Origin of the sequence: Candidatus Pantoea floridensis (genome assembly GCF_900215435.1) — a bacterium.
Classification (GTDB): Bacteria; Pseudomonadota; Gammaproteobacteria; order Enterobacterales; family Enterobacteriaceae; genus Pantoea; species Pantoea floridensis.
The window spans coordinates 110933-167541 of record NZ_OCMY01000003.1 but is presented as its reverse complement, the minus strand read 5'-3'; the positions used below and the strand labels follow the sequence as shown (position 1 = coordinate 167541).

The 56609-nt window shown below is 51.2% G+C and carries 58 protein-coding genes and 7 pseudogenes (2 of these 65 running past the window's edge); 33 read left to right on the top strand and 32 right to left on the bottom strand.

All coding sequences use genetic code 11. The annotated features are described in order from the left end of the window. Both CRO19_RS24920 and CRO19_RS24915 read left to right on the top strand, forming a co-directional pair. On the top strand, positions 1-752 hold the 3' portion of the coding sequence (locus tag CRO19_RS24920) for an MFS transporter (protein WP_097098501.1). 454 nt of this gene lie to the left of the window's left edge; only the last 752 of its 1206 coding nucleotides appear in the window; its start codon lies beyond the left edge, outside the window; it ends in the stop codon at positions 750-752. A 21-nt stretch (positions 753-773) separates the two neighbouring features. After that, complete coding sequence (locus CRO19_RS24915) at positions 774-1673, top strand: siderophore-interacting protein (protein WP_097098500.1); 900 nt, start codon at positions 774-776, stop codon at positions 1671-1673. 133 nt (positions 1674-1806) lie between these two features. Here the strand turns inward: CRO19_RS24915 and CRO19_RS24910 are convergent. The 3 genes and pseudogenes from CRO19_RS24910 to CRO19_RS24900 form a co-directional block, all read right to left on the bottom strand. After that, positions 1807-2182: pseudogene (locus tag CRO19_RS24910) on the bottom strand (phage integrase family protein); the annotation flags it as partial. Positions 2183-2233: 51 nt separating this feature from the next. Then, on the bottom strand, positions 2234-3286 hold the full coding sequence (locus CRO19_RS24905) for an ABC transporter substrate-binding protein (RefSeq protein ID WP_320204565.1): 1053 nt from the start codon (positions 3284-3286) through the stop codon (positions 2234-2236). 125 nt (positions 3287-3411) lie between these two features. Continuing rightward, on the bottom strand, positions 3412-5622 hold the full coding sequence (locus tag CRO19_RS24900) for a TonB-dependent siderophore receptor (RefSeq protein WP_320204564.1): 2211 nt from the start codon (positions 5620-5622) through the stop codon (positions 3412-3414). 715 nt (positions 5623-6337) lie between these two features. Between CRO19_RS24900 and CRO19_RS24895 the strand changes: the two genes are divergently transcribed. Genes CRO19_RS24895 through CRO19_RS24885 form a run of 3 tightly spaced genes read left to right on the top strand, consistent with a single transcriptional unit; the run spans position 6338 to position 8893 of the window. Next, complete coding sequence (locus tag CRO19_RS24895; RefSeq protein WP_141400297.1) at positions 6338-7042, top strand: PstS family phosphate ABC transporter substrate-binding protein; 705 nt, start codon at positions 6338-6340, stop codon at positions 7040-7042. After that, positions 7039-7953, top strand: a complete 915-nt coding sequence (locus tag CRO19_RS24890) for a PstS family phosphate ABC transporter substrate-binding protein (RefSeq protein WP_097098497.1) — start codon at positions 7039-7041, stop codon at positions 7951-7953. The genes CRO19_RS24895 and CRO19_RS24890 overlap by 4 nt, the downstream gene beginning before the upstream one ends. Before the next feature lie 28 nt (positions 7954-7981). Further along, a complete protein-coding gene (locus CRO19_RS24885) occupies positions 7982-8893 on the top strand; it encodes a MurR/RpiR family transcriptional regulator (RefSeq protein WP_320204563.1) in 912 nt (303 codons plus the stop codon). A gap of 51 nt (positions 8894-8944) precedes the next feature. Here the strand turns inward: CRO19_RS24885 and CRO19_RS24880 are convergent. Beyond that, positions 8945-10186 (bottom strand): annotated as a pseudogene (locus tag CRO19_RS24880) (aminotransferase-like domain-containing protein); the annotation flags it as partial. A 662-nt stretch (positions 10187-10848) separates the two neighbouring features. Between CRO19_RS24880 and CRO19_RS24875 the strand changes: the two are divergent. The 7 genes from CRO19_RS24875 (at position 10849) to CRO19_RS24845 (ending at position 17558) form a co-directional block, all read left to right on the top strand. After that, positions 10849-11868: a hypothetical protein gene (locus tag CRO19_RS24875; RefSeq protein ID WP_097098495.1), complete on the top strand. Its 1020-nt coding sequence runs from the start codon at positions 10849-10851 to the stop codon at positions 11866-11868. 19 nt (positions 11869-11887) lie between these two features. After that, complete coding sequence (locus tag CRO19_RS24870; protein WP_097098494.1) at positions 11888-12328, top strand: hypothetical protein; 441 nt, start codon at positions 11888-11890, stop codon at positions 12326-12328. Further along, entirely contained in the window at positions 12329-12712 is a 384-nt protein-coding gene (locus CRO19_RS26005; RefSeq protein ID WP_141400296.1) for a hypothetical protein, read from the top strand. It begins immediately after the preceding gene. Between the two features lie 736 nt (positions 12713-13448). Then, a complete protein-coding gene (locus CRO19_RS24860; RefSeq protein WP_097098492.1) occupies positions 13449-13820 on the top strand; it encodes a hypothetical protein in 372 nt (123 codons plus the stop codon). Between the two features lie 590 nt (positions 13821-14410). Further along, a complete protein-coding gene (iolE, locus tag CRO19_RS24855; protein WP_097098491.1) occupies positions 14411-15331 on the top strand; it encodes a myo-inosose-2 dehydratase in 921 nt (306 codons plus the stop codon). Then, the gene (locus CRO19_RS24850; RefSeq protein WP_097098490.1) at positions 15328-16515 is read left to right on the top strand and encodes a Gfo/Idh/MocA family protein; all 1188 of its coding nucleotides are present in this window, start codon (positions 15328-15330) and stop codon (positions 16513-16515) included. The genes iolE and CRO19_RS24850 overlap by 4 nt, the downstream gene beginning before the upstream one ends. A gap of 11 nt (positions 16516-16526) precedes the next feature. Beyond that, positions 16527-17558, top strand: a complete 1032-nt coding sequence (locus CRO19_RS24845) for a Gfo/Idh/MocA family protein (RefSeq protein WP_097098489.1) — start codon at positions 16527-16529, stop codon at positions 17556-17558. A 73-nt stretch (positions 17559-17631) separates the two neighbouring features. Here the strand turns inward: CRO19_RS24845 and CRO19_RS24840 are convergent, their stop codons facing one another. Further along, positions 17632-18642, bottom strand: coding sequence for a Gfo/Idh/MocA family protein (locus CRO19_RS24840; protein WP_097098488.1), 1011 nt, complete (start codon positions 18640-18642; stop codon positions 17632-17634). Positions 18643-18755: 113 nt separating this feature from the next. Here CRO19_RS24840 and CRO19_RS24835 point away from each other — a divergent pair, with 113 nt between their 5' ends. After that, positions 18756-19775, top strand: a complete 1020-nt coding sequence (locus CRO19_RS24835) for a LacI family DNA-binding transcriptional regulator (RefSeq protein WP_097098487.1) — start codon at positions 18756-18758, stop codon at positions 19773-19775. A 196-nt stretch (positions 19776-19971) separates the two neighbouring features. Here CRO19_RS24835 and CRO19_RS24830 read toward each other — a convergent pair whose 3' ends face one another. After that, on the bottom strand, positions 19972-20481 hold the full coding sequence (locus CRO19_RS24830) for a GNAT family N-acetyltransferase (RefSeq protein WP_097098486.1): 510 nt from the start codon (positions 20479-20481) through the stop codon (positions 19972-19974). A 10-nt stretch (positions 20482-20491) separates the two neighbouring features. Next, positions 20492-21886, bottom strand: coding sequence for an ISNCY family transposase (locus CRO19_RS24825; RefSeq protein ID WP_097098485.1), 1395 nt, complete (start codon positions 21884-21886; stop codon positions 20492-20494). Positions 21887-22185: 299 nt separating this feature from the next. Here CRO19_RS24825 and CRO19_RS24820 point away from each other — a divergent pair. From CRO19_RS24820 to CRO19_RS24800, 5 genes and pseudogenes are all read left to right on the top strand, one after another. Further along, positions 22186-22634 (top strand): annotated as a pseudogene (locus tag CRO19_RS24820) (hypothetical protein); the annotation flags it as partial. A 6-nt stretch (positions 22635-22640) separates the two neighbouring features. Further along, positions 22641-24440 (top strand): NACHT domain-containing protein, encoded by a 1800-nt coding sequence (locus CRO19_RS24815; RefSeq protein ID WP_097098483.1) that lies wholly within the window; start codon positions 22641-22643, stop codon positions 24438-24440. Position 24441: 1 nt separating this feature from the next. After that, positions 24442-25317, top strand: a complete 876-nt coding sequence (locus tag CRO19_RS24810; RefSeq protein WP_097098482.1) for a RelA/SpoT-related domain-containing protein — start codon at positions 24442-24444, stop codon at positions 25315-25317. 750 nt (positions 25318-26067) lie between these two features. After that, positions 26068-27096, top strand: coding sequence for a tyrosine-type recombinase/integrase (locus tag CRO19_RS24805; protein ID WP_097098481.1), 1029 nt, complete (start codon positions 26068-26070; stop codon positions 27094-27096). A 464-nt stretch (positions 27097-27560) separates the two neighbouring features. Continuing rightward, entirely contained in the window at positions 27561-28334 is a 774-nt protein-coding gene (locus CRO19_RS24800; protein WP_097098480.1) for a nucleotidyltransferase domain-containing protein, read from the top strand. 280 nt (positions 28335-28614) lie between these two features. Here the strand turns inward: CRO19_RS24800 and CRO19_RS24795 are convergent, their stop codons facing one another. The 8 genes and pseudogenes from CRO19_RS24795 to CRO19_RS24770 form a co-directional block, all read right to left on the bottom strand. Further along, positions 28615-28890 carry a Txe/YoeB family addiction module toxin gene (locus CRO19_RS24795; protein ID WP_097098479.1) on the bottom strand — a complete coding sequence of 92 codons (276 nt, stop codon included), beginning with the start codon at positions 28888-28890 and terminating at the stop codon, positions 28615-28617. Beyond that, complete coding sequence (locus tag CRO19_RS24790; RefSeq protein WP_097098516.1) at positions 28871-29116, bottom strand: type II toxin-antitoxin system Phd/YefM family antitoxin; 246 nt, start codon at positions 29114-29116, stop codon at positions 28871-28873. Before CRO19_RS24790 ends, CRO19_RS24795 begins: the two co-directional genes overlap by 20 nt. 203 nt (positions 29117-29319) lie before the next feature. Then, positions 29320-29385 carry a DUF4113 domain-containing protein gene (locus CRO19_RS26405; RefSeq protein ID WP_320204569.1) on the bottom strand — a complete coding sequence of 22 codons (66 nt, stop codon included), beginning with the start codon at positions 29383-29385 and terminating at the stop codon, positions 29320-29322. Between the two features lie 7 nt (positions 29386-29392). Beyond that, complete coding sequence (locus CRO19_RS26400; RefSeq protein ID WP_320204562.1) at positions 29393-30031, bottom strand: DinB/UmuC family translesion DNA polymerase; 639 nt, start codon at positions 30029-30031, stop codon at positions 29393-29395. A 39-nt stretch (positions 30032-30070) separates the two neighbouring features. Continuing rightward, positions 30071-30319 carry a Y-family DNA polymerase gene (locus CRO19_RS26395; protein WP_320204561.1) on the bottom strand — a complete coding sequence of 83 codons (249 nt, stop codon included), beginning with the start codon at positions 30317-30319 and terminating at the stop codon, positions 30071-30073. A gap of 82 nt (positions 30320-30401) precedes the next feature. Then, positions 30402-31560, bottom strand: a pseudogene (locus tag CRO19_RS24780) (IS30 family transposase). Positions 31561-31932: 372 nt separating this feature from the next. After that, positions 31933-33258: a uracil-xanthine permease family protein gene (locus CRO19_RS24775; protein WP_097098478.1), complete on the bottom strand. Its 1326-nt coding sequence runs from the start codon at positions 33256-33258 to the stop codon at positions 31933-31935. 56 nt (positions 33259-33314) lie between these two features. Then, a complete protein-coding gene (locus tag CRO19_RS24770; RefSeq protein WP_370659838.1) occupies positions 33315-34370 on the bottom strand; it encodes an aryl-sulfate sulfotransferase in 1056 nt (351 codons plus the stop codon). 272 nt (positions 34371-34642) lie between these two features. Between CRO19_RS24770 and CRO19_RS24765 the strand changes: the two genes are divergently transcribed. Continuing rightward, positions 34643-35653 carry a LacI family DNA-binding transcriptional regulator gene (locus CRO19_RS24765; protein WP_097098476.1) on the top strand — a complete coding sequence of 337 codons (1011 nt, stop codon included), beginning with the start codon at positions 34643-34645 and terminating at the stop codon, positions 35651-35653. A gap of 21 nt (positions 35654-35674) precedes the next feature. Here the strand turns inward: CRO19_RS24765 and CRO19_RS24760 are convergent. After that, positions 35675-36176: pseudogene (locus CRO19_RS24760) on the bottom strand (recombinase family protein); the annotation flags it as partial. Here CRO19_RS24760 and CRO19_RS26200 point away from each other — a divergent pair. The 5 genes and pseudogenes from CRO19_RS26200 (at position 36167) to CRO19_RS24735 (ending at position 39731) form a co-directional block, all read left to right on the top strand. Beyond that, entirely contained in the window at positions 36167-36478 is a 312-nt protein-coding gene (locus tag CRO19_RS26200; RefSeq protein WP_176519251.1) for a hypothetical protein, read from the top strand. The pseudogene CRO19_RS24760 and the gene CRO19_RS26200 sit on opposite strands and share 10 nt — an antisense overlap. Then, a pseudogene (locus CRO19_RS24755) lies at positions 36394-36848 on the top strand (Tn3 family transposase); the annotation flags it as partial. The gene CRO19_RS26200 and the pseudogene CRO19_RS24755, both read left to right, overlap by 85 nt. A gap of 1006 nt (positions 36849-37854) precedes the next feature. Beyond that, positions 37855-38163: a hypothetical protein gene (locus CRO19_RS24750; RefSeq protein WP_097098475.1), complete on the top strand. Its 309-nt coding sequence runs from the start codon at positions 37855-37857 to the stop codon at positions 38161-38163. 231 nt (positions 38164-38394) lie between these two features. Next, entirely contained in the window at positions 38395-38658 is a 264-nt protein-coding gene (locus tag CRO19_RS24745) for a biofilm development regulator YmgB/AriR family protein (RefSeq protein WP_097098474.1), read from the top strand. Between the two features lie 830 nt (positions 38659-39488). Beyond that, positions 39489-39731 carry a biofilm development regulator YmgB/AriR family protein gene (locus CRO19_RS24735; RefSeq protein WP_097098472.1) on the top strand — a complete coding sequence of 81 codons (243 nt, stop codon included), beginning with the start codon at positions 39489-39491 and terminating at the stop codon, positions 39729-39731. A gap of 318 nt (positions 39732-40049) precedes the next feature. On the opposite strand, the gene CRO19_RS24730 is transcribed toward CRO19_RS24735, so the two are convergent. Then, positions 40050-40310 carry a hypothetical protein gene (locus CRO19_RS24730; protein ID WP_097098471.1) on the bottom strand — a complete coding sequence of 87 codons (261 nt, stop codon included), beginning with the start codon at positions 40308-40310 and terminating at the stop codon, positions 40050-40052. A gap of 273 nt (positions 40311-40583) precedes the next feature. On the opposite strand from CRO19_RS24730, the gene CRO19_RS24725 reads away from it, so the two are divergent. Then, a complete protein-coding gene (locus CRO19_RS24725) occupies positions 40584-41744 on the top strand; it encodes a diguanylate phosphodiesterase (protein ID WP_097098470.1) in 1161 nt (386 codons plus the stop codon). A 37-nt stretch (positions 41745-41781) separates the two neighbouring features. Here the strand turns inward: CRO19_RS24725 and CRO19_RS24720 are convergent, their stop codons facing one another. Further along, on the bottom strand, positions 41782-42084 hold the full coding sequence (locus tag CRO19_RS24720; protein ID WP_097098469.1) for a hypothetical protein: 303 nt from the start codon (positions 42082-42084) through the stop codon (positions 41782-41784). A gap of 305 nt (positions 42085-42389) precedes the next feature. Between CRO19_RS24720 and CRO19_RS24715 the strand changes: the two genes are divergently transcribed. The 3 genes from CRO19_RS24715 (at position 42390) to CRO19_RS24705 (ending at position 43308) form a co-directional block, all read left to right on the top strand. Further along, on the top strand, positions 42390-42620 hold the full coding sequence (locus tag CRO19_RS24715; RefSeq protein WP_141400293.1) for a hypothetical protein: 231 nt from the start codon (positions 42390-42392) through the stop codon (positions 42618-42620). 64 nt (positions 42621-42684) lie between these two features. Beyond that, positions 42685-43041 (top strand): hypothetical protein, encoded by a 357-nt coding sequence (locus tag CRO19_RS24710; RefSeq protein ID WP_320204560.1) that lies wholly within the window; start codon positions 42685-42687, stop codon positions 43039-43041. Between the two features lie 69 nt (positions 43042-43110). Continuing rightward, complete coding sequence (locus CRO19_RS24705; protein ID WP_097098467.1) at positions 43111-43308, top strand: hypothetical protein; 198 nt, start codon at positions 43111-43113, stop codon at positions 43306-43308. A 218-nt stretch (positions 43309-43526) separates the two neighbouring features. On the opposite strand, the gene CRO19_RS24700 is transcribed toward CRO19_RS24705, so the two are convergent. From CRO19_RS24700 to CRO19_RS24675, 6 genes are all read right to left on the bottom strand, one after another. After that, positions 43527-43793, bottom strand: coding sequence for a biofilm development regulator YmgB/AriR family protein (locus CRO19_RS24700; RefSeq protein WP_097098514.1), 267 nt, complete (start codon positions 43791-43793; stop codon positions 43527-43529). Between the two features lie 133 nt (positions 43794-43926). Then, positions 43927-44199 (bottom strand): hypothetical protein, encoded by a 273-nt coding sequence (locus CRO19_RS24695; RefSeq protein ID WP_097098513.1) that lies wholly within the window; start codon positions 44197-44199, stop codon positions 43927-43929. 105 nt (positions 44200-44304) lie between these two features. Further along, on the bottom strand, positions 44305-44547 hold the full coding sequence (gene ycgZ, locus CRO19_RS24690) for a regulatory protein YcgZ (RefSeq protein ID WP_097098466.1): 243 nt from the start codon (positions 44545-44547) through the stop codon (positions 44305-44307). Between the two features lie 278 nt (positions 44548-44825). Next, positions 44826-45080, bottom strand: coding sequence for a hypothetical protein (locus CRO19_RS24685; RefSeq protein WP_097098465.1), 255 nt, complete (start codon positions 45078-45080; stop codon positions 44826-44828). 462 nt (positions 45081-45542) lie between these two features. Further along, positions 45543-45725: a con-10 family general stress protein gene (locus CRO19_RS24680; protein WP_097098464.1), complete on the bottom strand. Its 183-nt coding sequence runs from the start codon at positions 45723-45725 to the stop codon at positions 45543-45545. A gap of 311 nt (positions 45726-46036) precedes the next feature. After that, positions 46037-46624 carry a hypothetical protein gene (locus CRO19_RS24675; RefSeq protein ID WP_141400292.1) on the bottom strand — a complete coding sequence of 196 codons (588 nt, stop codon included), beginning with the start codon at positions 46622-46624 and terminating at the stop codon, positions 46037-46039. A gap of 161 nt (positions 46625-46785) precedes the next feature. Between CRO19_RS24675 and CRO19_RS24670 the strand changes: the two genes are divergently transcribed. After that, the gene (locus tag CRO19_RS24670; protein ID WP_097098462.1) at positions 46786-47025 is read left to right on the top strand and encodes a biofilm development regulator YmgB/AriR family protein; all 240 of its coding nucleotides are present in this window, start codon (positions 46786-46788) and stop codon (positions 47023-47025) included. A gap of 30 nt (positions 47026-47055) precedes the next feature. Here CRO19_RS24670 and CRO19_RS24665 read toward each other — a convergent pair whose 3' ends face one another. The 5 genes from CRO19_RS24665 to CRO19_RS24645 all read right to left on the bottom strand — a co-directional run bounded on the left by CRO19_RS24665 (position 47056) and on the right by CRO19_RS24645 (position 50335). Continuing rightward, positions 47056-47316: a hypothetical protein gene (locus CRO19_RS24665; protein WP_097098461.1), complete on the bottom strand. Its 261-nt coding sequence runs from the start codon at positions 47314-47316 to the stop codon at positions 47056-47058. Between the two features lie 291 nt (positions 47317-47607). After that, positions 47608-48318: an ArsR/SmtB family transcription factor gene (locus CRO19_RS24660; RefSeq protein ID WP_097098460.1), complete on the bottom strand. Its 711-nt coding sequence runs from the start codon at positions 48316-48318 to the stop codon at positions 47608-47610. Further along, positions 48315-48707 carry an amino acid-binding protein gene (locus tag CRO19_RS24655; RefSeq protein WP_097098459.1) on the bottom strand — a complete coding sequence of 131 codons (393 nt, stop codon included), beginning with the start codon at positions 48705-48707 and terminating at the stop codon, positions 48315-48317. Before CRO19_RS24655 ends, CRO19_RS24660 begins: the two co-directional genes overlap by 4 nt. Beyond that, on the bottom strand, positions 48700-49023 hold the full coding sequence (locus CRO19_RS24650; RefSeq protein ID WP_097098458.1) for an antibiotic biosynthesis monooxygenase family protein: 324 nt from the start codon (positions 49021-49023) through the stop codon (positions 48700-48702). The genes CRO19_RS24655 and CRO19_RS24650 overlap by 8 nt, the downstream gene beginning before the upstream one ends. Positions 49024-49441: 418 nt before the next feature. After that, positions 49442-50335 (bottom strand): LysR substrate-binding domain-containing protein, encoded by an 894-nt coding sequence (locus tag CRO19_RS24645; RefSeq protein ID WP_097098457.1) that lies wholly within the window; start codon positions 50333-50335, stop codon positions 49442-49444. Between the two features lie 99 nt (positions 50336-50434). Here CRO19_RS24645 and CRO19_RS24640 point away from each other — a divergent pair, with 99 nt between their 5' ends. After that, positions 50435-51166, top strand: coding sequence for a sulfite exporter TauE/SafE family protein (locus tag CRO19_RS24640; protein WP_097098456.1), 732 nt, complete (start codon positions 50435-50437; stop codon positions 51164-51166). 197 nt (positions 51167-51363) lie between these two features. On the opposite strand, the gene gstA is transcribed toward CRO19_RS24640, so the two are convergent. After that, positions 51364-51975: a glutathione transferase GstA gene (gstA, locus tag CRO19_RS24635; RefSeq protein ID WP_097098455.1), complete on the bottom strand. Its 612-nt coding sequence runs from the start codon at positions 51973-51975 to the stop codon at positions 51364-51366. A 119-nt stretch (positions 51976-52094) separates the two neighbouring features. Between gstA and CRO19_RS24630 the strand changes: the two genes are divergently transcribed. Further along, on the top strand, positions 52095-52994 hold the full coding sequence (locus CRO19_RS24630; RefSeq protein ID WP_097098454.1) for a LysR family transcriptional regulator: 900 nt from the start codon (positions 52095-52097) through the stop codon (positions 52992-52994). A gap of 39 nt (positions 52995-53033) precedes the next feature. On the opposite strand, the pseudogene CRO19_RS24625 reads toward CRO19_RS24630, so the two are convergent. Next, positions 53034-53783 (bottom strand): annotated as a pseudogene (locus tag CRO19_RS24625) (tyrosine-type recombinase/integrase); the annotation flags it as partial. Then, entirely contained in the window at positions 53755-54108 is a 354-nt protein-coding gene (locus CRO19_RS24620; protein WP_097098453.1) for a S24 family peptidase, read from the bottom strand. The pseudogene CRO19_RS24625 and the gene CRO19_RS24620, both read right to left, overlap by 29 nt. 247 nt (positions 54109-54355) lie before the next feature. Here CRO19_RS24620 and CRO19_RS24615 point away from each other — a divergent pair, with 247 nt between their 5' ends. Beyond that, positions 54356-55258 (top strand): pyridoxal-phosphate dependent enzyme, encoded by a 903-nt coding sequence (locus tag CRO19_RS24615; RefSeq protein ID WP_097098452.1) that lies wholly within the window; start codon positions 54356-54358, stop codon positions 55256-55258. 337 nt (positions 55259-55595) lie between these two features. Continuing rightward, a protein-coding gene (locus CRO19_RS24610; protein WP_176519258.1) for an MFS transporter crosses the window boundary here: on the top strand, positions 55596-56609 show its 5' portion. It continues 309 nt past the right edge of the window; 1014 of the gene's 1323 nt are visible here — the first part of the coding sequence; it begins with the start codon at positions 55596-55598; its stop codon lies beyond the right edge, outside the window.

Here is a 56609-nt window from a genome sequence, read left to right as displayed (position 1 = left end):
CACTGGCCACTATCAGTTCCGGTATCAGTTGTGGAAGATTGGTGGGCCCCCCTCTGGCCGCATTGACATTGGGCTTTGGCCCTATGGCGCCTTTATGGTTAATGGCAATTGCGCCTTTATTCGCATTGATACTGATAGGCGGTCAATACGGTGATCCCCCTCTTGGTGTAATTCCACACCAATCCGCGCGTTTTCAAAGCCGATTGCTGCCAATTATGTGCTTGGCTCTGTTGCTCGCGATCGGTATCAGCCTGATGCAGATTGGTCTCTCACCCCTGCTGAGTGATTTTATTAAACAGCCAGATACCGTCAGCCATCATCTGGCCTGGCTACTTAGTCTGGCAGCGGTAAGCACATTACTGGCACAATTTCTGGTGGTGCGACCGCAGCGCCTGGCCATTACTCCGCTGATATTTGTTGCGGCGTTATTGATGAGCGCTGGGTTGGCCATAATGATGATAGGCAATTTCCCGGCGTTATATGCAGGGATTATGATGACCTCTTATGGTGCCGCGTTGGCCACGCCGGCCTATCAGTTACTGATAAACCAACAGCTATCCATCGGTAAAGGAGCCGGTCTGATAGCGACCAGCCATACGCTTGGTTATGGGATCAGTGCGGTGTTGGTTCCCTTCATCACGTGGTTTGCAGGACAGCGCAGTTTGATCACGGGTGCCTGGGGGGCATCAATGTTGTTCTTGATATTGACCTGCTGGCTGGTGTTCATCTCTAAAACAAAAAATGAGCGCTGAGCGCCTGGGTTGAAAATAAATATGGCCATCGTTCCCGGTTACCGTGTATTCAATGTCACGCTTCTGCACAAGAGATGGCTGACGCCTTCACTGATGAGTTGTGTATTCACCGGTGACCAGGTGGAGAAGATGAAGATGGATGGCCCCGATCAGCGCATCAAAATACTCTTCCCCTCCTCAAACGGTCTCCCCTCATCCTTAACGGATGACGCCGACTGGTGGGGGCAATTCAGAGGCCTGCCCCCCGAACAACGCCCGATATCTCGTACTTATACGCTGCGTCACGTCAATGCGGCTGAAAGCCAGATGGAAGTGGAGTTTGTCATTCATGGCACAGAAGGACCTGCATCAAGCTGGGTATTAAACGCTATGCCCGGCGATCCTCTGCAAATGGTTGCGCCTAACCGTGAACACAAGGCAGACAGCGGTGGTTATGAATGGAAACCGGCGACTGAAATAGAACGGGCGTTGATTATTGCCGATGAGACAGCGTTACCGGCAGTAAAGGGGATTTTGGCGCAACTGGATAAGATGCCTTTAGCACCCCAGGTACAGGTGTTTCAGGAGATACCTTCAGAGGATGACATCATTGATCTGGGCCACTATACGTTTGCTGAGATAGTCTGGTTACCACGTGACAGGATGAATGCTCCACACGGCACGGCATTATTGCAAGCGGTAAAAGAGCGTGTGTTGGTTCCAGAGTACGCGACGGACACTTGTGATAACGATGATAATGAAGCCGAACACGAGGTTTTGTGGCAAAGCGCAGCAGCGATTAATAATCGATTTTATGGGTGGGTGGCAGCGGAGTCCTCCGCTGTGAAACACCTTCGCCGTTATCTGGTCGGGGAGCGGAAAGTTGCGCCTGAAGTGATGAGTTTTATGGCGTATTGGTGTAAAGGTAAAGGGTATTTTTGATCATCAAAAGTGATATCAGTGTTTGTTTAAAAGGAATTCTGACAACGGATGTTGTGTTGAATTAGCTGCAATCGATTTCAATAAATATACCGCTTCATTGCCCGATATCTGAAACTGCACTCTATGCCGGGAGGCCCGTCTTTTCGCTCTTACTCTCCAGAGGAATGCGCAGGGTGGTCATCATCATCTCTAGCTGCGTCACGTACTTCGCGTCGGACAGTGGCTTCAGGCGGTGGGAAACGGTGCCGGCGGCGTGGCGGCCGGCGCGGTGCTCAGCCTTCTCCTCGTGTTGCTTTAGCGTGGACAGCTGCAAGAACGGATACTGCTGGCGCAGCAGAAAGTCTCCTCTTGTCAGGACCACGCGCGCCGATATTCCACAGCGTGGTGAACAGAACCTTGAGCCGCAGGTCGGGCGAAAAGTGGAGCAGGGAGCTGACCTCCGGCGCCAGCAGGTACTTCGGCAGCTCGTCAACCAAGAGCGGCCATCTGACTTTACTAATAGGCTCTATTCACGAAGACAAATAGCCATACCTGACGCGATGGCTATTCGTCTGCCCAAATTATTTCTCCAACTGCGCCCAATAAACCCCCTGATAAGGCATATCAAGAAACTCTTCAAAAATCTGTTGCAAAGTGGATTCCGGGTCTACATCCCTGAATGCTTGCGGATAGAAAATCTTAGCAAAAACCTCAACCGCCACGACGTGAAGCGGACTGATGTAAAAGTTATGCCACAGGCTCCAGGCATTGCCCTGTTTAATTGCGCGCATTTGCGAGAGGAAAGGCTCCTCTGACAGAAGTTTTCTCAGCGATGCTTCCGCTTGTTGGGTATTGACCTGCGGCCCCAACTGGATACCGGGGCTATCCTCCGCTGAAGAGGTACCGGTGGTGATGTAAATATCGGGATCGGCGCTGATCACCGCCTCTGGATTCATCTGCCCGTACACCTGTTTAATGTAAGGTGTGGCGATATTATCGCCGCCGCTGAAGGCCAGTAAATCAGCCAGACTGCCGTGGGCCACCGTTATACAGCACACTTCTTTCTTGCCCAGATGCAGTTGGATCATCACTTTCGGCTTGGCGCTTTGTAATTGCATCACCCTGTCAGCAACCGCTTGCAGATGGCGCTGATAGAAAGCGATAAAGCGCGCGGTCTTCTGCGGACTGTTAAACACCGTGCCCAGTATTTTCAGGCTTGGCACCGAGTTCTTCAGCTGGTCCACGCGGAAATCGACATAGATATAAGGAATCTTCGCCATCTCAAGTTGCCGCTCCAGCTCGCTTCTACCGGGCTGCTGGCGCGCGTAATGAGGCAAAATAGCCAGATCTGGCTTTAATGCGATGATCTTTTCTACGTTGGATTGAGCGAAGCTGATGGTGCCAGTGGTCGGCACCCTGGTTAAAGCCGGGTATTTTGCCGTGAAGGCTTGCCAACTTTGTAGGTCATAAAATTTCATGTCAGTGGGCCAGCCTGCGATACGTGCAGAAGGATCGCCCTGATACACCAGCGCCAGGCTAAACAGCAGTCGGCTTTCGCCGAAGAAAACGCGTTGTGGGTTATCCGGCACCTCAACCTGTCGCCCGTAGATATCGGTGATTTCTCTGGCTTGCACTTTTGTCACCGTGAGCAGAAGCGACAGGAGAGTGAACATCATAAGTTGTGATGTGAGTTTTTTCATAAGTGATTAATCAGCTGAGAGGAAATACGGCAGACGAAGGCTCATCTGCCGTCACGTCATTAAAATTCGAACGAAGAGGAAAGGACAAAGGTTCTCGCCATACCAACCGCCAGCTGGCCACTGCCCGCCGCGCTCCAGTAACGTTTGTCGGTGACGTTATTCACGGTGAATCTGAAGGTGGCGTCGGTATTGGCCAGGCGCGTTTTATAGCTGGCGCCTAAGTTATACACCGTGTAGCTGCTCACGTACGCCTGGTTCAGGCTGTTCACCGGGCGCTTACCGACATAAGAAGCACCTGCATTGACTGCTACGCCAGGGAGCAAATCGAGGTTGTGGTTGATAAAGAAGTTAGCGGCTTTTTCCGGAGTATTCTCCGGGGCTTTACCGACCAGCGCGCTATTGGTTGAACTTGTCACCTCCGCGTCCAGCAGCATCAATGACGTGGTGATGGAGGTATTCGACGTCAAATCACCCTGTAGCGAGAACTCCCCGCCGCGATAACGAGCCTCACCATTGATCGAGTAAATATCGTTATCACCAGTGCTGGCTGAGGGTTGAGTCAGTTCAAAGTAGGCTGCCGTGGCAAACAGGCCATCCGTTAAACGGGTACGCACACCAATCTCTTTCTGCTTACTCACCACGGCTTTCAGTGATTCACCCGCATTGGCTGCCGTGGAGGGTGCCGTGCCGGCTGACTCGAGCCCTTCAACATAGCTTGCATAGAGACTGACATCAGGCGTGACTTTATAAACCACGCTCACCGCGGGGGTGAGTGCTTTGACTTTCTCACTGTCGGCGTCGAGTTGCTTGCTGGTATAACGTCCCCAGCGTAATGCCCCAGTCACCTGCCATTGATCATTCAGCGTTATCCAGTCCTGCAGGAACAGGCCGCCATCGCGCACCGTTTGTTCATTGAAGCCACGGTCGCGCAAGGTGTTTTTAGAACCGTTGGGTGAGCGCACCAGTGAAGTTACCGTGACAGGGTCATACATGTTCTGCGCGGCCGAATACATGGTGGTGTAAAAACTTGGCTGATAAAGGCGGTTCTGGCTGCCACCGACAAGCAGCTGGTGTTCTACCGAACCCGTCGAGAAGTTTCCTTTTACCTCCGCGCGCACGTTCTGATTGAGATAGTCCTGACCCGGCTGATCTGCACCATAAACGGTACCGTTACCCGTATTGGCATTGTAGCTGTCGAATACCCACAACCAGCGATCGCGCTTGGTGCGCGACTGACCCAGCGTCATCTTTCCTGACCAGTCATAGTTGAAGGCATACTCAGCCTGCAGCAGATGGGTTTCAGCCTCTGATTTTGTTGCCTTGCCGTTCATCGACAGTAATTTTTTCGGGTCAGGGATATTAGGCATGGTGACAATGCCATTGACCGCGGTCGGTGTCGCAATCGCCGCTTGTTCGGTAATACGCGCTTTTACTTTTTCGTAATCGTATTTGAGCAAAAGTTTGTCATTGACCTGCCAGTCGAGCGCCGCGCTGAAGAAGCGTTTATTCCCGTGATCGCCCTCGATGGGCAGATGGATATTATTGCTCATGGCGTTGATGCGAACGCCAAAGTTCTTCTCATCACCAAATCTGTCAGCAAGATCGACGTGTGCCAGTGATGACCCATTGTCATCAGTGGAAAATGTCACCGCTCTGACCGGGGTACTTCCGGCGCGTTTTGTCACCATATTGACGACGCCGCCTGGGGAAACGAAGCCGTAATAGAGTGCGGAGGCGCCTTTTAATACCTCAAAACGCTCTTTATCTTCCATGGGAATAGGCAGGTTGTTATCGAACGGCAGTACGCCGTTAAACATATAGCTGGCGCGGTTATCGAGATTAATACCTCGAATCGATAGCTGATCGTAGGCTACGCCACTTTGCTGCTGGCGTACTACGCCGGCCACGTTGCGTAATGCATCGTAAAGCCCCTGGCCTTGCTGCGCTTTGATAATTTCACTGGAAACCACGCTCACCGAATTCGGAACGTCCAGCATATCGCGTCCCTGATAAACACCGACGTCGGCATAGGTGGGTGCAAAACCACTCTGAGGCGGCGCATTGTTGGTAGCTGCCGTCACTTCAATGGTTCCTTCAGCGCTTGGTTTAGCACGTGATATTAATTTATCGGCATTCGCGTTGGCGCTTTGCGCTTTATTCGCCTCTGTCTGCGTATTCGTTTCAGCATTTCCTGATGCGCTAAAGGCAATAAAAGGCAGCCCCGCCATGGCTAAAACCAGGCGTTTCTTTTTAATTTTATGGAAACTCATTTTTTCCCCAGTGATGATGTCATTCAGTTAATTCAAAAATTTTTTTTCGATTTATTAATTCAACCTATCTCGCCATGTAAGGTGCCTGGTGCCATTGATGGCCAGATAAAAGCGGGTTACTGAAAGGTGGTTGATAGGAATGATTCTCATTCCAACATGAAGGCCTGTAGTAGTAAACAACATGGTAAAAATGCGCAGAGGCGGATGGCAGAAATGGGATTTATTAATGATTTTTCGATATTTTAACTCGTTGATATAAATAAATTAAATTTTCACACAAAGAATTTGTGGACATGCCTGCTCTGCAAAATTTGACGGACTGTAGTGCCTCAAGAGTTTGACTACTACAGCGTGCTACTACATGATGATTTCCAACAACAAAATGCGAATGACAATCATTTCGCATGGTGCTGGATGACCTCTTTGCCAGGGTATATGCCATCGCAAAACGGCAATCCAGAGAGGGCCTTGGTCTTTGTTTGAGAAATTTCAGGTAATGAGTTCAATGATTTATACGCCGGATATTGCCCCGCCCGAACTGTCGGTATGTAAGCTGGGTGCTTGTAAGGACAGCTGTGATCTCGCCGATCAACTACTCAGGGAGTTAAGCAGTTATCAAGGAGAGAGGCATTACCAATCCACAGAGCTAGGGCAGGCGGCTATTTTTGCATTCCTGATGACTGGCCGGGTTTCAATGGCATTGATTGAGCGCGAGATGACGAGTTTTGAAACGGTGCCCTATCGTAAACTCCTTAATAGCCTGCCTGTGATGCTTAAAGTTGCCATCTGCAAACCGCTTACCGCTGATGAATATAGCGCTTCCGCATCTGTCTACGTGCACAGTTCCAATCCACTGCCTCATATTTCAATTCAGCAGCTTAGCCAGATTTATACCCGGGGTAATTTACCGGGAGACTACTCATCGTGGCAGCAACTGGAGCAGTATCAGGAAACCGAGGCGGGCAGCATTTATCCTCTGCGATTACCGGATATTGCGCCGTTGAGCGTTTACCTCAGCCAGCATCATTTTGGCCACCTTCAGCCAGGCAGCAACGGTGAGTACGTTGGTGATACTGATGCGCTGATCAACAAACTGGAGAACACGCCAGCGGCTATCGCCATTGCTGAGGCTGGGCGTGAAACCCCGCATATCCGTGCAGTGCCGGTGTCAGATGAAAACGGCAACCTGTTCGATGCGACGCTGGAAAATATGCAAGGTGGCCACTATCCGCTCACGCGCTATCTGCATCTCTACCAGCCCAAAAATCAGGACGGTTTGATCAGTCAATCGTCGGTCGCATTGGCTGAATTTATGCTTTCACCTGCGGGGCAGAAGATCATCAACGCGCAGCATCGCTATGCAGCACTCTCTGACGAACTGGTCAGTTCCCAGACTCATTTATTGGCACAAAACTCATGAATACAACGGTTACGACTCTGCCGATCATTGGCAATGATGGCATGGACTCACTGGTTACGCCCTGGTGCCACCATTTCCAGCTGGCGCATCCCGGGATTCAATTCGCCTGCACCATGGAAGGTTCCTCAACGGCCATCATGGCGCTGGCGGCGAATGCCAGTTGGGTTGCACCCATTTCACGTTCACCCTGGCAGTATGAACTGGATGCATTTGTGAAGGTGAAGGGCTATGCGCCGACCTGTATCCACGTTGGCTACACCGGCCATGGACCGCGTGCAAACGCGAAAAGCCCGCCGGCACTGTACGTCAATCATCGTAACCCGCTGCCAGGTCTCACGATGCCGCAGGTGCGAGCGCTTTTTGCTCGCGGCAACCCACAGGGTGAGATCAGCCTCTGGTCTCAACTGGGTTTAAAGGGGGAATACCAGTATCGCCGCATTCATCTTTATGGCCTGCGCGATGATGGCAAGTACGCTACGGCATTTCGTCATCTGCATCTGCAAAACCATCCCTATCCGCCGCATTATGAGCCGCTACCCGATCGTCAGTCGGTGCTGGAAGCGGTGGCAAATGATCCGTTTGGCCTCGGTGCTGTGGGGTGGTTTAATGCCGTGGATTACCAGAAACAGGCAAGAATTGTTGCTCTTGCAGCTGATGATAGCGACGAATTCGTGCTGCCGGATTTGACGCAGGTGCGACAGGGGAAATACCCGCTATCCAGCTATGTTTCCCTCTATTTCGATCTGCCTCCTGGTCGAAAGCTGAACCCACAACTAAAGGAGTGGCTGGCGTTTACCCTGTCATCAGAGGGGCAGGCTATCGTCAGCGCCCAGACGCACAGCGCAGAAGGGTATATTCCGCTCGAAACGGCCCAACTGGACATGCAACGCCAGCGCTTAGCGCAGTGGTAATTTCGCCTGCAGATATTTTGGAATGAATGTGAAAAACGCCCGCCCCACGACTAAACGCAAGCAGCAGGATACGTATACCGAACGCTTTGACGCGCGGCGGGAATATCTCACGCCTCAGCAACTCATCGTTGCTGAGTATATTTATCACCATCGGGCCGCCATGATGGACAAGTCGGCAATGGAGATCGCGCAATTAACCGGTACGTCCGATGCCACGGTGATTCGCACCCTCCAGGCGTTGGGGTTTTCGGGCCTACGTGAACTCAAAAGTGTGTTGAATCATATTTTTGGCAGGACGCTGAGCAGTTCTGCACGTATTGCCTCAACCGTGTATGAACTCTCACCGGATACCAATGCCAGTATCGGCTTTGTGGTCGATAGCTATCGAATGACATGTGATTTGCTGTGTGATGACGAAAATCGCGATGCCATCGCGCATGCCACGGGGTTATTACACAGCGCTCAGCGCATTGCTATTTTTGGTATTGGCGCTTCAGCATTATTGGCAGACTACGTGAGCCGTTTGTTCAACCGTTACGGCAAGCCTGCTTACGTGTTGAATCGCACTGGTTCATCGTTAAGCGAACAGCTCATTCACCTGCAGCCCGGCGATGTGCTGATCATGATGGTACAGCGCAGTCCGCACCGGGAAGGCACAACAGTTCTTGAAGAGGCGCGCCGTTTAAATATCTCGATCATTTTACTGACGGGATCGCGCAATTCCCTGTTTTCGCATCACGCCGATTGCACCATCTTCATCCCGCGCAGTGTGGCGGAGGAAAGGATTCCGGTGCACGGCACGCCGATGATCTGTCTGGAAGTCCTGGTTCTGGCGTTGGCAGCCGCTGAACCCGCGACACCGATTAAAACCGTCAACCGGTTGCACGAACTGAGCGCTTCGATAAACCGTCCGAGGAAAAAGCGTCACGAACCGGAGTGAGATGCCGTAAGCAGCGAGCGCTGCAGACGTTGCTGGAGCCCTGCACAAAACTCAGGCCATCAATGCGTGACAAATCGCGCCAATCTGGTCCACGGCATTGAGCAGCTGTGCCGTTGGCTGGTTCGCGCAATTTAAGCGCAGGAAATTCTGTAACGCCGCTTCAGGTGAAAACAGCGGCCCCGGGCTAACCCCAATACCCAGCGCCAGTGCGCGACGGTGCACTTCCAGCGCATTGATCTGTGGCGGAAGTTCAACCCACAGCAAAAAGCCGGCTTCCGGTGCAGTAACGCGTGTGCCCGGCGGGAAACTCGCTTCAACCCGTGCGATGACGGCTCGCACACATTCTGCAACGCGAACCTTCAAACGTCGCAGGTGCTAATAGTAGTCTCCACTGGCCAGTACGTCGCTGGTGGCGGCTTCAAGCAACGGTGCACCCGCCCATTCGCCCGCCATGCGCGCCTGCAAAACCTAGGTGTGAAAGCGGCCAGCGGCAATCCAACCTAAGCGCCAGCCGGGCGCGAGCGTCTTGGACAGCGAACTGCAGTAAATTACGTTGCCACTCTGATCAAAGGCCTTGCAGGCAGGAGGACGCTGTCCTTCGCCAGCAAGATCGCCATACACATCGTCCTCGATTAATGGGATGCCCGCTCGTTCGAGCAATGCCACAAGCTCCTGCTTACGCGCGACCGGCATACTGGCACCAAGCGGGTTTTGCACGGTAGGCGAGGCCAGAACGGCAGCGGGTCGATGCTGCTTAATGGCGTCTGCAAGCGGTACCAGCATTAACCCTTCAGTGGGATCGGTGGGGATTTACAGTGCCTTCAGGCCTAAATCTTCCAGCAGCAGGAGCGTGCCGAAGTAGGCGGGTTGCTCAATCGCGACGGCATCGCCCGGCTGGCACACGGCGCGCAACGCCAGACGCAGCGCCTGGGTAGCCCCAGCGGTAATAACAAGGTAGTCCGCACCAAACCGTGCGCCCCATTGCGCTACACGTATGGCAATCTTATTGCGCAGATCGGCCCGGCCCGGTGGCAGGCTGTAGCTTTGGCCATGCGTATCCAGACGACGGAGGCACTGCAGCGCTCGCTGCAGTGCCTCCGCCGGCAACCAGTTGGGATCGGGCAGCGCCGCGCCGAGGGGTATCAAACGGGTTTCCGCGCTGCTGAACAGTGAATGCGCAACGGCTTCTAGGGTCACGGGTACAGGGCCCGACAGAGCAGGTGCAGGCGGTATTTGCCGTTCGATGTTTCGCGGACTGACGAAATAGCCCGAGCGCGGACGCGCAATAATCAATCAGTGAATACGACAAAGACATAGCCGCTGAACTCAAAAAAGCGGCTGCCGCCTGTCAGCCCTTCACCATTGGCGGCGTCAATCGTCTGTCTGAAAGCGGGGCAGGGAGTTAACATCTTTTACCCTGTCTACAGTTCGGCGGGATCGTTAAGAAACGGATGCCAAACATTGCAAGTAAACGGCCCGGCATTACGCCTAGTTTAAAGGCAGGAATGCTTAAACTGATAAATGCATAAACTTGCAGGGTATTGATACCTGAAGAGTGATAAGGCAAATAGCGTCCGGAAAATATCCGGGCCGGGAAAAGAAAAATGATCCACGGTTTTCAGTATGCACATAGTCACTATGCACAATCAGTCATACGCATTCGGTGGCCTTTCAGGCGCCAGTACGGTGTGCCACACGGCGTCTGACGTAAAGAAAATCGTGCGGCTGAGCTCAGGTAAAATCTACCGCTACGCCCGGTAGATCCGACTTACGCGGATGATCGACACTTACGTGCCCGTACCGATACGCCGTGACCGGTACGCCCTTATGGCCGTTCATCAGAGATGTCCCTAGGGGTTTAACAGTTTTTCTGTTCCCTTCACGATCCAGGCCTCCCCTACAGGTGAGTTTGATGAGATAGTGAACTTCTCTTACGACCAAGGAGCCCAATTACGATGGATATGTCTTTTCTGAACGCCCCGCCTTCGATGATTGAAAATATCAAGGCCAGCTATGAGTCTTTCGTTCTACAGCACTACAGGCTGGACCATGTGGGGCTGTTTCACGATAACCGCATGCTGTATGCGGTCGTGAAAACCCCAGAAGCGGCCGGCATGTCGCTGAGGGAAGTTAACGAATTATATAATCACCAGTACAGAACAATGGGAGTGCCGGGTCCGGTTTTTGTGGAAAAGGAAGGTGAGAATTTTATAAAAATAAGCCTGAGAACCCCTTTTGAAAGAATTAATCTTTTTGGCCAGTCATTCAACACGTCAGTTTTTAACAACCAGATAAATAAGGCAATGCCGCTGGAACGGCATCCTTTTCACGTGCGCATAAATTGGGCGGACAACAGTTTTAAGTTCACCTTTAAAAATGCGGTATCTGAAGCCGACTTTCAGGATATCATTCTGATTTGTGAAGGGCTTGGATATTATGGCTATTCTTATGAAAATAACACCGATCATCAACTCGCTGAATACGATTTTAATGTCGAAGCGACGCGAAAACCCTCAGGTAATTTGACGCTAATATCTGGGAGATACTTGAAAAACAAATTCCCGCGTTCCTTGTTGGATAAATATGAAGAGGACCAAGAATTCTGGTATCAAAATAAGTTTTCTATCTTTTCCGACGTTTCCATGACCCGCGAAGACTGCCTACCGGATGCCTTCAAGAACGCAGCCAACAGCTGTTTCGTTGATGCAACGGTTTTTCAGCGAAACAACATTCGGGAATATATCTCCCTTTACGACACCGTCATTATTGCCTTACCCATAATCGATGGGCCAGGTTACAGAGATTTTTATGAGACTTTCCAGCTCAAAAGGACGGAGTTGTTGGAACTTGTCAGAAGGGGGCGCGTCAAGTTCGTCGTGTACCAGAACCTCCACCGGTATCATTCTGAACTTCTGGCCGATGTACTCTCGGTGGATGCTCTTTTCCCGACGGTTAGCTGCAGCTTCCCTGCTTGAGATCAGGAAGAAAACCGGCGTGTTCGGCTACTCTTTTGATACCGAAATGCAGTATCAGCTGCAGAGAAGTTGCTGGCAATCCGGCATTGATGCGCTGAAGATACTGGCGGACTCAATGTCACATAACGCCTCTTATCTCGAGTATTCTCTGGATCAAAAGGGAGCTATGGGATTAAGTCAGTTCGGCGCAGGGATATTTGCTGGGAATATTTTTAAGCATTTTGGAAAAGATTTTTTTATTGAATTGACATCCAGCGCGATGGGGTTTGAATACGCACAGGGGCTGAATGCACACCATTTTCCCGCAGAGATGCCGGGTTATTCTGAAGTTGATGCCTGCCGGATAATTAACGGTATATATAACGGCGTACATTCTTCAGAAACCCGATTGAAACAGTCTGAAGTGGGGACATTATTATCTGATGTGCTGACTATCAGTAACGACATGAACGTCTTATAGTTGGACGACACTTTGTCTGGGCACAGACGAAAACGTCTTCCGGATATTTTATCCCGTTTTTCCGGATTGTCGGATGAGGCGCGGAGTTATGAAGTTTATAAGCTGAATAAAGAGATTAAACGGGTTGAAAAAAGAGCGGATCGCGTGATTAGTATGGATATTTCCGGTCTTATTCCAACAGCCGCAGGAGCACTAATGGAATATAAGGGAATACCGGGCGGGGCATATGTGTCATTACTGCCGTGGGTCTTGAAATTCTTAGGCATGCCTCTCAGTTTTCTGGATGGTCATCAGAATGTGGTGCTGGATAAGTTAACGCAGCTAACCCATGGAGCATCCTCAGATACTCTCCTTATCCATAGGATTCGTAAAGACATGCGGTAAGCCGGCTAGCGATGTCTTGCCACTTTTTCCGCTCGCTTCCTGACCTTTGGGAATCATTATCCGGCGCGTTTTTCTGAACCTAGTTGCGCTATGTGACAGACATTCACGTCTGTGTCCGGTTGGTCAGCGTGGGCAGTGGAGTACCGTGCTTCCCCAGCACTATACGTGGTATGCATTAACAGCATCCTAAGCTATGCCTGGAATCGCTTATCTCCTGCTTCATCCCCCGTAAGGGATGTATGCTGCGAGGGAAGGCACCTCTGACTTCCCGCCAGCACACATTTTTATGGCAGTATCACCCGCCAGCGCACATCTTAATACAGGTTATTACCCGTCAGCGCACACTCAGGGCACTCGAAAGTTGGGTTTCCCCCCACAGCGCACATTGTAATGCGGTTTTAAGCTCCTCTTATTCCCATCAGCACACATACTTACCAGCGCCTTAACTCATCAGCATTCATCCAGTCGTTGTAAGTTCATTCCATACCCGCCAGCACACATGCATCTGCTTTAGAACCCGTAAGGTGGTTTTTGTCTGCGGCCGGGAAGCATACTGGCAACCCGTTTCCGGGGCTGGCCAGAAAAGCATGCTTTAAATCTGGCGTTCTGCTGAGTCTGTCTATGCTCGTTTAACCGGAAAAACAGCTCTCCATTAGTTAAAGCATGGAAATTGAAAAGAACAGATGGGACATGTGACGTATTATCGCCAGAACAGACAGAACTGAGGAAGGATACAATGCAGAACGTTTTTATTTATGTCACCGGCAGCTGCAATGCACAAACGCGTGAGGGAGCGGCTATGGTGCTGACGGAACAGGGTAGTGAAAAGAGGCTGCAAAAGTTTAATTACAGCGATACTACGGTGAACCGCTGCATCATTCAGGGACTCATTGACGGCGTACTGCAACTTGACGTTCCGCATCATGTAGTACTGGTAACGTCGACACCTGTTGGCGTTGCCAGTGCATCGAAAGGTAAGGGGCCGAATCATGCTCTGATCAATGAACTCGTTCGCGAACTTAAGGCTCGGCAATGCACTTACTACTTCGAAGTTCGTCAGGGAGAGGGGATCGCGCTAAACAAGTATGTAGCCGATCATCAGGGATGAGGAAAAGAGCTTACCGGGGGCTCTTATAATCGCAAAGCTCGTAAGTCGCTGACTACCCTTGCCCCGGTTATTGCAACCCCATGACAGGAAAAAACTCACATGCTTTACTGGGCTAATTCGAAAAGCGATTGAAAGACGGTTAGCTGACAAATATGTGTTCTTTGAAATGCAGAAGGGAGAGCAAAAGCTCTCCCTTCGTTACGACAGTTATACGCAAATGTATAACCGAAGGATTAGCCGCTGCCTAATCTGCAGATACTCGTTCTTTACGAACCGACCTCTGCGGGTGCCTACGCGGGACCCATCTGGATTTAAAGAGCGGGGGGCCTCAAACACACTCTGTGTATAAATATACGCCCTTGCCCTTTTTTGAGCAACTTATTATTCAGCGTCCGGCAGATCCGAACAGACAAGCACCGCAGATACTTGCACGGGGAATGGTCTGCCGGATGAGCTCTGCAGCCGAAATCACAACATAAAAACAGACAGCATTTAATCTGCAAATGAGGGTTTTACCTCATTGAACCGGTAACGGTTCAGTCTGCCGCTTCCCTATAGTGCTCTCAGACTGACCTGTAAGGAGGTATGTCCTGATGCGTTCACGTATTCGATTAGGTGTAAGCCCGCTGAGCTGGACCAATGATGTTTTGCCCGATCTGGGCGAGAGTATTTCACTTGAAACCTGCCTGACACAGGCTGCATCTGCCGGTTATCAGGGAATTGAGCTGGGCAGAAAATTCCCTCGTAGCCACACGGAGTTAGCCCCGCTATTGCATAAGGCCGGGCTTCAGCTAGCTTCTGGCTGGCACAGCGGCTTCCTTGCCGAACGCGGCGTTGCCGATGAAATCGCGGCCGTGGAATCACACGCCGCACTTCTCAGAGCATCAGGGGCAGACGTTATGGTTTACGGCGAATGCGGTTGTATGCCTGGCAGTCATCCGCTGGACGAGCCCCTCTCTCTTTCTCCGCTTCTGAGCTGCCTGGATGTGGATGAATATGCCCGTAAAGTCAGCGGGTTCGCCGGTATTTTGATGGAGAGGTTCGGCCTGAAACTGGCCTACCACCATCATCTGATGATGCTGGTTGAGCAGCATCATGAACTGGAAGAATTTCTGATTAAAACCTCCGACAGTGTCGGACTGGTTCTGGACTCCGGGCACGCTTTCGCTGCTGGTGTTGACCTGACTCAGATAACAGAAACGTTTGGTCACCGTATCGTGCACATTCATCTGAAAGACGTCCGTGCCGATGTGCTGCATCGGGTACGGGAGAATAACCTCAGCTTCAATGATGCGGTACGTGCGGGACTCTTCACAGTGCCGGGGGAGGGCTGCATTGACTATTCTCCGCTGACTGACTTCATTGCGCACGCAGACTATCAGGGCTGGCTGATAGTCGAGGCGGAGCAGGACCCGCAAAAAGAAGAGCCGTCTGCTGCCGTTTCCCGGGCGTTTCGCTGGGTAAAAAGCACTTTTTCACCGTATCTTTCTGCAGAGGAAATCGCCCAATGAAAGACAACCTCAATATTGGTTTAATCGGCTCAGGATTCATGGGGCAGGCACATGCTGATGCCTACCGCCGCGCAGCAATGATTTATCCGGACCTGCCAAAGCGTCCTCATCTCTATGCACTGGCCGATCAGAATCAGGCTCTGGCCGACGCAAATGCGGTGCGCTTCGGGGCTGATAAGGCCTACGGGGACTGGCGTGATCTGATTAACGACCCGCAGGTTGACGTGGTTGATATCACTTCACCCAACCATCTGCACTTTGAAATGGCGCTGGCAGCGATTGCTGCAGGCAAGCACGTGTACTGTGAAAAACCACTGGCCGTCAGTTCGCAGGAGGCACTGCAGATGACGCTGGCAGCAGAGCAGGCCGGCGTCAAAACGATGGTGGCCTTTAACAACATCAAAACGCCCGCAGCGCTGCTGGCAAAACAGATTATTGAGCGCGGCGATATCGGTACGCCAATCCGCTTTCGCGGCACCTTTGACCAGGGTTTTTACAATGACCCGGCGCTGCCCTGGTCATGGCGCTGCTCTAAAAGCCTGGGCGGCAGCGGATCTCTGGGCGATCTGGGGGCTCACACCCTTTCCGTCGCGCAGTTTCTCATGGGGGAGATCAGTGAGGTAACGGCCAGCGCGCAGACCTACCTCCGGCAGCGTCCTGTTCCTCAGGTGGACGCCGGTTATGCCAGCCGGATTGATGACCAGTCAGAATGGCGTGAAGTTGAAAACGACGACCAGGTTCAGTGTCTCGTCAGCTTTGAAAGCGGGGCCAGCGGCGTGATTGAAGCCTCACGCCTGGCAGCCGGTCGCATTTTCGGCGTGTTCTGGGAGGTCTCCGGTACAGAGGGCACTCTTTATATGGACGGCGAACGTTTCAATGAGCTGCAGGTTTATCGCTTCAGTGATGACAGACACGATCGGGGCTTCAAGACCCTGTATGCAGGCAGCCAGATCCCGGCCTATTCCGGCTTCTTCGGATTCGATTTTGGCGGCGGCGGGCTCGGGTATTTTGATGTCAAAGTCATCGAAGTTCATGACCTGGTTCAGGGGATCTGCAGCGACGGCGACTGTTATCCGAACTTTGCATTTGGCCTGCAGAACCAGCAAATCCTGACCGCCATCGAGCAGTCCATTATATCCCGTCAGTGGGTTGCTGTTGCTGGCAACCACCAGAACAATGCTTAAAAGGAATCACTATGTTTCCCTCCTCCCTGCCCGTCCCGCGACTGCCCTCTGAAAAGTCGATACCCGTACTGCGCTGGGGCGTTATCGGCCCCGGCTGGATCGCCGAACACTTTGCCCGCGCGCTGAAAGCGCACACCGGACAGCAGCTGGTTGCTGTATCAGCAAGAAACAAAGTAAAAGCACAGGCATTCGCCGAGCGCTGGGCAATTCCGGCGGCCTTCAGCAGCACAGATGAAATGCTGGCAATGAAGGATCTGGACGCAATCTACATCGCCACACCGCATAACCATCATTTTCCGGATGGCATGAAAGCACTGAATGCGGGCAAACATGTGCTGATTGAGAAACCCCTGGCGCTGAATGTCAGGGAGGCAGAGACCCTACAGGCGAAGGCCCGTCAGAAAGGCCTGCTGTGTATGGAGGGCATGTGGTGTGATTTTGCGCCAAAATACGATGTGCTGCGTCAGCTTTTAAACGACGGGGTGCTGGGTGATCTTCATACTCTGACGGCCGATCACGGAGAGTTTTTTACGAAGGATCACCGCATCTTCAATGCCGATCTGGCCGGCGGTCCGATGCTGGATTTAGGCAGTTATCTGGTTTCGTTGAGTGTGATGGTGGCAGGTGCACCTGTCCGCATCCAGTCCAGCGGGCAACCGGCAGAAGGAAATATTAACGGGCAGGCTTCTATGCTATTCGAACATGCCTGTGGCATGCATTCGGTGTTGAACACGACCCTGTTCAGTAATACTCCCGGAAGTGCGGTGATTGCGGGACGCGATGCCACTCTGGTTCTGGCGGGACAGTTTTATGCACCCGGCGGATTTGTGCTGACCTCAAGCCAGGGTGGCCATACGTTGTGCTGGGAAGAACCCGCCAGCCGTTATGCGCAGCTCTGTCATGAGATCCAGCATTTTTCATGGTGCGTGGGGCAGGGACTAAACGACTCGCCCGTTCGCCCGTTCTCCGCCGTTCTCAGTACTCTGACTGCGATGGATACGGTGAGAGGACAGCTGGGGATCGTGTTCAACGAAGAGCGCTGAAATCTGCAGCAGCCGGGGTTGAGTATCTGTCGCTTCCGGGGCCATATCCTAAGGGACCGGCCCCGGACTTTTATCACAACACCTGGCCTACCGGGCAGAACATTCCGGTTGCAAGGGATTGCGTCGCGGCTTCTGCAATCGCCTGCGCCTGAATTCCATCCAGCAGTCCGGGTAAATCAGCGACATCCTCCCCGTTCAGTGAGCGGACAAACGCGTCAAGATGCTGATAATAGGTGCCCTGCACACGGCTGAACCAGTCCGCATAAAGTCCCTGCTTTATAATGGCTTTTCCCTGATACAGCGTCATGCCCGGCGGGCTCTGTGAACCTGACTCTGCCAGTCCTTTTTCGCCCATCACACTGATTCTTTCATCATAGCCATAGCCCGTACGACGCGTGTTATCGAGCTGCGCAAACGCGCCCTGCTGCATCTGCATAATCAGCACCGACGTATCAACATCGCCAAATTCACGGATGGCAGGCATCGCCAGTGCGGCACCCATAGCGCCCACTGAAATAACTTCATCGGCTGTCAGCCAGCGCAGCAGGTCGAAAAAATGGATCGCCTGGTCACGCATCTGGCCGCCGGAAGACTTAAGGTAGCTTAGCGGCGGAAGTTCCGACGCACGGCAGACCATCTGGATTAACTCAGGACGCCCGACAGTACCCTGTTCCAGCTGACGCTTTAACTGCTGATGGCTGCGGTCAAAGCGGCGATTGAAGCCGACCGTGATTTTTGTGTTCAGTGGCAGCACGTTTTCAGCGACGCGTGTTGCTCTTGCCAGCGACAAATCGATCGGTTTTTCACAATAAACGGCCTTACCCGCCCTCGCCGCCGCTTCAAGCAGTTCAGCATGCGACGGCGTTGCGCTGGCTATCAGCACGGCATCTATATTGTCACTGTTAATGGCGACGCTGACTTCGCCCGCCGTACACTTCATCTGCCCGGCGAGTGCGGCGGAGCGGGCCGTGTCCAGGTCGGCCAGCATCGCAAGCTCTACATCCGGATGCGTAGCTAGGTTTGCTGCATGGACCTGTCCAATAAAGCCACAGCCAATCAGGGCAAAACGTTTTTTCTGCGTCATGATGATTTCCTGTCTGAAGTTCAAAGTTCAGCGATAAAGACGTTGCCAAATTAGCCTGCCCGCATATCCTGAGAAATAGATGTTTTGAGGGAAATACCTCAACAGGAACTCTGATGAAAACATTTACGCTTGAAATGCTGGCAGAGCAGGCGGGAGTTAGCCTGGCTACGGTCGACCGCGTGCTGAATGAGCGGGGCGGCGTCTCTACCCGGACTGCACAGAAAGTGCTTGAAGCCGCGCGTGAGGCTGGTCTTAAACGCATCCTGCCTGAAGAGCACCGTCATGCCTGGCAGATAGAGGTACTGCTGAGTGGCGACGACGCTTTTTTTTTCAGGCAGCTTGCCAGCGATTTTTCCGCCATCGCGACTGCTCTGGGTTATCGCCGCGTAGTGCTGCACCGCACTTTTGTGCCGGAGTCCTGTCCGGACAGACTGGCTGTACTCATTGAAGAACGCAGCAAGACACGTGACGCCCTGATTATCTTTGCCCATGAACATCCCGCTGTTTATCAGGCTCTGCAGTGCTGCAGACAGCGCGGAGTGCCGGTAGTGACCCTCGTCACGGATCTGCCTGGCGCGCACAGGCTGTGTCATGTTGGCATTGACCAGCTGCAGGCAGGACGCACAGCCGGGCTGATGATGGGCAGCCTGATCAGACAGCAGGGCGATGTGATTATGGTGAGTGGACGCAGTGAATACCGCGCCCATCAGCAGCGTATTCAGGGTTTCCGCGATGTCCTTGAAAAGCGCTTTCCCGAGGTGACATTGCGGGAGGCGCTGGCGGGTCAGGAGAGCCGCATAACCATCAGCAGACTGCTTGAAAAAGAGCTGGTGCAGTCAGCTAAGGTGGTGGGACTTTACAACACCGGCCTGGGTAATACCGAAATCAGCGAGGCTCTGGCCCGGCACCGTCTGACGCAGGCCTGCACACTCATTACTCACGAACTGTATTCCACCACGAAAGCACTGTTTAGCAGAAACGCTCTGGCCCTTACGCTGGATCAGAACACGGCACGTCATGCGCAGCTGTCGGTAAACATCCTGCTGAGTTATCTCGAACACGGTGAAATACCTGAGGAATACAACAGTGGAAAAGTTACCTTTATGCTATATACGCAAGAAAATTTTTACTAAATTTAGTGAGTTAACCTTTTCCAAGGTGGAATCTAAAAAAGCATAGGTATTTCAGGTTAATGCCCGTTATTAGATGAAAACGACATAACACTCCATAGCTTTATGTTGAAGCTAAGCAGAGATGACCGCACTCAGGCAAACCTGAGTTGTCCGATTTATGATGTTATTTTCTAGGCCATCTTGTAAATAATGACCGCTATATTTTCCTGCTAAATACTGCGCTGAGCCCCATGCCATCGTTATTATCATAGATTCCCAAGTATATGAATCCTGTTTTTTCTAAGACTCTTATTGATGCAATGTTCTCAGGATGAGTTCTGGCTATAACCTCGATAACATTACCAGGTAATACAGTGTGTTCAATTATTCCATTAACAAATTCAGTCGCATATCCATTTCCCCATACGTCGGGGGTGAACTTATAACCTAAACTAACAATCTCTTTTTCTCTGAATTTTTTAAAAGAAAAGCCGCCAAAACCAATAATGCAATCCTCATCTGAGGCCATGCTAATTGCATGATTCCCAATGCCTTTAGCACTCCAATGCTCTATCCATGTGTTGAGCACTGACTGAGAATGTTCGATACTGGGAAACGGAGGTGATGGGTTATAAACATTATTCTCAATATCTCCATATATACGAAATAATGCATCCGCATGCCTGTGTGAAACTTTGCTGATTATTAGGTTTTTAGTTCTGATCATATTTTCGTGTTCAAGGAGTTAATCCATCAATAAATGACGGGAGGACTTCAATAGCTTCAAGAAGGTCATCTTCATTAACCGCCCGTTGCCGCTTTTTAGCCGGATCTTTCTTCGCACTTCTCCGACTTGGCCCGTTTCCGGCCGGAAGGCCGTGAGATCGCGTATTATCACGCTTGTCCTGCAGCAGTTTAGCCACGGCCAGCGCGTGTCCAAGCCGCTTGTTGTCAACGATCGCACCTTGGTCAACTTCAGACAGCCGGTCGTAGGCAGAGTAGGGAAGCACCGTACCGTGACTCCTGAGTTCAACGCGGCCATCCGGGTACTGCCAGGCATCCAGATATTTACCCATCGCACGGCGGCTGTCATCGTTATCCTCAAGCAGCAACAGCATTTTATCGTAGCGGACCGTCAGCGCTTTCGAAACCTTGCGCGGTTCGCGCCAGGTAAATATCTGGTTCAGATTGTCGTCTGCATCAAGCGGACGGTGCACGTCAAAATCATGCCTCGGTGCCTTCGCGAAACGCCGGTTGTAGTCCGCCATAAACTCAGCGGCAAAGGCGTTAGCCGCATCAGGCGTGCTGATGTCACGAAGCCTGAGTTCCTTGACCAGCCGGTCCTGCAACGTGAGGTGCGCACGCTCCACGCGGCCCTTGGCAGAGCTGGTGTTGGCGCAGATGCCGGTGATGTTCAGCTCGTTCATCGCGCGACCGAACTGCGTCTGACCGTCGCCGCTAGCCGCATTTTTATTGTTGATGCGGAACACGCTGGCCTTGTAGCTGTAAAATGCCAGCGGCTTGCCGTGCTGCTCCAGGTAGCCGCGCGTGGCTTCAAAGTAGGTGAACGTGGACTCGGAGCGGACGAAATGAAGCTGCATCAGGCGACTGGTCGCGTCATCCACATAAACCAGCAGCGTGCAGGCCGGGCCGCGTTCCTCGAACCAGCGGTGATCGCAGCCGTCGATCTGTATCAGCTCGCCGACACAGGCGCGCCGATATCGGGGTTGCTGAATCTTTGGGGCGCGATGCTTGCGCGGGACCCAGAGTCCTGACTGCATCATCAGCTTGCGAACGGTCTCTTTAGACAGCGTCACGCCGTGCAGCTCGGCCAGCTTCTCGCAGGCCAGCGTCGGGCCAAAATCAGCGTAGCGCTCGCGGATGATCTGAACCGCACATTCAGCAAGGCCAGCAGGCAGCTGATAGTTGCTGGGCTTACCGCGCCGCCGATCAGCCATGCCCAGCGGACCGTCTGAACGATAACGCTGAAGCAGGCGACGACAATGCCTGTCGGAAATACCGAGACGCTCAGCAGCGAGATGGGTTGTCAGCCGCCGGTCGACGATGTCCTGAATAACTTTAAGCCGGTTAACTTCGTTCATCGTGAAAAACTCCGCACCATAAGCCGTCATATCAGGATCCTCAGCAGGTAGCCCGAAGCGGCCAAGTAAGCTTAGCTCAGAAGGGCCAGGTTAGCTTTGCCTCAATAGTCAAAGTGCGGGTAATCATAATTATGTTAAATTACCGCATTAATAATCTAATGGTAAAAATTTTTACATCAATCTCTACTCTAAAGTTACCTTCTGAACTAAGCACAAGTATTTTCCTTCGTAGCACCTAAGCAACTACTTAAAAGTTCCAAATTCATAAGTTTTTTTTATGATTTTAGTGGTATTCATCATAAGTAACTCATTGTAAATAAACAAAAAAAATGAATTCACAACAGTACAAATTTGAAGTCATTGCTTCTGTAACAATATTTTTATTAAATAAAATTATAAGAATATTCTCACATGGCATGCTGGTCGGAATTTTAGTGGCTTCTCAAGGATTTGAAATGACTATCGATTCACATCAACTAATTTCTTTGTTTAGAAAATATGGTTTTGAATATAAAAAAAACTCATCGGGTAATGGGTTTTATGCTTTTACCTTTAAAACAGATTTCTTTCATAATGCTGAAGTGGTTTACACTGAAGATTCAAAATCAGAAGATGTCGAAAGATGTTTAAACGAACTAAAAAATATCGGTTACTCAACAAAAAAGTCATTATTTAAGAGCTATGAGGAAGTTGCTGAACAACTTTTCAAGGGTTTTTTAACGTGGATGACTGGAAGGAAAGAATTTCAGATGAGTACGGTCATTATTGCAATAAAATAATTTCCTTGCTTCCAGACGGAGCTAAAAAATACAGTTATGTTCAAGTTCCTTTTGAGAAAGATAATAATAAATTAAACACTGGATTGATTGAAGATATTCGGGCTGAAATAAGAAAGCCAACCTCACAATTAATAATTATTGAAGCGCCTGCAGGTTTTGGGAAAACCTGCACTTCATATGAAATATTAAATTCTCTAATCTCTGATAAAGATGCTCCTCTTCCATTCTTCACCGAATTTTCTAGAGACCGTCAGGCAAAGGTGTTCAGTCATGTTTTTGTACGTGAGGTAGATAGAAGCTTTAGAAATGTTAAAAGCGATTTGGTAACAGATGAGACAAAAAATGGAAGAATTATTTTGGTGCTTGATGGTTTTGATGAGATTTTAAATGAAACATCAGCCAATAAAACAAATGAAATAGATTTCGAGAAAGCCCAACCAATGCTTGAAACTATTGGTGAGCTACTTACTAAATCCGCAAAAGTAATACTAACATCCAGACGAGCTGCAATATTTGATGGGGAGGTTTTTCAAGAGTGGAAAGATAATTACCAAGATAATTTTAATGTTGTAAGATATAAGCTTAATTCACCTGAAGTTAGAGACTGGCTTAGTGTTGATAGAATAAACAAACTTGAAGAATCTGGTTTAGATATTAAAAAGCTTTCAAACCCTGTATTACTAGCTTTTCTTCGTTCTATCGATGATGAGGACTTCGTCAAACTATGTGGCCAGAGTTCTAAAATTGTAGATCACTATTTTCATGCAATGCTAGAAAGAGAAAGAGAACGTCAAGACCTATTAATGGTGCCTCAGAAGCAAACATCAATTCTTTCTATGATAGCTTTAGATATGTGTGAAAATGATTATACAAGTGATAATAGAGAAAAAATAATATCGCTCATAAAAAATAAAAGCTTAAACATTCTTGAAGAGACTAGACATTTGTATCCTGGTAAAGATCGGCCCACTATTGATGCCCTGGCTAGTAAAATTGCAACACATGCCTTCTTTGATAGAAGTAATCAAGGCGAAAATAAAATTGAATTTGTTAATGAGTTTGTGTTCGGGAATTTCATTGCAAATGGAGTCATAGCTAATCATTCAAATGAGTGGTTAGCAAATGATGAGCGTTTCGTTGAACCTGCTGTTCAATCTTACCTACCAAGGGATGTGGAAGACCGAATCCTATTGTGGGAAAGATTAAGTGGAATGCGTGAATTTTTAAGTGCTACAGATCATATGAAGTATGAATACATGCTATCCCAAGAGGTTGACCAAGATGTATATCTGGACACTACTATAACAGGATTAGATTTTGATAGTGCAATATTTTTTCCAAACAAACAAATAAAGAATTCAGTGTTTAACGAATGTGCTTTCTCCAATGTTGTCTTTAATTTCAATAATTTCAAAGATGTCACATTCATATCCTGTCAATTCTATGGTTGCGAATATGACACGAACAATCATCCCTATGATATCAGTTTTTTGAATTGCTCCGACAATAACGGAATTATAAATGAAATTGAGTCATATGAAGCGTCTAATAATGATGAGGATTTAGAGTTTCAGTTAGAGAAAGAAATTTTATCAAAATTTATGCAGTTGGGATCTAATTCGATCACACGACTTCATATATATACTGGTGTCTTGTATAAGATTGATGGGTATTCAAGAAAGCAGATAACTAGAGCCATAAAAAATCTAAAAGAAAAAGGGGTTTTAGAAAGTGCAAATAAAAGCTCATTCACAGCTATAAACAGATTTAATGTTGGTGAAGTCAAGCGGATTTTGGGGCGATAAAATGAATAACTTTAGTTTTAGCGACACATTAAGGATTGATATTGAAGAGCTTATATCGTCGAAACTGAACAACTTAGGGATAATGTTTCGGTTGTTTGCTAGAAATAAAGACACTCTGTCTTTAAATAAAAAGTTAGAAAACCCTAAGTACGGTATAACACATAAAATTCAAGATGCCCTTGGAGTAAGAATTGCATTATACTTTAACGATGATATCGAGTTAGTTCATAGTATTTTGAATGAAATTTTCATCGAAAGAGAAAAGGATCATAGTATTGATATAATGAAAGCCGCCGAATTTTCTGCGGTTCGTTACAATATCATATATGAACTCCCAGATGTATTACTAAATCGAGAGCGTAATTTCTCTTCAGCTTCAAACTTAATTGATTCTACTTTCGAATTACAGATAAGATCTATCTTGTCTGAAGGATGGCACGAGGTAGAACATGACCTTAGATATAAAGCGAAGCTTGACTGGGTAGGAAATGATGTTGAAAGCAGGAAACTAAATGGTATTTACGCTACATTAGAAACATCTGAATGGACTATGATAAAAATATTCGATGAGCTAGCTTATAAGCATTATAAAAATCACAATTGGAACAGCATGCTCAGACAGAAGTTTAGATTGCGACTCACTGCGCAAGAATTGCATTCTGATATAATAAACTACTTCGATGCTAACATAAATATTGCCAAAGAAATTTACAGAATACCTAGAAAGACATTAATTAATAAAATGTCTGAGAAAGGTTATACACTACCCTTAAATGTAAATAATCTTGTTTATTTTAGTAACTTGTTTTTTATAAAAAACGAAGGTTTAAATGGATTAACTCCAGGTGTTTTTAGTGAAGAATTTATGCTGGATTAACCTTTTACATTAAGGCATGTGGAGAGGGCCACTTGCTCTCTCTTTCCTATATTTTTATTGGTTTTATTATAGTTTTTAGCGATTAATTTTCGAAGCTATTTGATTTGTGTTTGCCACTTTTTATTGCATGGCCTCTATTTTCTTTTAGAATGGGCCTTGATCAAGAAAATTTTAGCCTATGATTTTACCCTTTATTTAATAAACATTCTTGAGATCATTAATTTTCCCTTCTCAGATTAATCAATCCTAAATCTAAATATCTTAGATTCAAGCAGTCTACCCTTTGCAAATCCTCACTCTGCTACAAATTACGTTTTTGGTATATACTTAACTTCAAATAATTATGTTTATAATGCTTCATCCTGTCATAGTCTAATGCTTCATCTCAAAATATTGATTGTAAATCACACACTAACCTAACTTCATATAATGGGAGTCATACGAACCCTCACGGCTCGATACCTATCCTCCAAATCGAACGCTCGCTCTTACCTCTAACCTTATATAATTATCTTTATATAAGTCCAGACAGGGGGCCGGAAAAGCTGTATCATGCGGTTCCGGGCCAAATCCTTATCAATGAGGTCGTTTATATAGACCGTTTCCGGGCATGAAAGCGGCCGACGGTGCTATATACCGGCAGCTTAAAAAAACGGCAGCGTTACGTGAAATCTGGCGGGTAACCGCCCGGCTGTTTTCACAGAATTCACGTAGCGTCGCCAGAGCGTAAATGGGGGAAAACTGAACAGGATGAAAGATCTCTCCGTTTTTACCGACCTCATCCCAGGAGCGGCGCCGGATGATGACCTGACCGGAAGGCTGGCGGCTTTCGTCCGCCACCGCGAGGCTTTTTCACCCAATACGTGGCGCCAGCTGCTGAGCGTCATGCGGATCTGCTGGCGCTGGTCGCAGGAAAACCGGCGTTCGTTCCTGCCCATGTCGCCTGAGGATTTGCAGGACTACCTTTTCCACCTGCAGGCCGCCGGCCGTGCAACGTCAACCGTTTCGGTTCACGCCGCGCTGATCGCAATGTTACACCGTAACGCGGGCCTGATCCCTCCGACGGTATCACCCGACGTGGTGCGCGCCAGAAAAAAAATTAACCGCACCGCCATCATGTCCGGCGAGCGTACGGGACAGGCTGTGCCCTTCTGCCGTCCGGATCTCGACCGTCTGGACGCGCTGTGGCAGCAATCGCCCCGACTACAGCACCTGCGGGATCTGGCTTTCGTTCACGTGGCGTACGGCACTCTCCTGCGGATGAGCGAGCTATCACGCCTGCGGGTGCGTGACGTCACGCGCGCGACCGACGGGCGCGTTATTCTTGACGTGGGCTGGACCAAAACCATCCTGCAGTCCGGCGGCATCGTCAAGGCTCTGAGCACGCGCTCTTCAGGACGGCTTTTGACGTGGATCCGCGCGGCGGGCCTAGCGGACGAGCCCGATGCTGTCCTGTTCTGCCCCGTTCACCGGTCAAATAAGGTTAACGGTGTCACGACCGTGCCCATGAGTGCGCCAAGCCTGGAAGACATCTGGCGCCGGGCAAGGCGGTATGCTGGCCAGACGTCCCGCCAGGAAACCAATAAGGGGCGTTACGCCAGCTGGAGCGGCCACAGCGCGCGCGTCGGCGCCGCGCAGGATATGGCCAGAAAAGGCGTATCCATCGCGCAGATCATGCAGGAAGGCACCTGGACGCAGACCCAGACGGTGATGCGGTATATCCGCATGGTTGAGGCGCATAAAGGTGCTATGGTGGCGCTGATGGAAGATGATGATTAGTCTGGCCTGCTGGGCGCCTGTTAAGAAATTCCCCGGTATGGCCACCGCTTGTCAAAAGGATTTTCATGGCAAATTGCTTATTAAAAATATTTTCCCCTGAGGCCGGCTCCCCACTCCTCCTGGCATCTCCGGGCTCAGACCTCACCATAGTTACCTCCGTTGCAGCTGGCCCTTTTCTGTCAGAAAAATAATTTAATTACAATGAGTTGTAAATGACAGTCATTTATTCACAGCATACCTCCTGTTGGTAAGTCATTAAGCTGGTGCATTATTTACTCTGGCTTTTAATCAACATCCGCGGCGAGAGCTGTACTTTTTTATAGGGGTAAGGATCCGCATATCTGCGCAGGGTCTGTGTGCTGCGAATCTGAACGGGAGAATGCCCCTGCTGCTGCTAACGTAGGTGTTTTGTGCGGCTGCCTGAATTAACCTGAATGAATCATGCATGATGCGAAGGAAAACATATGGCCATCGATAAAACCGGTTTCATCCCTTTGCCTGCCTTCAGCGGCTTTCAGCCGGCATTTTCGCCGCTAATCGCTGACGTAGTGCAGAAACTGGGGGCCGTGATGCCCGAACTGATCCACAGTGTTTATGTTTATGGCAGCCTGGCTGAAGGCAGAGCAAAAGAGTCGGTTTCTGACCTCGACCTGACGGTGATATTCAGACGTGAGCCGGATGAACTCGCGACGAGTGAACTTATGGCAATTGTGTCCTGTCTTGAGCAGCAGCATCCGGTCATCAGTAAGATTGATATTGATCCAGGCGTTCTGGATACCGTTATGCAGCCTGCCAGCGCAGAGCGCTGGGGCTACTGGCTGAAACATCACTGCATCTGCATTTATGGTGAAGATCTGCGTGATCGCTTCAAACCTTTCAGACCCTCAAGGAGTATCGCGATTGCTGTTAACGGTGATTTTCATACTGTGCTGAACGACTATATTTCACGGATGAAGCCCTCCCTTGCGCCTTCACAGCGGCATGCGCTCCAGCGGGCGGCGGCACGCAAAGCTATCAGGGCGACAAACATTCTGAGAGATGAAAGAGATACGGACTGGCCGTCAACGCTGGAGGAGCATCGTGAAAAATTTAATGACCGGTATCCGGCCCTCGCGGAAGAAATGGATTACCTGCTCAGCATCAGTCACCGCCCACGCGGCGACATCATGACTTTTGCTGGTAGAGTCTCTACATTTTCCTACTGGCTGAATGCCGAGTTCAGCACGCGTAACCGGTAATCGCGCATAAGCCGGCAGAGGCTTGTGCAGACACCATTACTTCAGCATCGTGATACATTCCGGATGCTTAGCGCGAGGCATAGGATTCAGAAAATAACAGCGACATCGCATGATGGAACGTTTATGGCGTTCTGACGCGCCCATCCGGCATGTGTCGTGACAGCGGATACATTATCCGCCAGAGATATCTCATTTTTTCAGGCTGAACGGTCCACAGATGTTATATCTGCATCCCGCCGGACATGAAAAAAGCCCGCAAGGGTGGGCTGACTGGCTATCACTATTTATCGCCGTAGTGATAGCGGGCTGCATAGATAATGATCTCTCCGTTCTGAATTGAGTAGATCATCCGGTGGCTCTGATCGATGCGGCGCGAATAGAGGGCCGGATCTTTGTGATGCCGTAACCGTTCAGGTTTTCCAATGCCGGTCAGCGGATCGGCCTCTATGCTGTGAAGCAACTGCCGGACGCGTTCAAACTTCTTTTTGTCTGTATCACGCCAGTAATTAAGGTCGTCAGCGCCATTTTTCGTGAACTTAATATTCCACTTCGACAAACTCGCCGCGCTCCGCCTGTTTCATTGACTCATTAATATGCGCTGCGTTCGCCGGGTTGCTGAACAGATACACTGTTTCCATCAGTGCCTCATACTCTCCCGCATCGATTATCACAACATCAGGTGCGTCGCGGCGCATAATGCGGACAGGCTCGGCGTCGTCGGTGACACGCTTCATCGTATCTGCGAAATGTTTGCGTGCATCGGTAAAATTGATTGAATGCATGTTATTAACCCCCATCAGTTGATGACCATTATGAAACATGTACTCAAATAAGTACAATTTTAAATTGTCACGATTTCATATCAGGGTTAAGACAACACGCAGAGCCCTGCAGGACGGTTAAATAAGGCTTTGTGTAAAATTTTACATCTGGGCACCGGAATGAAAACTATATGTCTTTACAAAGCCGGTCTTCCAGGAGTGTTTTATTTGATTAGAGGAATATCACTCAGTCGCGTCGTATAACGCGGTGACAGTATTTCTCTTTTCATCTGCCAACTACTGTCCCGCGCGCCCTGTCCCGCAAAGGCCGGAGCGGTTTATCCTGTCCAACGCCGACATCAGCGCATCTGCGTTTGCACGCGGCGGCTGCTCGCTGAACATGTAATATTGCGCCACGCCCGATTGATAGAAATCGCCCAGCATGACGCCAGCTTTTGCATACCGGTAGCCTTCCCGCCAGATTGTGCTCAGTCCACCAAGCGCTGACGCGATAATGTCACGCGTGTCGTTCGTCGGATAATCGCAGATGCGGGAGGCCGTATTTGAATACTGCGGCTCATTATCGTGACGCCCGGTAGCGATCGATACGCTGATGTGCCGGCAGCGTGACTGCTGCTCCCTGAGCTTTTCCGCCGCACGAGTGGCATAGAGCACCACCGCCTGCTGCATATCCTCAAGTCGGGTGATGCGCTGCCCGAAGGAGCGCGAGTTAACTATCTGTTGCTTAGGCGGAGGCGCATCCTCAAGCGCCAGGCAGGACTCACCGTTGAGTTCACGCATTGTGCGCTCAACGATAACGTCAAAGTTCTTTCCTATCATGCTGACGTTACTATCCGCCAGTTGCAGTGCCGTGGTGATGCCAAGATGGTTAAGGCGAACGCTAATGCGTCGTCCAATTCCCCAGATATCACTCACGTCGATCAGCTGTAGCAGTTTACGCTGGCGACTTCTCTCTTACAGGTCCACCACGCCGTTTGTCTGCGTCCACTTCTTCGCCGTATAGTTAGCGAGCTTGGCCAGTGTTTTGGTCGGTCCAAACCCCACGCCAATGGTCAGTCCTGTTTCCCTTCTGATGCGCGTGCGCATCTGCTGCCCGAACTTATCAAGGGGAAAAAGGCTGCCAATGCCGGTGACGTCCAGAAAGCTTTCATCTATTGAATACACCTCCTGACCGGCTGCCATTTCGCCCAGAATAGCCATCATGCGTGCCGACATGTCGCCATTTATGTGGAAGGAAAATCTACAGAAATTATTGGTGCTTTAAGGTCAGCTATGAACTGTGAGTTCAACCGATGGATGCAACACATTGGTTAAAATCCTCTACGGGTGATTCATAGTCTAGCGTTTTTCTTGGCCTCTCGTTGAGCTGTCTGGCAACACTGTTTAGTCTTTGCTGGCTGTGAACCGATAAGTCAGTTCCTTTTGGAAAATACTGCCTGAGAAATCTGTTTGTATTTTCATTGGAGCCGCGTTGCCAGGGGGATTGAGGATCGCAGAAGTAAACCTGAATATCTGGGCTACAGTAAACCGGGTGTGGCTGGTCATTTCTGCGCCCCGGTCCCATGTTAATGTTTTATAGAGCTCAACAGGTAATTCCCGGGCTGGCCTGATGAGTACAGATATAATGGTTATGGTCTTGTTGTCCCTGATTTTGGCCAGCATAACAAAGCGGGAATGGCGTTCTACCATCTTGACAATATAAGAGTTTTTAGAACCCTGTATCAGTTCTCCCTCCCAGTGACATGGTATGGCTCTGTCTGTGGCTACAGGTGGCCTTTCGCTGAAGGGTATCGCATCCGGGAATGAGCCAAATCCCTTCCTTTTAAGCGATGTCGTTCTGGATTTACGTACTGTTCTTCCGCTTCTGAGGCACTGCTTCAGCTCTTTTTTAAAGCTCCCCGGGTTTGTATAAAAAGCGTTTTATAAATTGTTTCGTGTGACACATGCATTTCCTGGTTATCGGGATAAAAGCGTTTCAGCCAACCGGCGATTTGTTCTGGCGTCCAGCCCTGATGCACTTTCTCTGCAATGACTATACATAATGTGGGGCATTCTATTAACTTACAGGGTTTAGGCCGCAAGGCATTATCCCATGCTGTTTTGTCAGTATGTGCTGCACGATATTGTTTTTAAACCTCCGTGTCTATGGATCTCGCGGCTAATAGTCGAGGGCGCTCTTGATAATTTTCTGGCGATCTCCCTGATGCTGATTTTTGCTACCAGTCCTCTGGATATATCTTCCCTTTCGTCAGGCGAAAGAGACAGCCGGTGCCGTTTTCGGGTGGGGGGGCGCTATCCCTCAGTTTGATGGATGATGGGCCTATCAGAAGAGTGATATCTGTCGAACATTCTGGCGATGTCATGCAGGGAATCACCTTGTTTATATCTGCCCTAATAATCGCTTTCTGTTCCGACGTGTAGTTAATGCGCGTTCTTCGTTTCATGGCAACGTCCTCCTCGTTTAAGAATAGCGTTAACGGACAACAGGGCTTTATCAGGTCGCTGAGTATCTGAGCTGTCGTGTTTTGTTAGATGTTCTGCTACAGAAATTGCCTGGGCTCAGTTAGGGGTCTGACGCTCAGTGGAACGAAAACTCACTATAAGGGCTTCAGCCCCCTTTGCAGGGGCATTATACCTTCCAGAGCAGCGATGAAATTATTGACCTGGATGCACTGGTTGCCAGCCTGAAACTGTAGTCACGGAATTCCGGCTGTTCCGGCGTAAAAACACACGCCTAGTCCCGCTTGCTGGCGAGTTTTGTACTGACGTTCAACTGGTGCCACTGCTTCTGTAACGGGTCAAAGCGGCGTAACGTTTCAGCCTTTTAGTCGCACGGCGGCCCGCTTTTCGCTCATCAGGAATAATGAGTTGACGACGATCGCGGTGAGGGTACCCGCCGCCATGCCGTTACCCAGCACCATCTGCACTGCGACAGGGAAATTCTGGTACAAGCCAGGCACGAGGATCGGCAACATCCCCATCGCCAGACCAGTGGCCAAGGCATAGGTCTTCCCCGGCTTGTGCAGCGGCTCACGGGCGATCATATCGATGCCGATGACCCCGATGATACTGAAGACAATCACTGCCGTCCCGCAGACCACCGGACCGGGCAGACAGGTGGCAAGGCGCACCAGCGGAGAGAATAACGCAATCAGTATTAACAGCAATCCGGCAATCGCCGTGACGTGGCGTGATTTGACGTTAGTGGTCCTAACCACGCCGATATTCTCGCCGGAGGTTATGATCAACGAGGTACCGAAAATGCCGCCCAGCAGCGAGATAACGGCGTCGCCGCGGATGGTGCGGGGAATGGCCTGACGGACGTTTTGTGTCGATTTGACAATCTCTGCGGTGGCAATCGTTTGCCCGGTTGCTTCAGCCATAGAAATCACCGCATAAATTAACATCGGCAGAGACGCTGACAGATTGAAGATTGGCCAGCCGAACGGAAACAGCTGCGGCAGGCTGAACAGCGGCCCGTGGCTGACGCCGCTAAAATCGGCGCTGCCCAGCAGCATAGCAAGCAGTGTGCCCGCCAGCAGGCCAAACATGACCGACAGCTGACGCAGGATGCCGCTGAACGCCAGGGCGAAGATCAGCGTAATCAGGATGGTGACCAGTGCCAGAATAATGTTCGTGGGCTGTGCAAAGTGGCTACTGCCCGGCTGACCAATAATGAGCCCGCCATACAGACGAATCAGGTTGATGGAGACCAGCAGCAGCATAATCCCGATAATAAACGGCGGGAGGTGGTGCAGAAAACGGCGAAAAACGGGTAGGGCAATAAAATAAAACAGCGATGTTAAGATCACCGCGCCAATTGCCGTCTGTATATTTGTCTGTAAAGCGATAGCGATGAAGATCGCGATAGGCGCGCCACCCGGAACCATAATAAACGGCAGGCGCGCGCCGAAACTGCCGATACCGAGGCTTTGCAGGATGGCCCCCAGCCCGCACATCAAAAAGGTGGCGCTTAGCAGCGATGTGGTGACGCCATCGCTGAAGTGAAGCGCCTGGGCAATAAGAAAAACGGCGGTGATCGGCGTAGCGGCCACAACCAGCACATGCTGAAGGGCCAGCAGCAGCTTAGTTTGCCAGGGCAAGGCTTCGCTTTCCGGCACGGCGGAGTCATAATACGGCATAAATTCCTCCCAAAGACGTGAGAACATCCCCGCCGACCCGCGCCGGCGAAGAGCGATTATTTAAGCCACGGTAGCGCATCGGCCGAGTAGCGATGCGCGCGAAAGGCGCTATTATGCTTACCGGGGATGATCCCCTTACTAAGATGCTCCGGGTATTCATTGAAGTAAGGAATAATGTATTCCCATACCGTTTCCCCCTGCGGAGTAACTTCAAACAGGCGGCCGAAAGCGGATTCGCAGATAAAGGTATTGCCGTTGGCCAGGCGCTGAGCGCTGCCCATATAGGGTGAGAAAAAGGCCGGCGGGAAAATATCGCGATATTGCCAGCGAATAGCCTGGGTGTGCGGGTCGAACTCCAGCACCGTGGAGTGTGGCGAGGTCACGCCGGGGCGCAGGTTACCGTTATCGAACACCAGAATCGAACCATTTTCCATCTCAATCGGGGTGTGCTGTTGGGCGACGACATCGGGCCCCACGTGCCAGACCACGCTGCCGTTCTCTTTATTGACGGCAATCACCCCGGAGGTGGTACGCAGGCTCATCAGCACTAGGCCGTCGCGGGTGACCGACAGACCGTTGATCATCGGCCAGTGGCGGCGGTCGAAGATCTCATGAACCTTAAAATCTTCCGGGGCCAGGTGCTCCCAGGCGCGCCATTCCCATACCACTTCACCGTCGCGATTGACCTCTTTGACGACATCACTCTGTATGACGCCGTCCGGGGCATCGCGGCGCGGATCGCCGCCGGTAACCCGAGCGGAAATTTCTGTCGGCAGTGGCGCCGCCGCGGTATACAACAGATTACCGTTCTCCAGCCACTGCGCGTCGTGGTGATGGAAGATATCCTCATAATGCCAGACCACTTCGTTATCCGGATTGACTTCATAAAAATCGCCACCGTGCCAGAGATCCCAGGCCGGATAAAGGTTGGCCGACGTGCTGTGGCTACCGTTATAGCCGAGGTTACCGTTAGGCAGCAGCACGGCATCGCGTCCGGTACGAACCGGGAGCTGCCACTGGTGCACAACTCTTCCAAACTCATCAACCAGATATACCCGGCCTTCGGCAGTTTGAGGGGCGAAGAGCGTATAGCCGCCAAAGCTTTTCTCCATATCGGAGAAGGTCAGCCCGCTCGGACGACGCCCGAGGGTGAATGCAGGATCCTCAGATAAATTTGCCACATAGCCTCCTGAAACGATTATTTTTTGGCAAAATGCGCCATTAAAACGTTTTAATGAAGCATCATTAGATAGGAATACTCGCCAGAGAGCTACGGAAAACGGGCGCTTTTTTAATATGATTTTGTTATGGAATAGTGCCGAAATTCCTAACTCGGAAATGTGCTACCCTCGATCGTAAACTTTAGGGAGGGAACGTCAGCCAGATGACTGCTCAAGGTAAAAAACGCGCCAGACTCATTGATGTTGCACGCCTTGCCAGCGTATCGCCTGGCACCGTGTCTAATGCGTTACATCACACCCGTTTTGTCGAACCTGAGACCCGGCAACGCATCGAAGAGGCGATTCAGGCGCTGAACTACACGCCTAATATTCGCGCCCGCCAGCTGCGTACCGGGAAAACCAACACTATTGCGCTTCTTTCTTCCTTGCCGCTGACCATCGCCTCCGGAGCATCGAAGCTGGGATTTATGATGGAGGTCGCGCTTACGGCGGCGATTATGGCTCTGGAGAAGCAGCATGCGCTGATCCTGGTCCCGCCCGGAAAGAACCCGCTGGACATGGTGACCTTTGATGCCGCCATTCTGCTTGAACCCACCGAAAACGATCCGCAACTGCAGGCTCTGCAACAGGCGGGGATCCCATGCATCACTATTGGCCGTACGCCGGGAACACCGACACCGGTACCGTGGGTGGATCTGCACTCGGAAGCGACGGCCAAACTATTGCTGACCCACCTGCAGACAGAAGGCGCCGATTGTTGCGCGCTCTTTGTCGGGCATACGCCGCGGACTTCCGCGCAGGAAACGGAGGCAGCTTATCGCCTCTGGTGTGAGGAGCGGCAGGAGCCGGTGATCTATTACCTTGATGAGCATGAAGGGGAAACTGCAGGCTATCGGGCAGCGCGTCAGATGTTGCAGGAACATCCCAAAGTCAATGGAGTCCTGGTACTGGTTGATACCTTTGCCAGCGGCTGCGTGCGCGCTTTTCAAAATGCGGCGATCGCCATGCCGCAGCAGATGCGCTTAGCCACCCGTTATGACGGTATTCGCGCCAGGGAATCTTTGCCGCCGCTGACGGCGGTGAACATGCACCTTGATGAGATCGCCCGTCAGGCCATCATGCTACTGTTTGAAGTCCTGGCCGGACATAACGTGGTCGGCAGCTGCGGGCAAATGCCAGAACTGGTGGTCAGAGCCTCAAGCAGAGCGTCATAATGCTTCGGATAAGAGACATGATTAAGCAACATCAAAGAAATCTTCCAGAATTTTATAAACCGTTGAGCGGGCTTATACTTAGCTGCCGGGCTATCTCTGTTGCGCCTGCACCCTTCTGGTGAAGCGCCAGTACAGTGGTCCTGTCTACAGAACGCCTGCGGCCAAATTTGATTCCTTTAAGCTTAGCTTCCTGTCTAACCTTGTTTGTGCGCTCCAGAATTCTTCTGCGTTCAGCCTGGGCTACTGCTGAGAGGATTGTGACTACCATTTGCCCCATTTCACCATCGGTGCTGATCCCGGCGTCAAAAAACCGGACAGCCACGTCCTGAGCATCGAACGCTTTAATCAGCTGAATCATATCGGCAGTATCGCGGCCAAGGCGGTCGAGTTGCTTCACCAGAATGGCATCACCTTCCTCCACCTCCATGCACCGCAAATCAAACCCTTGACGATCTGTATGACTGCCGTATGCCTTGTCGGTAAAAATGCGGTTGGCTTTGATGCCAGCATCCCTTGAATACCGTCAAATTTTCAGCAGCTCCCGCCAAGAGCACCACCCTGGCTGCCTGCGATTACCTCAGCTGCGAGTTCAGCTCACGACGACAGTATTTTGACGACACACCAACGGAATTCATCAGCCAGCCATGGAAACGACTGGTGATTAATAAAGAAAAACATATCACCCGCCGGGGATACACGCTGTGCTTTCTCAGGCAACTGCAGGACAGCCTGAGACGACGGGATACCAGTTTTCCACGCGGCTGGCTGATGCCGGTGCTTTGGTTTTCTGGCGCATGGACAATGGCGCCGATTATGACGTGCTGAATGATATTGCCAGAGGGCAGTCACATCCCCGAAAAATAGCCTTTCAATGGGACGAAATGATCCGGGTCACAGGCTCCCTGAAGCTGGGCAAGGTACAGGCTTAGCTCTTGGTCCGTTCATTACTGAAAGTGAACGTCTCTCCGGACTGCCCCAGGCAATCATTGAAGTGGGACGCATTAACAAAACGCTGTATCTGCTTAATTATATTGATGATGAAGATTACTGCAGGCGCATCCTGACCCAACTTAACCGGGGAGAAAGCCGCCATGCCATTACCAGAACTATCTGTCACGGTCAGAAAGGTGAGATTAGAAGGCGATATACTGATGGTCAGGAAGATCAACTGGGCGCATTGGGGCTAGCTAGTCACCAACGCCGTCGTGTTATAGAACACTATTTATGCGGAATGGAAAATCTACAGAAATTCTTGATGCTTTAAGGTTCCCTATGAGCGAAAGACGGACATTAACCCAGTGCCAGCTGTTTTTTATATTCCAGAGCGAGCGCTCTTATCTAATATTTAAAAGACTGACTTATTCATTCCATTAGTCATGCATTGACTGGCCCGCTCCGTTCAGCCGCGACGTTCATCTGAACATCAGTTGAATTTCCGGCGGAAAAGCTATTGAAAGGGACAGGCAAATTCCGCGCCTGCTTGTGAATGGCGTTAAAGTTTATATAACGGTCAATATCGCAAAATTTCGGACCGTATAAGTGATTATTCTAAAGCCATGTTCTTACGAAAATATCCCCTAAAAGTGGACGCAAGGAATACAATGCCGGTTGCCGCTCACAGTAGTCAGAACGGAAATATTTCACAGTCTGAGCGGTGGGTAAATCATCGTGCTGTTGCATCTGGCATACGTCCTTGGACACATATTCGTGTAAATCATGAATTTTATTCCGGCATGAATCAGAAGGGGTGACGGAGGTCTTTTCTGCAGACAAGCTTCGCTTTAAGACGAAACCGGAATTCTCTGGTGTATTTATTATTCTGTGCAAGTCGGCCTGCACGGTGGACAACCGCCTGCCACCTACGCCGTCTGGCTCGTACTATAAGCATGACATGCTCCTTCTGTGAGCCTGATTCCGGCAGCATGCCTCTGTCACCTCTTTTAAAATATTTCTTTAAACTGTCAGATTTGGAGTCATCAGGAGTTAACGTACCCGAAAACCATATTGCGGGTAGATAAATTTAAATTATTTTAAAACCAGTGCCGCGTCAGATATTTATAATTTACTAAAAAGGTTCATTATATTTACCCTTCTTCACCTATAGGCCATAACGATAGATTAATTTAAAAATTCACACCCAACTTGATATAATTAAGGAGTGGTTAACTTCATTCTCATTCGTTAATTAAGCGAGGTGTAACGTGTTGTACAGCGAAGACATGACCGGTCACGCAGTTATTGGTGAAGCAGCAGTCAATCTTGCCGTGCGTGAACAGGAAATAACCGTCGATTCGCTCCTGACGGAGCTTAACATGATGTTGAGAGATGAAGAGCTCAGCAGTCACATTGCCCGCATCAGCGCTGCCATTGACTGGCTGCGTGGCTTGCGTACCCTGGGCGCCGGCGGTGGCATGACAAAGAGCTGGATGCTTTCTGGTACAGGCGACCACAGTGGAGGCAGCGAGGCGGCCATCCGTCTGCAGGCTGATGAAGACGATGAAATGAGATAATCACATTCCGCCAGCGCGGGCGACGGGTGCCCGCTCTGTTCTTTGAACGAAAACCTGAATCAAATAAATATAGTCAGGCCAAGGAAACGATATTCACCTTCCCCTTTCCTATAATGATACTGACGTCAGGCATGCGCTGCGGAAGCTGTTCAACCAGCGACATAATAAAATCACGAAATCATTTCCAGCGCCGCCATCCGCTCAGGTTGTTCCGGCAGGGACCTTCACAGCATGAAAAACACAAATTCAGTATCCGCCATTCGCGCCCGCCTGCAGAACCTGGGCGAGACGCTGACGGCAGAGCGTAATGAGCTTGAAGCAGCTATCAAGGCAATTCTGGCCTTGGGCGGTCAGCTGACCAAAAAAACGCTCATTATTCACGTCATTAGTGAGCTCGAGCAGGAGCAGGACGCGCAGAGGCAAACGGTGCTGCGCGACGTGCTGGAGCTGATCGTGACCCACACGCCGGACGATGCCGGCGGTCAGGCTTTGTGAGGCTGAAACTCCGGTCAAGTCTATTCGTCAGTTCAGTTTTCCTGCAAAGAGGCGGATAGCCCGGTTGCAGGCCTCGCGCATGGTCATACTGGCGCTGGACTCCTTCAGGCACCACAGTGTACCGATGAGCTCGTGCGGGTTCACTGATTCGCCTCGGCGCAGTATTTGCCTGATGGCCAGCCCGATGGCTTCGTGCATCAGGTACTGTATTTCACTTTCGTTTTTCAGATACGCTCCGCTTATTGGGGATATATACAGTGTATCGCGGTAAGCGGTGCGCATAAATATGTACGAAAAAAAAACGCCCGGAGGCGCTTAAATCAGCGGGGTGGCGGCCCCGTCGGGCGGTATATCTCTTTCGCCGCCCAGCACCTCGTACTCGTGACCGGGCTCGGGTACCTCGCCCGGCAGGGGCGTGGCGTCATCAGGCATCATTGTAGAGGAGTGCAGTCAGGATTTTCCCCGCCTGGTGAACGAGTGACTGCGGATAAAATCGTTAAAGAAAAAATATTTTCGTGTATATCACGATCGCCAGTCCCGGCCCCCCTGAGGTTAATTTCATCTACCTGAAAGGGGGGAACAATGACGTAAGATCATCACAACGGGCGGCAACGACCCTTCAGCCCGTCGTCGCATCAGCATAAATTCTCCCCCCCCTGCATTGATTGCCCACCCTCCCCCGCTTTTTCCGAAACTTACGCTCTTCGCTCCGCGCCTCGTTTACTGCCATATACTTGACTTAACAGACGGGGAATTCAGAGCCGGGGCACGCCGGTAAACCTCTTTTCCATCTCCTGTCGCACACACATTCAGCCAGGGGCCTTTACAGCATGAGAAATACGAATTCGGTTGCGCACATTCAGGACTGCCTGCTGGGCAGCGGCAGCCGCTTTGAGTCACAGAAGGAGACGCTGGACGACCTTCTCGCTGATGGAGTACCGGTAAGTAACAAAACCATCATAATGCAGATTATGAGAAAAATTACGGATGAAAAGGACGGTGTGAGGCAGAATACGTTGCGTGTACTTCTTGAGCTGGTCGTGGGGTATACGCCAGACGATCCGGGCATCTGAAGGCGGTCTTGCTGCCGGCCACGCACAGCCGGCAGATGCAGGCCAGTACTTTCATGCGCTGCAACGCGGTCTGACACGCGCGATGCCAGCTGAAGGCAGGGTCCGGGAGCTGCCATATACGCGATCTGCTTTCGTTCAGAACAGCCTCCGTGTGCCCAAATATAATGCGGTGGATTTAATCTCTGTGTCGGTTTGTGCACATAACTATCGGAGAGTGTCGTCCCGGACAGGTTCTCGGGCCGGTACACGCCTGAGCGCGACCGCTGAGGTCATCTTCATCGTCGTCTTCCGGCCAGAGCCGGACTAAATCCTATCGCGTCAGTTCTTCTCGTCGTTCAGGCCCGCAAGGGTCTGCAGGTACGGCACGCGCCGGACGGCCTTCTCCGGCTCGTGGAAGCTCTTCAGCCAACTTCTGGCTTCGGATATTTCTGCGAGCCGTTTATCGCTGTCGCCGGCCTGCACCATGTGCTCAAGCTCGGCAATAAGCGATTGAACGCTTATTTCCTTTTCGCCCAGCGCCAGGCTAAGTGCCGCTTCGCCAATAATGACGTGCCCTTTCCCGTCGTGTTGAATAGACAAATTTACTACCTCCTTTTACGTTGATGACAGCCTCACGTCACACTGTAGACGTCGCTGAAGAAAGCGTCCGGAGGATGTTCTGAAAAAACCTTAGTCCGTAATAATTTATTTCAGTCATTTTGATCACAGGGCTCTTTGTGCGTTAAAAACTACCGTTTCAGGCTTTCTGGATATTTATTCAGCGTCTCATCATACCTGTTGCCGGTCCGGTTTGAGAAATGGCCGCTGGCTGCTATGGTGCCCGTGACAATCTGCGGCAATACGGAGCCTGAAATGCTTACAACAATAATTTACCGGAGCCACCTTGCCGATGAGGTACCCGTCAGCGTTCTGCCGGGAATGGTGGAGAAGGCCAGCCTGCTGAACGCCCGACATCAGGTCACGGGGATCCTGCTCTTTAACGGCACACACTTCTTTCAGATTCTGGAGGGACCGGAGGAAGGCGTACTGGACATTTACGGCCGCATCTGCGCCGACCGGCGCCACCATAACGTGGTTGAGCTGATGCGCGACTATTCACCGTCGCGCCGCTTTGGCAACCACGGCATGGAGCTGTTCGACCTGCGCCATCACGACAGCGGCAGCGTGCTGCAGGCGGTGCTTGACCGCGGCACGTCTAAATATCGTCTGACCTATGATGACCGCGGCCTGCAGTTCCTGCGAACCTTCGTGGAAGCACGTGAGAAAGAAAACTACTTCGAGGTCCTGCCCGCCGACTACTGGGACTTCGTCCCGGACGACAACGGGTCACCGGCCCCGGCAGCGGGCGTCACCTTCCGCCCGGTGGTCGATCCGCTCGGCCGTGAGGTCACGGCCCTTGAGGCCCTGCCCGATGACGCGCCGGCAGGGCTCTCCGGCGTGGCGCTGTACGAGCATAATCTCGATGCGGTCACCGGGGCGATGAACAGGGCCGGCAGATCGTGCCCTGACGACATCATGCTGTACCTCAGCATTCTGCCTATGACGCTGGTTTATGTTCCGGAGGCCGTCAGCCGGCTCGTCAGCGCCATTGACAGCGCCGGGATGGTGCCGCAGCAGATCATTCTGGGCGTCAGCGAGACAGAGATTATCTCTCAGCTGGAAGCGTTTTCTCAGGCGGTGCGTCAGCTGAAGCAGGCCGGCATCAGTCTGTCCATCGATAACTTTGGTGACGGCTCAGCCGGACTGTCACTGCTGGCGCACGTGCAGCCTGATCGCGTGCGCATCGGTGCCGGAATCGTTCGCAATATTCACCGCAGTGGCCCCCGTCAGGCGGTGGTACACGCCGTGCTGCGCTGCTGTTCGGCGCTGGAAATTAACGTGATCGCGGCGGGCATTGAGCAGCCGGAGGAGTGGATGTGGCTGGAGGCGGCGGGGGTCACTGATTTCCAGGGCGCTCTGTTCACCGCTGAAGGCGCGGCCGTCGCCTGGCCGGAGACACGGGAAGCCGTCTGAGGCACGGGACAGAAATGGGCCCGCAGGCCCCGGATGATTAACAGGCTGCGGCACGCTGAGGCGGGTGCTGCGCGGCAATAACGGCCGCCGGCGCTTCAGCCTTTTCCTGCCGCAGCGTTCTGCCGCGGTTGGCCTTTTCAAGCCAGGTGCGGAAATGCGTCGTCATGGCCGCCGCGTGCTGCGCGTCCGGAGTGCGGTAAATCAGCAGCCGGCTTTTGGTCTGGTTTGTGCAGTCTATGGCGTAAATCTCGACGCCGGCACCGCGCTGCTCGCTTTCAATTGCTGTGAAATGCATCTGAGGCCAGCGGTTCACCTTCAGCATAAACTCACTTAAAATCATTTTTTTTCCTTTTATTGTTATAAAACCGGTTCTCTTTTCACTGGTCCGCCCAGTGTAGAGCTGGTTGCAGACTCTGCAAGTGGTCAGCACAACAATATGCGTAAAGGTTGCGAAAGCCCCCCCCCCCCCCTTTTTTCGGCGCCGGAGATAGCTTCAGCATGCGCCAGCGGGAGGTATCCGGCAATCCGCCGGCAGACTATCGGTGCAACAGGTATTAACGCACATGAGACGCAGCAATGCTTAACGAAGACAGGCTCACTCAAGTCGCCGGTAATCCGGAAAATCATGACCCTGGGGCCGTGACGATGGCGCAGGAACCCCTGCAGCTGCGCCGCGCGCTGGGTGCGCCCAGGGCCTTTGTACATCCGCTGGGCGAGCTTTACGTTGAGGACGGGAGCCATGATCTGGCCGGCGAGCCTGGCGGCGCGCGGCGACGTCTGCCTGTACCGCCTGGAGAAGCCTTAACGGTGGCGGAACCCGCATCGCCAGCAGCAAAGCAGCGTGGTCGCAGCAAGAAAATGTCCGCGCAGGAGTAAGGCACCGTCAGAGCAGGATACCTCCCTCACTGGCAGCGTTACCGTGCCGGATATTTACACTGCAGTGGAAAAGTTTTATGCCGGACAGATTACCCTTTTATGTCCGGACCAGTTCTGCTGTGGTAAGCTCCGCGCCCGAAACCTGCTGCCGGATAACCCCATGAAAAATGACTTTGAAGAAAAAATGGCCGACATCATGATTGGCGAGGCCGTAACGGCGCTGCTGGATGAAGACGTGGCCATCAGCTGGGCAGTCCTGACAGACCGCCTGCGCGCGGCGATTGAACATGAAACGGATGAAGACCGGGTTCGCGCGGGGCTGCGCGCTATCGAAGAGGTCCGGCGGGAAATGCACATTCGCGCCGGTGAGAAGACCGGGTTCGCCAGCGCTGACGATCTGTCATCGCAGAAGCTTCACTAAAGTCACCCGGGCTGTCGCGGTGCCTGTCTGTTATACTGTACGCTTATCCACCTTACGGACGGAGGTCATATGAATGATGACACCACCGCCGAAGATATCTACGCCGTTATCGGAACGGTCGTGGCGCGCCTTCTTAAGCCGGACCAGCACCTCACCCTGCACGAAATCATCAGCGCCCTGCACAGCATGGGTGAGTCGGCCAGCGCTGCCGCAATGCGCGAAAATTGCGAACGCGCGTTCAGACTTCTGGCTCAGCAGATGCACTGACCTTCAGATTCATCTCGTTATGACGCATTTCCCTCGCGCAATAACCGTAACGTGCCACACTGAGGAAAGTGAAACCACTTAAACCGGGAGGTGCCTGTGAAAGTCTGGATTGCCCTAACCCTCGCCGCCGCAGTCAGCTGCTCCGTGTGGGCTTCGCAGGGGGGATTTGACTCTCAGCCAGCGCTGAATACCGCGCTGGCTGCGCAGCAGAATTAATCTCAGAAGTTTTCGTCGTCGGGCGTTTTACCCACCACTATTTCCAGCGCGCTGCGCAGCACGTCCAGTTCGGCCACGTCTGAGGAGCTTTCAAGCTCGGCGATCAGGTAAAGAATGATCGCTTTGCTGGTCACCTTTTTACCACTGATAACGATATCGCGGATGACAGCGTCCAGCACGGCGGTTTCGGCGGCCAGTGCGTCGCCACTACTGCGGAAGTGATGAATGATGTCGGCTTCAGTGGAGGTGTGCTGTTCGTTGAGCTGCATGGTGTTATCCGTCAGGCCCCTGCGGGCAAAAGTGACCAGGCTAATGCCTGAAATAAAAACGGCCACCCTCCGGTAGCCGCGTCCTGCGGGCATCCTGCCACTCTCCGCTGCTTACGGAAATCCATCCTTCATTTTATTTCTTGCTACCGCTGTCCGGAGTCGTGCTGGCATCAAACGCGAGCACGGCTGCATCGCGGCTTTCACGGGACTGGATAAACTCAGTCTGCACCTCGCCCAGCGCCATAGCTAAAGCTTCGCGTTTCACCGGGGTTGTCGCACCGCTGTGCATTATGCGGAGTTGCCGCGCAAGGCTGTTTGCGCTGATGCTGTCTTCGTTGCTCAGCAGTGCGACCACGGCCTCGCCCAGCACAACGTCGGCGAGGCGTTTTAAATCTGTGTTGTTCATACCCGCTTCTTCAGGATCGTGCCCCTCCGGGCTGGGTGGCAGGACGGCCATTCCGGACCGCCCTGAATGCGCGCTCCGGGCGAAGCTTCATTACGGCGGGGTAACTCAGCGGTCAAACAGCATGCCGATAAGGGTCTGATAGTGACGCTCTTCCTCAGGGGTCGAAGACACCTCAAGGCGGCGCAGCAGCTTGGTGCAAATGGCCTTGCGGTTGAGGTTCTTGCCCGCGCGCAGGATTTCGACGACAATCTGTCCGAGGGTTACCTGCTGGGTCGGTGCCGACGCTTTGCTGAAGTACTGTGCAATATCGTTCGCGGTGTCCGGGAATTTCGTAACGTTCTGACGCATGGTGAACCTCTTTGGTTAAAATATAGTCGGCTCTGTCTGACCGTAAAGTTATACAATCAAATCAAACTTGTACAGAGATTGTGTTGCTGTACAGCTTATCTTTTTGTGCAAAAAGTGCTAGTTATTAATAAACAATAATTTGCGTAAGTATCAGCGGGCGAATGATGAGTGGGGTAACGAATAGGTTGTACAATATTCAGAATAACGGGGGCCAGCTTACATGTCTGGGGGCGGGGAAAAAGCCCGTCCGGTGTCTGAACCGGACGGACAAAAAATCTTCAGTGCGTCGAGCCGCGGCCCGCCCCGGTAACCCATCTCAGCTCGTCCCGGTTGCCTGAAGCTGGCATGAACCCACGGACCCAGCGTTTCGCCTCTCTTATCTGCACGCAGCGCGCAGGATTTTCCTCGGCGGCAGCCATCCCAGCCAACTCCCTTACAAGCGTGTCAACAGTAATATCCGCATTATTTAGCGCCAGATGGATCGCAGCTTCGCCAATAATCAGCTGGTTTTCGTTATAATAATAATCAAGCATGTATTTCTCTCCTTCAGCCTTACTGCGGTATTTCAGTGTAGTCCCTTAGAGGACTAAAAACCGGTTCCGTATAAATACTTTCAACGCACTATCTCGCCAGCCAGGAATGCACTCAGTTACAGAGAGGTAAAAACATTTTAAAATTCAGGCGCCTGGCATGTTATTAGAGTTAAATCTCGGAAAATACTGAATAAAATTTATTTTCCCTCTGAAATCGTTTTCATTTTGAGAGGCGGGGAGGACAGGCGATTTAATTTCAGGCAAAGATCTAACGTGATACTGAAAACATAGCCGGTGAGCCTGAAAGGTATTGTCTTTAAAATGCGCTGCGGATAAGAAAAATCATGCGATAATTCGTGTTGATTAATCTTCACCGGTATCAAATAAAATCAGGTAGTATTAATTTCCTAATTGAGCGCGCCGGGATAAATATTATCACCGGTGCGCGTCTGTATGACTTAACTAAATTTCAGGTTTTGGACCGCGGCGGCTGATAAGCCCCCCCTTACGGCCAGCCTCTCGCGCGCGATCTGGGCAGTGTTTAAAGTTGCCGCCGCTGGCAGCGCCGCCTTTGCTGCCCGCCTCGGAGGCGCGTGCGGGGTCGGCCGCAAAGTTTCCCGCACCACCGCGTCTTACTGTTGTCATGATGTATCCCTCAGATGATAGATGTGCTGTGTATCAGGCAGTTAAAGTGTGATAGCTGTGCACAATTCTGCCCGCCTTCAGAGCATTTTTATTACGGGAATACGACGGCGGATACGTTTTGCAGAACGGCTGAATCTGAATTGCGTGCCCGCTGAATCTCCGCGCTTGCGAACTCAGCGAGTGCGTGGAACGGCGCGTAACATCCCTCTGATGGAGAACTGTTATGCAGGCCCGCCGTTCCGCATCCGTATTATTTCTGCGCAGCGTTCAGGGGGGGCGTGCTGATGACTATTAGTCGTCTCAGGTGGCTTTCAGGCTCGGCGCCCCATCAGAAGGCGGCCCAGTGGCCGCAGAACGCCATCCAGCTGCGCACCGGGTGCAGGCAGCCCGACTGCCCGTCCCGTCCCACACGCGTACACGTAGTGCTCCGGGTCGCGCAGCGCCCAGGCAATCATCCCCTCCCACATCACCTTTGCGGCATTTGTCTGCGCGCTGTCGGTAATGATGATCGACCAGCGATGCAGAAAATGGCAGAAGAACCGGCGCGCCAGGCCGTGCACCGCCCCCTCGTGCTGCGGCTGACGGGTGCGCCATACCATCACCTGTATGCAGGCGCGCTCCGGTGAAGTAAAGTCTTCGGTTTCTTCAAGCCTTACCGCATACGCGGTCTCCGGCTCTGGCTCCTGCGTTATAAGCCTGAACTCTCGCTCTGCTCTGTTCTGCCAGAGGGCGTGGCCGAACGGCGTCACAAATCCGGGCAGCGTAAACGGCTCCACGTTGCGGGAAAGAAACGCGCGGGTGTCGGCCCGATTGGTGTCTTCTGGGTTCAGCACCTGACTGAAGCTGGTATCGGGCAGGGTAATGGGCATGCTGTCGTTCGCCGTTGTTTTTCTTTTCAATGAGCCTCCCTGATAACCGGAGCGTAAGATTATCCCTCTGAATTGTCAGTAATAATTCGTGGTTCTGTTTAGAGGATAGTGCACCGGCTGATTAATGCTGTACACGCGCCGGTACATCGGTTACTTTGCGCCCGACCTCATTCTTTATGCACGGGTATTTCATGCGACAGGACGGACTACCGCCGGAAAAAGATGCCGGGCTGACCGGCTACTTCAGCCAGGTCACCCACCCCAGCCAGATTGCGCTGCTGGGGCGAATCACCGTCGACATTCTGCGTCAGGAGCGGCGCCTGACGCGCACAGCGCTTTGCCTTAAGCTAATTGCTCGCCTGGACTGTACCGCCGATGAGGCCGAGGCGGCACACCTGACGGCGCTGCTCCGGATGCTGTTTAATCGCTGAGTCCGGAGCGAAGTGCCGGCGGGGGACCGGTTAAGGAATGTCCGTCGAAAGAAGAGAGCGGTTGCTACCCCGCAGTAAATACACGGTCCGCAAATGGCGGTTACAGATAAACCAGACTTCGTCACGGTCGTTGGAAAGAATTAAATAGGCGTCAGACGTTTCCGACGGGTTAAAGCACCCCAGCGCCCGGAAGGCCGTGGTGAGGCTGAACCCGCTGAGCAGCGGCAATGGCCGCGTGCCGCCCGGTAGCTCTTCAATCCTGAGATAAAGACTCTTTTCCATCCACAGCATGTCCACCTCCACCTCGGCAGCGCCTCTTCATACTTCAGTAAAAGTTACGGCGCCGGGTACCTTCCGGTGATTCAGAAGGGCTACCACCTGAATTGCGCCTTTGTTTCTGCTGTACCTGTGTAGCATGACCCCGTCGCACAGAGGGATTAATCGTGTTCAGAGCATAGCAGTTAGTCAGCTTTTGATGACAAACGTCAGGCTAATGTCCACTATGAGCAAGAAGCGGACCTTTTACGTAAAATAAAAGCACCTTGGGTCACCCGAACAAATCAACCGGTATATGACTTAAGATCAGGCGATTTTAAGCTTAAACAGCCGATATATTGCAACCCGGCCTGAATCGGTTACGTTCACTTCACGGTATCCCTTTACACGCGTTACCCATTCTTTTTGCAGGAAAAGTGTAAACAGGGCTGAGCCAGCGTCACCGCCGAGATGGAAACGTCTTTCACTCCAGTCCAGACAGCCGCAACAGGGCTTGCGTCGTGTGCGAGAGTTAAGCAAAACGCCCATTTTCTCAAAATGCATTTTTCCGGCTGATGTCACTTCCGAGCCATCTGCTTCAAGCCATTTTTCCTGCAGCATAAATTCATAAATATTGACAGCAAGCTCGCCTGCCAGATGATCATAGCAGGTGCGTGCGTAACGCAGATAGACCGGTGTACTGGACATGGGGGCTTTGGAAGTGCCCATGGAAACTCCCATCAGGTTTTCCAGCAGTCCGGCGATATGATGGCCCGCAAGGCTGTAATAGCGATGACGCCCCTGCGTCAGGCAAATGACCAGACCGTTGCTGAGAAGCCGGTTCAGATGCCCGCTGGTTGTCGAGGCTGCTATGTCAGCCACTACGCTAAGTTCGGTAGCTGTCCATGCGCGCCCGTCCATCAGGGCGCACAGAATACTTACCCTTGACGGGTCAGACAGCGCAGAAGCCACCATTGCCATTGATGTTTCAAGGACATCATCTGGCTTACTGTCGCGCTTTGTTTTAACGAGGTTCATTCAGAAGGTATTGCCCATTTTCGGGTTACTTCGGCTGCCCGGGCATCATCATCCGTAATGAGAATGAGCCGGTTACTGTGATCGCTGTACTGTACCAGAATATTGATGCCGTTCCGGGCAATTGTGTCAGCTATTTCTCCCAGCTCTCCGGGCCGTTCCTGAGGTAATTTCCTCACCAGGGGCCGACACACGTTGCAGATGTCAAAACCAGCCTCAGTCAACACCTTGCGTGCTTTAAAGCCGTCTTCAACCAGGAAATGTGCATGCGCGCCTTCAGATCCAGTAAATACGCCACCGCCTTCAAGTCCCACTCCGTTTTCACCCAGTACACTACCCAGTGAACCAAGTGAGCCCGGGCTGTTTTTGAGAATAACGTGAATGTCATACATGCTGATTTGTTCCCTTATCAGAAGAGTAATCACGGAATACGCTGGCTACCCGTATTCTGTAGAATGAAAAAATCGACTGCTTGCCTTCTTTCTGAGCGGCCTGATGCATCACATTTCGCTTCCATCCGGCTACAGACTCCTCATCTTCCCACCACGACAAAGAAAGAATCTTTCCGGGCGTAGTCAGGCTCTGGAAACGCTCAATTGAAATAAAGCCGGGCGTGTCGGATAAGAGAGGCTTCAGCTCCGAAGCGAGCTGAAAATATCTTTCCTGAGCCTCTGGCAGGGCATCTGCCTCAAAAAGTACTGCAATCATGGTCCGCTCCGTTGATAATTTACGGACAGTTTAATGATGACGAAGGCATGCTGCTTCGGTCGGCACCGAAGTATGCTTGTGCGTTAGCGAAGCCAACGACATGGATAAGCGATGAACACCAAACTCATAAGTTGAAAGGCGGGACAACATAGAAGTGTAAATTCATACGCAATGTCCGCTTCTGGCACGAAGCGGACTGACGTAAGGCTTATGTGCGCTAAGAGCGAAGAGCGGATATAATAATCAAAGCAAAGCTCTGTTACTGATACATTAAAGTAAATGAATTAGAAAGCCGGTAGTTTCTGTGGAAACGGTAATAACGGGTTTCACGTCATTTAATACACCACAGATCCTGTCCTCCCTCCCTTCAGTCCCTGAATATCCCGGAGAGTATTTAAGCCCCCCGGCGGTTGAGGCGTTACCTAGATGCTTCTTGTTCAAGCCATTCCAGAAACAAATTTAATGCTAATGACTTGTCAACATCGGGTGCGATTAAAGCCACGTATTTGCTTCCCTTAACCTCAACCGGAAATGGGGCCAGAAGCCTTTTCTCTTTTACATCATGCCCAAGTGTTGGCAGTCCACCAATGCCTACTCCAATGCCATCAATGACCGCCTGAAGACTTATATAATTATGTTCAAAGCGCTGAAAGCGCAGAGGACGCAAAGCTTCGATTTTGGCTATTTTCATCCATCTTTCCCATTCCCCCACTCGCGTGTGTGATGTGACGAACACATGTGTGGAAAGGTCTTCAGGTCCCGCTAACGGCAGGTTGGATAAAAGTTTCGGGGCAGCAAGTAAAGTGAGGTGTTCCTCGAACAATGGTCGCTTGTCAAAATAACGCCATTCGGGTTTATCAAGTGGCTCTCTTCGAATCAAAACATCAAAGCCAGACAGTCCTTTTACCTCCGAGCTGTTTGATGTGGACACCGAGACTTCAATGTCGGGATTTTGGCTATGGAACTCCGGCAAGCGAGGTATCAGCCAGTGCATCGCGAGAGTTGTCTGCGCATTTACTCTTATGACTCTTGTATTTAGTGTTTTCCCGAAGCGAATTGAAGCATCGCTAATAATGTCGAAAGCAGCACTGATTTCCGCTGCAAATGCACGAGCATGTTCGGCTGCGACGCTGCGTTGCCCTTGACGTTCGAATAAAGGTTGCCCTAACCACTCTTCAAGCAATTTGATTTGGCGGCTGACAGCACCGTGGGTGATCCCTAATTCCCGGGCGGCGGCACTCAGGCTGCCAGAGAGTGCTGCCGTCTCGAACAGCCTTAAGGCATTTAACGGAGGTAAGTTTCGTTTTTTCATCTGTGACCTTTAGTCTCATAAGTGGATAGTATTAATCGATATTATGAGCTAAAGGCACCAAGTAAGATGCATGCTTTGAAGTAATAAATCAGGGCAATTATGGAAATCTATATCTGTGTAGCCTTAATTGCGATTCTTGCTGGAGTATTGAGTGGCATAGTGGGTACAGGCTCATCTTTACTTTTGCTGCCTCTGATGGTCAGCGCGTTCGGGCCCAAAGAGGCAATACCGATTATGGCGATAGCCGCTATTCTTGGTAATATCGCACGTATGGGGGCTTGGTGGCGTGAGATCGATTGGCGCGCTACGTTGGTCTATACCTTGCCTGGCGTGCCCGCAGCTTCAGTGGGCGCTCATGTGCTGCTTTCTCTGCCCTCCTGGACGATAGACTGTGCATTAGGCATTTTTTTTGGAATCATGATTGTGCTCAGGCGGAGTCTGAAAAATAACTGCTGGTCGCTTTCGATAAAGCAGCTGGGATTATGTGGGGGATTAGTCGGTTTTCTGACCGGTCTGGTGCTATCAACAGGCCCGGTGAGTGTGCCCATTTTTACAGCATATGGGTTGAGTGGTGGGGCGTTTATTGGCACGGAAGCAGCGAGCGCACTTCTTCTGTACACGAGTAAAGTCAGTACTTTTGGCTTCCAGGGGGCTCTTTCACTACATGTTGCACTGATAGGACTATTCGTTGGTGGCGGCATAATGCTTGGCACCCTCAGCAGTAAAGCTTTGGTACAAAGATTAACTGCGACACATTTTTCATTTCTGACTGACGGCATACTCATGATTGCCGGGGCAGGGTTTTTGTATGCCGCCTTGCATGAAAAATAATTCTGGTGCAAACGGACAATGTTGACCATTTCTCGGCAACTAAGCTAATTGTGGTTAATAACCGCCAGGATTATATAAAAAAGTTGACCGTAATATTTAAGGTTGAATCATGCTGGTAGTGCCCACTTTTGGCACAGAGCGGACACGGCTGAAAGGTAAGAGCATCTGTGAACAAAGCAGACTGAGATTTATGTGGCTCAGCCTTGACAAGATGCCTCGGCAATTAATGCAGCCTGCACTGCGGGGCGTTCATCAATTCGTGCAATGTAGGCCGTCAACGCAGGCCAGTTTTTCAGCTCAATAGCGAAATATCTACACCATCCCAGTACGGTATAAAGGTAAGCATCCGCAACAGTGAAAAAGGCACCAGTCAGAAAGTTTTTTTCGGAGAGTGTGTTCTCAAGCAGATCAAAGCGCCTGAACAGCTTCTCACGTAAAAGCGATTTGACCTCTTCTGGCAATTGGGAGTTAAAGAGGAGAGCTGAACCAGCGTGTATTTCACTGGTGATGAAGTTCAGCCATTCCTGCAGGCGCACCCTCTCCCAGCTTCCCGCTGGCGGTGCCAGCGTTCTCTCAGGTTTTAAATCAGCCAGAAACTGCACGATGGCCGGTCCCTCAGTCAGCATTTTCCCGTCTTCCAGTTCGAGGGCTGCTACATAACCTTTAGGGTTGATAGTCAGAAAATCGCGTCCGTCAGAAGTCCGCTTGCTCCTGTTGTCGACTTTTACCAGTTCAAATTCCAGCTCAAGTTCACGCAGTACAATGTGTGGGGAAAGTGAGCAGGTATTCGGCGCGTAGTAAAGTTTCATTATTTCTCCGTTAAAGCATGTGAAGAGTATTGCGGTGGCTGAACACACAGTGCTCAATACCCGTTACAATGTAAAATTAATGATTAATAACCTGACTATTAGCTGAGCTACTTATAATCATGATGAATCTTTTACACTGGCGCCTGCTAGTTGCCGTAGCCGACTCAGGCAACTTCACGCGTGCTGCTGAGCGGGTTGGAATGACACAGTCGGGTGCCAGTCAGGCTGTCGCTCAGTTAGAAGCTTTGCTGGGAATTCAGGTGTTTGTACGGGAGCGGCGCAACATCAGCATCACTGCGCTGGGAGAGGAAGTAACAGGATATGCAAGACTTATGCTTGCGCAGCTGGCCGCAATTCAAAGGCTTTCTGAGGAGAGTCGTGGCCTTCGGGGCGGGCGTGTCCGCCTTGCCAGTTTCCCATCTGTAACATCGACATTTCTACCCGGGCTGCTCAGGGAATTCAGACGCCTCCATCCGGGTATTGAAGTGGTTGTACTGGAAGGAACTGATGAGGAAGTTGAAGGATGGCTGGTGGCGGATACGGTTGATCTTGGCGTCGTCATGAACCCTCTTCAGGGACGCGCAGATTTTATATTAGGGAAAGATGAATGGGTCGCAGTTCTGCCTGCGGGTCATACTCTGGTCCGTAAAGCCGCATTGCATGGCATTAAGCTTGAAGACCTTGTAAGTCATACATTTATCCTTGCTACTGGCGGTTGCGCAGTTAATGCAAAAAGCTTGGTGGAACAGGCAGGTCTTCAGCTGTCTGATGTGCGCTTGACGGTCCATGACTGGGTCAGTGCCTGCCTTTTAGTGCGGGAAGAAATGGGTATCGCACTTATTCCTCAGTCAGCTTTGCCCGGTGAGCTGCATGGATTATATGTGACACCGCTAGTACCTTCTGTTTACAGGGAGTTTGGTCTGGTTTGCTCATCAGGTGGAAGGTCGTCACCTGCGGTTCAAGTGTTATTAGAAAGTTTGCATAACAGGACTGGTTTAGCTGGAAAATATGAAATCTAAAATCTGCTTAACATCCGCTTCTGGCACAAGCGGTCCGTTTTAACCTTCGGGTTTAAGGGACAACCTTTTAAGAGCCTGTTCAATTTTCTCTGCGTCCTGTTCAACGATGGCTCTCTCATCGGGTGTGAGCGGAACTACTTCAAGGTAACGTCTGACAGAGGCTTTGCTTTCCAGTACCAGCCCGCGCGCACTCTGTTTAAGCAGGTTAAAATCGCAGCCAATACAAGCCATCCGGTGCTGGCAGCTGCTCCAGAAGGGGTTCGTACAGTATGAGTCACCCAGGTAATAATACGTCGCGGGGCCGGTCAGACTCGCGGCTTCCGGATCGTGGTCAATCAGCACGCTTATCATGTGGGTGACCCAGTCTGCTTTTACGAACGAGGCGGCCAGCTGAGTCGGGCGGATGCGGATATAATGCATTGTCGACTGTGCGGATGAGTGACCTGACCACTGCATCAGCTCATGTAAAGACATGCCCCCGGGAGCAGTGGCCAGTGCTGTAATGGCAGAAGCACGGCCACGGTGGCTTGTAATGGGACCACGTAAATCTTCTGCAGGCATTCCCGCTCTGGCGCAGAGAAGCGGAATGACAATGTGATTTACTATGTTCCTTCCCACCGCTTTCCCCCGGTTCTGAAACAGATAACGAACTTTTTCACCGGTGCGTTCATCCGTAAGTGCTGCCTGCTCCTGAGGACGCTCACTGAACCAGATATCGACATATTTTTTCACAACAGACGAGACCGGCTTAACAAAAGCTTTAGACGTTTTGCCGGCCGGCACGCTGAGATGCGACCACGCCCCAGACGGGAAGCGTCTGGTTAGCATCGAGTAGTGTTACGGTTTCGTCCATATCCAGCGCCTGCAGAGCGGGTACCGGGTTAAGCAGCAGACGGCGCAGCGTCAGTTCACCTTCAACCTTAGCGACGATAAGCTGGCCGTGTATGGGTGTCAGCGGCCGATCGATTGCCAGTATGGATCCCCTGACGATACCTGCTTGAGGATAGTCGCTGTTGCTGGGCGTGAGATAGGTTGAATTTAAAGACAGATGAACGAGATCGCCTAGATTCAGACGCGTCTCAACGTAGTTCTGTGCCGGACTCTGAAAAGCCATTGTTATGCTCCGCTCTGAACCATTTGTGCCAGTTTAATTTGGCAAATACGTTCATCCTCAATTGGACTCAGGGGCAGCCATGAGCGAAAACGGTCGTACATTAGTCTTATCTGGACGGAATTGTAACCGGCACTTTCATTAGCCGTTGTATCCATGCCTTTATGATCTTACCCGTTATGATAAATATGTCTCTCAGCCTGAAACGCCTTTCATTTATCAGGCATAAAAAATTATAAGGATCAAACGCATGGGAATAAGTATCCGGACTCCTCTTATACATTCACTGCCCTTAAGCCAGCATAGCGGATGTCATGTCTGGCTTAAAATGGAATCTTCCCAGCCGACGGGATCGTTCAAGCTCAGAAGTGCAGAGAACATCTGTCGGCATTACGCTGAAAGGGGTGCAACAGCATTCATCAGTTCATCTGGCGGCAATGCAGGCATAGCGGTGGCTCATTGCGGGCGCAAACTAGGGCTGCCGGTCACTGTCGTTGTGCCGGAAAGCACGTCAGACAGGGCAAAACAGCTTATTGAGCAGGAGGGTGCCAAGCTTATTGTGCACGGGAAAGTATGGAGCGAGGCGAACGACTACGCTTTGTCACTGGCGACGGATGACATTATCTGTGTACATCCCTTTGATCATCCACTTTTGTGGGAAGGCATCAGCACAATCGTGGATGAGATCATCAGCGAAGGGTTAACGCCTGATGCGGTTATTCTTTCCGTTGGCGGCGGGAGCATGCTTTCCGGTATCGCTCAGGGCCTGGAGAATCATCAGCTTGGTCATATTCCGGTTTACGCCGTTGAAACCCAGGGTACGGCATCTCTTCACGCCTCGCTTAATGCCGGCAAGCTGGTCCGTCTTGATAAGGTCAGCGGTATAGCCACGACGCTGGCCGCAAGCCAGGTGTGCGAAAATGTTTTCAATGTGGCCAGTCGGCTGGATGTCAGAAGTATGCTGGTTTCCGACCAGGAAGCGTTGAAGGCCTGCCGGCGCTTTCTTGATGACCATCGCGTGCTCACCGAGCCGGCGTGCGGAGTGTCACTCTCAATTTTATATGACCACAAAATCAGGTTTAACGCTGCAGATAATGTACTTGTCATTGTTTGCGGCGGGGCATCGGTCACGCTGGAAGGGATAGCGGGCTGACAGAAAAACAAAGTGATACTGCCAGAGTTTATTAGAAAAAGGGTTTTGGGTGGGCTTACATTACATATAGGCCTTATAAAAAAGCCATTGGCAGCATAGGCAAAGCTTTGGTTTTCCGAGTAATGACTAAAAATCATCACTATAATGCCGGCTTTAACTCAGCGCATTGTTAGGGAACAATTCTCTGCTTCACTATGTGAAGCAATTGGCGGATTTGTTCTTTGATTAGCTTCACGCTATCTCTTATCGTCAGCGCAACATCCCATCAAAATTCATACGCTAACTTCCAAGACATGACGCGTCCCCTGTGGCGCGACATTTAACTTCTGGAGGTCGTATGGAAAATTCAACCCGTCAGTATGGCGGTGAGTACGTGGCGACAAAAACCAGTAATCCGCCAAAGCGAACTGCCAAAATAATGATGGCAGCCGGGATTGGTCATTTTATCGAGTGGTTCGATTTTGGCTTATACGGCACCTTGGCGGCGATTATTGCCAGCAACTTCTTTGTCAGTTCCGACCCTGCTACCGCACTTCTGAAGTCTTTTGCTGTATTTGGATCCGGCTTTTTAATGCGTCCGCTGGGCGGCTTCTTTTTTGGTTCCATGGGCGATCGTCTGGGACGACGCAAAGTATTGGTGACGGTAATTGTCATCACCTCAATATCCACATTTGTAATGGGCATTCTGCCGACCTGGCATCAGATTGGCATTATCGCACCAGTGCTGCTGGTGATGACTCGATTAGTACAAGGCTTCGCCGCAGGTGGCGAAAGCTCCGGGGTAATCACTTATCTGGCAGAGAGTGCTGATCCACATCGTCGCGCAACGCTTACCTGCTGGAGTGAGAACTTCAGTTTCATGGCGTTTGTTTGCGGCTCTGGCCTGGTGCTGCTGTTGACCTATTGGTTGGGTGAGACGGCAATGAACGACTGGGGATGGCGCATTCCTTTCCTGCTTGCTGCACCGCTCGGATTGGGTGGGTTATATATGCGCCGCAACATGGAAGATTCGGCTGAATTTCACAAGTTAAAAGCCACCGGCAAAATCGAAAAATCGCCACTGCGTACTGCCTTAAAAACCTCATTGTCGGCGTTGCTGTTTTGCACCGGCTTCGTCGTGATCAAAGCGGTCAGTAGCTGGGTGCTGCAATCCTTTATGCCCGGCTATTTGTCTACGCATCTGCACTACACCCGTACCGACTCATATCTCATCACCACGCTGGGCTTACTGAGCGTCGCCATTTGCATGCCAATCACAGGCTACCTGTCCGATAAATGGGGACGACGGCCGCTGATGCTGGTGGCGTGCGCTGGTTTCATCCTGTTGACCTATCCCGCCATGCTGCTAATG

Coding starts and splice junctions, on each gene's coding strand:
- CRO19_RS24915 (WP_097098500.1), top strand. CDS start 774: ATGGCCATCGTTCCCGGTTACCGTGTATTCAATGTCACGCTTCTGCAC.
- CRO19_RS24900 (WP_320204564.1), bottom strand. CDS start 5,622: ATGAGTTTCCATAAAATTAAAAAGAAACGCCTGGTTTTAGCCATGGCG.
- CRO19_RS24895 (WP_141400297.1), top strand. CDS start 6,338: ATGACGAGTTTTGAAACGGTGCCCTATCGTAAACTCCTTAATAGCCTG.
- CRO19_RS24890 (WP_097098497.1), top strand. CDS start 7,039: ATGAATACAACGGTTACGACTCTGCCGATCATTGGCAATGATGGCATG.
- CRO19_RS24875 (WP_097098495.1), top strand. CDS start 10,849: ATGGATATGTCTTTTCTGAACGCCCCGCCTTCGATGATTGAAAATATC.
- CRO19_RS24860 (WP_097098492.1), top strand. CDS start 13,449: ATGCAGAACGTTTTTATTTATGTCACCGGCAGCTGCAATGCACAAACG.
- CRO19_RS24850 (WP_097098490.1), top strand. CDS start 15,328: ATGAAAGACAACCTCAATATTGGTTTAATCGGCTCAGGATTCATGGGG.
- CRO19_RS24845 (WP_097098489.1), top strand. CDS start 16,527: ATGTTTCCCTCCTCCCTGCCCGTCCCGCGACTGCCCTCTGAAAAGTCG.
- CRO19_RS24840 (WP_097098488.1), bottom strand. CDS start 18,642: ATGACGCAGAAAAAACGTTTTGCCCTGATTGGCTGTGGCTTTATTGGA.
- CRO19_RS24835 (WP_097098487.1), top strand. CDS start 18,756: ATGAAAACATTTACGCTTGAAATGCTGGCAGAGCAGGCGGGAGTTAGC.
- CRO19_RS24830 (WP_097098486.1), bottom strand. CDS start 20,481: ATGATCAGAACTAAAAACCTAATAATCAGCAAAGTTTCACACAGGCAT.
- CRO19_RS24825 (WP_097098485.1), bottom strand. CDS start 21,886: ATGACGGCTTATGGTGCGGAGTTTTTCACGATGAACGAAGTTAACCGG.
- CRO19_RS24810 (WP_097098482.1), top strand. CDS start 24,442: ATGAATAACTTTAGTTTTAGCGACACATTAAGGATTGATATTGAAGAG.
- CRO19_RS24805 (WP_097098481.1), top strand. CDS start 26,068: ATGAAAGATCTCTCCGTTTTTACCGACCTCATCCCAGGAGCGGCGCCG.
- CRO19_RS24800 (WP_097098480.1), top strand. CDS start 27,561: ATGGCCATCGATAAAACCGGTTTCATCCCTTTGCCTGCCTTCAGCGGC.
- CRO19_RS24790 (WP_097098516.1), bottom strand. CDS start 29,116: ATGCATTCAATCAATTTTACCGATGCACGCAAACATTTCGCAGATACG.
- CRO19_RS26395 (WP_320204561.1), bottom strand. CDS start 30,319: ATGATGGCTATTCTGGGCGAAATGGCAGCCGGTCAGGAGGTGTATTCA.
- CRO19_RS24775 (WP_097098478.1), bottom strand. CDS start 33,258: ATGCCGTATTATGACTCCGCCGTGCCGGAAAGCGAAGCCTTGCCCTGG.
- CRO19_RS24770 (WP_370659838.1), bottom strand. CDS start 34,370: ATGGAGAAAAGCTTTGGCGGCTATACGCTCTTCGCCCCTCAAACTGCC.
- CRO19_RS24765 (WP_097098476.1), top strand. CDS start 34,643: ATGACTGCTCAAGGTAAAAAACGCGCCAGACTCATTGATGTTGCACGC.
- CRO19_RS24745 (WP_097098474.1), top strand. CDS start 38,395: ATGAAAAACACAAATTCAGTATCCGCCATTCGCGCCCGCCTGCAGAAC.
- CRO19_RS24735 (WP_097098472.1), top strand. CDS start 39,489: ATGAGAAATACGAATTCGGTTGCGCACATTCAGGACTGCCTGCTGGGC.
- CRO19_RS24725 (WP_097098470.1), top strand. CDS start 40,584: ATGCTTACAACAATAATTTACCGGAGCCACCTTGCCGATGAGGTACCC.
- CRO19_RS24720 (WP_097098469.1), bottom strand. CDS start 42,084: ATGATTTTAAGTGAGTTTATGCTGAAGGTGAACCGCTGGCCTCAGATG.
- CRO19_RS24715 (WP_141400293.1), top strand. CDS start 42,390: ATGGCGCAGGAACCCCTGCAGCTGCGCCGCGCGCTGGGTGCGCCCAGG.
- CRO19_RS24705 (WP_097098467.1), top strand. CDS start 43,111: ATGAATGATGACACCACCGCCGAAGATATCTACGCCGTTATCGGAACG.
- CRO19_RS24700 (WP_097098514.1), bottom strand. CDS start 43,793: ATGCAGCTCAACGAACAGCACACCTCCACTGAAGCCGACATCATTCAT.
- CRO19_RS24695 (WP_097098513.1), bottom strand. CDS start 44,199: ATGAACAACACAGATTTAAAACGCCTCGCCGACGTTGTGCTGGGCGAG.
- ycgZ (WP_097098466.1), bottom strand. CDS start 44,547: ATGCGTCAGAACGTTACGAAATTCCCGGACACCGCGAACGATATTGCA.
- CRO19_RS24685 (WP_097098465.1), bottom strand. CDS start 45,080: ATGCTTGATTATTATTATAACGAAAACCAGCTGATTATTGGCGAAGCT.
- CRO19_RS24680 (WP_097098464.1), bottom strand. CDS start 45,725: ATGACAACAGTAAGACGCGGTGGTGCGGGAAACTTTGCGGCCGACCCC.
- CRO19_RS24670 (WP_097098462.1), top strand. CDS start 46,786: ATGCGACAGGACGGACTACCGCCGGAAAAAGATGCCGGGCTGACCGGC.
- CRO19_RS24665 (WP_097098461.1), bottom strand. CDS start 47,316: ATGCTGTGGATGGAAAAGAGTCTTTATCTCAGGATTGAAGAGCTACCG.
- CRO19_RS24660 (WP_097098460.1), bottom strand. CDS start 48,318: ATGAACCTCGTTAAAACAAAGCGCGACAGTAAGCCAGATGATGTCCTT.
- CRO19_RS24655 (WP_097098459.1), bottom strand. CDS start 48,707: ATGTATGACATTCACGTTATTCTCAAAAACAGCCCGGGCTCACTTGGT.
- CRO19_RS24650 (WP_097098458.1), bottom strand. CDS start 49,023: ATGATTGCAGTACTTTTTGAGGCAGATGCCCTGCCAGAGGCTCAGGAA.
- CRO19_RS24645 (WP_097098457.1), bottom strand. CDS start 50,335: ATGAAAAAACGAAACTTACCTCCGTTAAATGCCTTAAGGCTGTTCGAG.
- CRO19_RS24640 (WP_097098456.1), top strand. CDS start 50,435: ATGGAAATCTATATCTGTGTAGCCTTAATTGCGATTCTTGCTGGAGTA.
- gstA (WP_097098455.1), bottom strand. CDS start 51,975: ATGAAACTTTACTACGCGCCGAATACCTGCTCACTTTCCCCACACATT.
- CRO19_RS24630 (WP_097098454.1), top strand. CDS start 52,095: ATGATGAATCTTTTACACTGGCGCCTGCTAGTTGCCGTAGCCGACTCA.
- CRO19_RS24620 (WP_097098453.1), bottom strand. CDS start 54,108: ATGGCTTTTCAGAGTCCGGCACAGAACTACGTTGAGACGCGTCTGAAT.
- CRO19_RS24615 (WP_097098452.1), top strand. CDS start 54,356: ATGGGAATAAGTATCCGGACTCCTCTTATACATTCACTGCCCTTAAGC.